43 protein-coding genes and 2 pseudogenes are annotated in these 53730 nt (G+C 39.9%); 40 read left to right on the forward strand and 5 right to left on the reverse strand.

The features are described from left to right. The 30 genes from E0D70_RS16085 to E0D70_RS16230 all read left to right on the forward strand — a co-directional run. A partial coding sequence (locus E0D70_RS16085; RefSeq protein ID WP_133013292.1) for an IS66 family transposase occupies nt 1-326 on the forward strand: 326 nt, incomplete at its 5' end. A 226-nt stretch (nt 327-552) separates the two neighbouring features. Beyond that, on the forward strand, nt 553-891 hold the full coding sequence (locus E0D70_RS16090; RefSeq protein WP_133013293.1) for a MarR family EPS-associated transcriptional regulator: 339 nt from the start codon (nt 553-555) through the stop codon (nt 889-891). A 60-nt stretch (nt 892-951) separates the two neighbouring features. Next, on the forward strand, nt 952-2355 hold the full coding sequence (locus tag E0D70_RS16095; RefSeq protein ID WP_133013294.1) for a mannose-1-phosphate guanylyltransferase/mannose-6-phosphate isomerase: 1404 nt from the start codon (nt 952-954) through the stop codon (nt 2353-2355). Then, a complete protein-coding gene (locus E0D70_RS16100) occupies nt 2355-3845 on the forward strand; it encodes a phosphomannomutase (protein WP_133013295.1) in 1491 nt (496 codons plus the stop codon). Before E0D70_RS16095 ends, E0D70_RS16100 begins: the two co-directional genes overlap by 1 nt. Before the next feature lie 51 nt (nt 3846-3896). After that, nucleotides 3897-5021 carry a GDP-mannose 4,6-dehydratase gene (gene gmd / locus E0D70_RS16105; protein WP_133013296.1) on the forward strand — a complete coding sequence of 375 codons (1125 nt, stop codon included), beginning with the start codon at nt 3897-3899 and terminating at the stop codon, nt 5019-5021. Nucleotides 5022-5023: 2 nt separating this feature from the next. Continuing rightward, nucleotides 5024-5995 (forward strand): GDP-L-fucose synthase, encoded by a 972-nt coding sequence (gene fcl, locus E0D70_RS16110; RefSeq protein ID WP_133013297.1) that lies wholly within the window; start codon nt 5024-5026, stop codon nt 5993-5995. A gap of 18 nt (nt 5996-6013) precedes the next feature. After that, nucleotides 6014-6991 carry a 2Fe-2S iron-sulfur cluster-binding protein gene (locus tag E0D70_RS16115; protein WP_133013298.1) on the forward strand — a complete coding sequence of 326 codons (978 nt, stop codon included), beginning with the start codon at nt 6014-6016 and terminating at the stop codon, nt 6989-6991. Nucleotides 6992-7005: 14 nt separating this feature from the next. Further along, nucleotides 7006-7779 carry a glucose-1-phosphate cytidylyltransferase gene (gene rfbF, locus E0D70_RS16120; RefSeq protein ID WP_133013299.1) on the forward strand — a complete coding sequence of 258 codons (774 nt, stop codon included), beginning with the start codon at nt 7006-7008 and terminating at the stop codon, nt 7777-7779. Nucleotides 7780-7783: 4 nt separating this feature from the next. Next, nucleotides 7784-8884, forward strand: a complete 1101-nt coding sequence (rfbG, locus tag E0D70_RS16125; RefSeq protein ID WP_133013300.1) for a CDP-glucose 4,6-dehydratase — start codon at nt 7784-7786, stop codon at nt 8882-8884. Nucleotides 8885-8964: 80 nt separating this feature from the next. Next, nucleotides 8965-10287 (forward strand): lipopolysaccharide biosynthesis protein RfbH, encoded by a 1323-nt coding sequence (gene rfbH / locus E0D70_RS16130; RefSeq protein WP_133013301.1) that lies wholly within the window; start codon nt 8965-8967, stop codon nt 10285-10287. Between the two features lie 9 nt (nt 10288-10296). Next, nucleotides 10297-11112 carry a transketolase gene (locus tag E0D70_RS16135; RefSeq protein ID WP_133013302.1) on the forward strand — a complete coding sequence of 272 codons (816 nt, stop codon included), beginning with the start codon at nt 10297-10299 and terminating at the stop codon, nt 11110-11112. After that, a complete protein-coding gene (locus tag E0D70_RS16140) occupies nt 11102-12016 on the forward strand; it encodes a transketolase family protein (RefSeq protein ID WP_165942920.1) in 915 nt (304 codons plus the stop codon). The genes E0D70_RS16135 and E0D70_RS16140 overlap by 11 nt, the downstream gene beginning before the upstream one ends. A 177-nt stretch (nt 12017-12193) precedes the next feature. Beyond that, nucleotides 12194-13225 carry an NAD-dependent epimerase/dehydratase family protein gene (locus tag E0D70_RS16145; protein ID WP_207923289.1) on the forward strand — a complete coding sequence of 344 codons (1032 nt, stop codon included), beginning with the start codon at nt 12194-12196 and terminating at the stop codon, nt 13223-13225. Beyond that, nucleotides 13222-14151: an FkbM family methyltransferase gene (locus tag E0D70_RS16150; RefSeq protein WP_133013305.1), complete on the forward strand. Its 930-nt coding sequence runs from the start codon at nt 13222-13224 to the stop codon at nt 14149-14151. Before E0D70_RS16145 ends, E0D70_RS16150 begins: the two co-directional genes overlap by 4 nt. Before the next feature lie 1256 nt (nt 14152-15407). Next, the gene (locus E0D70_RS16155) at nt 15408-17210 is read left to right on the forward strand and encodes an ABC transporter ATP-binding protein (protein WP_133013306.1); all 1803 of its coding nucleotides are present in this window, start codon (nt 15408-15410) and stop codon (nt 17208-17210) included. A 29-nt stretch (nt 17211-17239) separates the two neighbouring features. Beyond that, a complete protein-coding gene (locus E0D70_RS16160; protein WP_133013307.1) occupies nt 17240-18124 on the forward strand; it encodes an O-fucosyltransferase family protein in 885 nt (294 codons plus the stop codon). 75 nt (nt 18125-18199) lie between these two features. Next, the gene (locus E0D70_RS16165) at nt 18200-19144 is read left to right on the forward strand and encodes a glycosyltransferase family A protein (RefSeq protein WP_133013308.1); all 945 of its coding nucleotides are present in this window, start codon (nt 18200-18202) and stop codon (nt 19142-19144) included. Further along, nucleotides 19141-20046 carry a glycosyltransferase family 10 domain-containing protein gene (locus E0D70_RS16170; RefSeq protein WP_133013309.1) on the forward strand — a complete coding sequence of 302 codons (906 nt, stop codon included), beginning with the start codon at nt 19141-19143 and terminating at the stop codon, nt 20044-20046. The genes E0D70_RS16165 and E0D70_RS16170 overlap by 4 nt, the downstream gene beginning before the upstream one ends. Before the next feature lie 26 nt (nt 20047-20072). Continuing rightward, nucleotides 20073-20972 (forward strand): glycosyltransferase family protein, encoded by a 900-nt coding sequence (locus E0D70_RS16175; protein ID WP_133013310.1) that lies wholly within the window; start codon nt 20073-20075, stop codon nt 20970-20972. Further along, the gene (locus E0D70_RS16180) at nt 20963-21793 is read left to right on the forward strand and encodes a class I SAM-dependent methyltransferase (protein ID WP_133013311.1); all 831 of its coding nucleotides are present in this window, start codon (nt 20963-20965) and stop codon (nt 21791-21793) included. Before E0D70_RS16175 ends, E0D70_RS16180 begins: the two co-directional genes overlap by 10 nt. After that, the gene (locus E0D70_RS16185) at nt 21790-23010 is read left to right on the forward strand and encodes a glycosyltransferase family 4 protein (protein WP_133013312.1); all 1221 of its coding nucleotides are present in this window, start codon (nt 21790-21792) and stop codon (nt 23008-23010) included. The genes E0D70_RS16180 and E0D70_RS16185 overlap by 4 nt, the downstream gene beginning before the upstream one ends. Then, a complete protein-coding gene (gene gmd, locus E0D70_RS16190; RefSeq protein WP_133013313.1) occupies nt 23007-24125 on the forward strand; it encodes a GDP-mannose 4,6-dehydratase in 1119 nt (372 codons plus the stop codon). The genes E0D70_RS16185 and gmd (E0D70_RS16190) overlap by 4 nt, the downstream gene beginning before the upstream one ends. Next, nucleotides 24126-25097 (forward strand): GDP-L-fucose synthase, encoded by a 972-nt coding sequence (gene fcl, locus E0D70_RS16195; RefSeq protein WP_133013314.1) that lies wholly within the window; start codon nt 24126-24128, stop codon nt 25095-25097. Nucleotides 25098-25242: 145 nt separating this feature from the next. Further along, on the forward strand, nt 25243-25968 hold the full coding sequence (locus E0D70_RS16200) for a glycosyltransferase (protein WP_133013315.1): 726 nt from the start codon (nt 25243-25245) through the stop codon (nt 25966-25968). A gap of 220 nt (nt 25969-26188) precedes the next feature. Continuing rightward, nucleotides 26189-27169: a hypothetical protein gene (locus tag E0D70_RS16205; RefSeq protein ID WP_133013316.1), complete on the forward strand. Its 981-nt coding sequence runs from the start codon at nt 26189-26191 to the stop codon at nt 27167-27169. A gap of 366 nt (nt 27170-27535) precedes the next feature. Beyond that, nucleotides 27536-28666 (forward strand): glycosyltransferase family 4 protein, encoded by a 1131-nt coding sequence (locus E0D70_RS16210; protein ID WP_207923290.1) that lies wholly within the window; start codon nt 27536-27538, stop codon nt 28664-28666. A gap of 339 nt (nt 28667-29005) precedes the next feature. Further along, nucleotides 29006-29602 (forward strand): sugar transferase, encoded by a 597-nt coding sequence (locus tag E0D70_RS16215; protein WP_133013318.1) that lies wholly within the window; start codon nt 29006-29008, stop codon nt 29600-29602. Beyond that, on the forward strand, nt 29595-30233 hold the full coding sequence (locus E0D70_RS16220; RefSeq protein ID WP_133013319.1) for an acetyltransferase: 639 nt from the start codon (nt 29595-29597) through the stop codon (nt 30231-30233). The genes E0D70_RS16215 and E0D70_RS16220 overlap by 8 nt, the downstream gene beginning before the upstream one ends. A gap of 68 nt (nt 30234-30301) precedes the next feature. After that, nucleotides 30302-31498, forward strand: coding sequence for a DegT/DnrJ/EryC1/StrS family aminotransferase (locus tag E0D70_RS16225; RefSeq protein ID WP_133013320.1), 1197 nt, complete (start codon nt 30302-30304; stop codon nt 31496-31498). A 92-nt stretch (nt 31499-31590) separates the two neighbouring features. Further along, on the forward strand, nt 31591-33558 hold the full coding sequence (locus E0D70_RS16230) for a polysaccharide biosynthesis protein (protein ID WP_240537174.1): 1968 nt from the start codon (nt 31591-31593) through the stop codon (nt 33556-33558). A gap of 1564 nt (nt 33559-35122) precedes the next feature. On the opposite strand, the gene E0D70_RS16235 is transcribed toward E0D70_RS16230, so the two are convergent. Further along, the gene (locus E0D70_RS16235; protein WP_133013321.1) at nt 35123-36568 is read right to left on the reverse strand and encodes an MBL fold metallo-hydrolase RNA specificity domain-containing protein; all 1446 of its coding nucleotides are present in this window, start codon (nt 36566-36568) and stop codon (nt 35123-35125) included. A gap of 319 nt (nt 36569-36887) precedes the next feature. Here E0D70_RS16235 and E0D70_RS16240 point away from each other — a divergent pair, with 319 nt between their 5' ends. The 3 genes and pseudogenes from E0D70_RS16240 to E0D70_RS16250 all read left to right on the forward strand — a co-directional run bounded on the left by E0D70_RS16240 (nt 36888) and on the right by E0D70_RS16250 (nt 39121). Then, on the forward strand, nt 36888-37229 hold the full coding sequence (locus E0D70_RS16240; protein ID WP_133013322.1) for a MarR family EPS-associated transcriptional regulator: 342 nt from the start codon (nt 36888-36890) through the stop codon (nt 37227-37229). Beyond that, nucleotides 37207-37581: pseudogene (locus E0D70_RS16245) on the forward strand (cupin domain-containing protein); the annotation flags it as partial. The gene E0D70_RS16240 and the pseudogene E0D70_RS16245, both read left to right, overlap by 23 nt. A gap of 307 nt (nt 37582-37888) precedes the next feature. Beyond that, nucleotides 37889-39121 (forward strand): O-antigen ligase family protein, encoded by a 1233-nt coding sequence (locus E0D70_RS16250; protein WP_133013323.1) that lies wholly within the window; start codon nt 37889-37891, stop codon nt 39119-39121. Between the two features lie 693 nt (nt 39122-39814). Here E0D70_RS16250 and E0D70_RS16255 read toward each other — a convergent pair. Further along, nucleotides 39815-40555, reverse strand: a complete 741-nt coding sequence (locus E0D70_RS16255; RefSeq protein ID WP_133013324.1) for a BamJ family beta-barrel-assembly machinery protein — start codon at nt 40553-40555, stop codon at nt 39815-39817. A gap of 1248 nt (nt 40556-41803) precedes the next feature. Continuing rightward, nucleotides 41804-42718, reverse strand: a complete 915-nt coding sequence (locus E0D70_RS16260) for a LysO family transporter (protein WP_133013325.1) — start codon at nt 42716-42718, stop codon at nt 41804-41806. Between the two features lie 269 nt (nt 42719-42987). Between E0D70_RS16260 and E0D70_RS16265 the strand changes: the two genes are divergently transcribed. Next, nucleotides 42988-44367, forward strand: a complete 1380-nt coding sequence (locus E0D70_RS16265) for an MATE family efflux transporter (protein WP_240537175.1) — start codon at nt 42988-42990, stop codon at nt 44365-44367. Nucleotides 44368-45949: 1582 nt separating this feature from the next. Here the strand turns inward: E0D70_RS16265 and E0D70_RS16270 are convergent. After that, nucleotides 45950-47425, reverse strand: a complete 1476-nt coding sequence (locus E0D70_RS16270; RefSeq protein ID WP_133013326.1) for a cobyric acid synthase — start codon at nt 47423-47425, stop codon at nt 45950-45952. 97 nt (nt 47426-47522) lie between these two features. Here E0D70_RS16270 and cbiB point away from each other — a divergent pair, with 97 nt between their 5' ends. From cbiB to E0D70_RS16300, 6 genes are all read left to right on the forward strand, one after another. Continuing rightward, nucleotides 47523-48476, forward strand: a complete 954-nt coding sequence (gene cbiB, locus E0D70_RS16275) for an adenosylcobinamide-phosphate synthase CbiB (RefSeq protein WP_133013327.1) — start codon at nt 47523-47525, stop codon at nt 48474-48476. Then, nucleotides 48461-49519, forward strand: a complete 1059-nt coding sequence (locus E0D70_RS16280) for an aminotransferase class I/II-fold pyridoxal phosphate-dependent enzyme (RefSeq protein WP_133013328.1) — start codon at nt 48461-48463, stop codon at nt 49517-49519. The genes cbiB and E0D70_RS16280 overlap by 16 nt, the downstream gene beginning before the upstream one ends. Further along, a complete protein-coding gene (gene cobU, locus E0D70_RS16285; protein ID WP_133013329.1) occupies nt 49516-50034 on the forward strand; it encodes a bifunctional adenosylcobinamide kinase/adenosylcobinamide-phosphate guanylyltransferase in 519 nt (172 codons plus the stop codon). The genes E0D70_RS16280 and cobU overlap by 4 nt, the downstream gene beginning before the upstream one ends. Before the next feature lie 167 nt (nt 50035-50201). After that, nucleotides 50202-50696: a xanthine phosphoribosyltransferase gene (gpt, locus tag E0D70_RS16290; RefSeq protein ID WP_133013334.1), complete on the forward strand. Its 495-nt coding sequence runs from the start codon at nt 50202-50204 to the stop codon at nt 50694-50696. Between the two features lie 196 nt (nt 50697-50892). Further along, nucleotides 50893-51348 (forward strand): DUF2914 domain-containing protein, encoded by a 456-nt coding sequence (locus E0D70_RS16295; RefSeq protein WP_133013330.1) that lies wholly within the window; start codon nt 50893-50895, stop codon nt 51346-51348. A gap of 10 nt (nt 51349-51358) precedes the next feature. Then, nucleotides 51359-51691 carry a DUF1904 family protein gene (locus E0D70_RS16300; protein ID WP_133013331.1) on the forward strand — a complete coding sequence of 111 codons (333 nt, stop codon included), beginning with the start codon at nt 51359-51361 and terminating at the stop codon, nt 51689-51691. Nucleotides 51692-52717: 1026 nt separating this feature from the next. Here E0D70_RS16300 and E0D70_RS16305 read toward each other — a convergent pair. After that, nucleotides 52718-53488 (reverse strand): annotated as a pseudogene (locus E0D70_RS16305) (HipA domain-containing protein); the annotation flags it as partial. Between the last annotated feature and the right edge of the window lie 242 nt (nt 53489-53730).

Below are 53730 nucleotides of genomic sequence, written 5' to 3' on the forward strand. Positions count from 1 at the left end.
TGGCGGATTATAAAATATGGTTAGACAAATCTGCACAACAGGTCCTGCCGACCTCTTTGCTTGGAAAAGCGATCCAATACAACCTGAATCAATGGGACAAACTCACCACTTATCTCCAAGATGGTGATATTAATATCGACAATAACCGAGCAGAACGTGCGATCAAGCCCTTCGTGATTGGTCGTAAAAACTGGTTGTTTGCCAACACAGGAAATAGCGTCAGATCCTGTGCCACACTATACAGTGTTATCGAAACTGCTAAAGCCAACGGTCTCATCCCCTATGACAATCTAGTGACACTCTTCGAGGAGCTTCCAAAGCGGTAGGCTCACGAAAGTCTTGATCACCTGCTGCCATGGAATGTTAAGCGCATCTAGGTGGTGATAGCCTGACGTATAATTTTTATCTCATTGTTTGCAACATTAATTCGTATGTTTTATCATCGTTCACTTGATGAACAGATTCTGTTTTAAATAAATATAAGGCGCTTTTGGCTTCCTTTTTGCTACGACTTTCCCTTTATCCTAATGATCGACTATAAAGTTACTTTCTATGCTGTCTGACGAATACCGCTACAAAATTTTAAAGGAGCTGCAAAGCAATCCTGACTTGAGTCAGCGTGAGCTGGCAAAGCGCTTAGGCATTAGCTTGGGCAAAACAAATTTTTGCATTAAAGCCTTGATTGAAAAAGGGCTGGTCAAAGCAGGTAATTTTAAAAGAAGCTCAGACAAAGCCAAATACTTGTACTTATTAACACCCAAAGGCATAGAAGAGCGAGTGTCGCTCACGCATCATTTTCTCCATAGGAAGCTGCAAGAGCACGATGAGCTAACCAGTGAAATTGAAGAGTTGCGCAAAGAGATAACACATGTTTCTCAACTGACGGGTTAGTAATTGGTTATGCATAGTGGCATTCCTACTGAGTAATAGTTTGTTTATAAAGGACCTATTTTGAAAATTATTCCCGTTATTTTATCTGGTGGTGTAGGCAGTCGTTTGTGGCCTTTATCCCGTGAGCATTTTCCTAAGCAATGCCTGCCTCTTACCGATGAACAATACAGCTTATTACAACAAACGGCGAAAAGAACTCAAGCGCTTGATGTCAGCGCACCGATTGTTGTCTGTAACGAAGATCATCGCTTTTTAATCGCCCAGCAATTACAAGAAATTGGCGTCACTCAGGCCAGTATTGTACTTGAGCCACAGGGTCGCAATACAGCGCCGGCCATTGCACTTGCTGCGTTAGAAGCTCAACATAAAAATCTAGACGATGCCTTGTTGCTCGTGTTGCCCGCTGATCACGTGATCCGAGACATCAGCGCATTTGAAAAAGCCATTCAGCAAGCGGCCGAGCTTGCCAACCAAGGGGCATTAGTGACCTTTGGCGTGCAGCCGACTCGCCCAGAAACCGGCTATGGCTATATTCGTGCTGGCGACGATTTTGCCGTCGCGGAGTTTGTCGAAAAACCAGACGAAGCCACCGCACAGTCTTATTTAGACTCAGGCGATTACCTTTGGAACAGTGGCATGTTCTTGTTTAAAGCCAAGACCTATTTATCAGAGTTGGCGCTCCATAGAGCCGACATAGCAGAAGCTGTTTCCATCGCTTACCAAGCTCGCAGTCAAGACATGGACTTTGTTCGTATAGACGCAGCCGCTTTTGCCACTTGCCCAGAAGAATCCATCGACTATGCCGTAATGGAACCCACTAAAAACGCAAAAGTCGTCCCTTACGCAGGCGATTGGAGTGACATTGGTGCATGGGATGCTTTGTACGATTATGCGGACAAAGACGCCGACCAAAATGTCCTACTTGGCGATGTCATGTCAGAAGGCTCAAACAATTGCCTAGTTCGTTCAGAGTCTCGTTTAGTCGCCGCCGTTGGGGTAAACAATCTCGTCATTGTAGAAACTGCCGACGCCATACTAGTGATGGATAAAGACAACGCCCAAGACGTGAAGAAGATCGTTAAACGCCTCAAAGCGGAAGGTCGAGAAGAACACATGTTCCATACCACTGTGTATCGCCCTTGGGGTTCTTATCAAACTGTAGACCTTGGCGAACGCCATCAAGTAAAACGCATTATGGTGAAACCGGGTGAAAAGCTTAGTGTGCAAATGCATCACCACCGAGCTGAACATTGGGTCGTGGTATCTGGCACAGCAAAAGTACAAAACGGCGACAAAGAAATTCTACTGACAGAAAACGAATCCACTTACATCCCTGTGGGTGTGGTTCATGCGTTAGAAAACCCTGGGAAGATTCCTCTTGAACTAGTCGAAGTGCAATCTGGCAGTTACTTAGGTGAAGACGACATAGTGCGTTTTAGTGACAGATACGGGCGCTCAAAATAATGTCAGACACTAACAAAATACACGTTAAAACACTGAGCGATGAACTTGGTGTGAGTTTTGGGACCAGTGGCGTGCGAGGGCTAGTAAAAGACTTAACGCCTGATCTTTGCTTCGCGTTTGTGTGCTCATTTCTTGAGAATGTTTGTCCGCAAACTGAACAGGTTGCAGTGGGTATCGATTTACGCCCTAGTAGCCCTGAAATAGCCAAGGCTTGTTTAGCGGCGATTGAAGCCAGCGGCACCCAAGCCATCTATTGTGGCGCGTTACCGACGCCAGCTTTAGCGTTTTATGCCATGCAAAATAATATGGCGGCGGTGATGATCACCGGCAGTCACATTCCTTTTGATCGTAATGGCATTAAGTTTTACCGACCTGACGGCGAGATCAGCAAAGCCGACGAAGCCAGTATCATGAATGGCGATGTGTCTATTCCTGCGGATTTGGCAATGCAAGTTGAGCAAGCCATATTGCCCGCCGTAAGTAACGATGCCATTGAGTTATTCAAAACGCGATATACCAGTTTGTTTCCAGCAGATATGTTGCAAGGCAAGCGCATTGGAGTGTATGAACACTCTAGTGTCGCCCGCGATGTGATCAAAGCATTATTAGTGCAATTTGGTGCAGAAGTCATCTCGCTTGAGCGGACCGAAACCTTTGTACCGATTGATACCGAAGCTGTTTCTGAAGAAGACAAGCAAAAAGGACTAGATTGGTCAAAGCAATATAATTTAGACGCCATTGTCTCTACCGATGGTGATGGCGATCGTCCACTCATCAGCGACGAAAATGGTCATTGGCTACGGGGCGATATTCTTGGTGTGCTCTGTGCCGATTATCTAGCCGCAACCCATATTGCCGCACCGGTAAACGTTAATACCGTTCTTGAATTAAGGGGCGAATTGCAAAACCCTAAACGAGTGACGCTGAGAACCAAAATCGGCTCCCCGTATGTTATCGCAGGAATGGAGCAACTAGAACAAGACGCTCAAGGCTCTGTTTTAGAGGCGTTTAGTATTGTCGGTTATGAAGCCAACGGCGGTTTCTTAGTGGGTTCTGATATGCAGGTAAACAACCAAACCTTACATGCTTTACCAACACGAGATTCTGTTTTACCTATCTTGATTATACTTGCTATGTCTCATCAACAGCAAAGAGCTATTAGTCAGCTAACGTCAGAGTTTGCTCCCCGCTTTACCGCCAGCGACCGCATTAAAGACATCCCTACGGATGTCAGCAAGCAACTGATTGCCGACCTGAAAGCCAGTAAAGAAAAGCAAACTGAACTACTTCAAGCAATTGCGAAACAAGATGAAACATTAGAAGTCGTTTCTATTGATGAAACCGACGGATTGAGAATGACACTGAATAACGGCGACATAGTTCACCTTAGGCCATCTGGCAATGCGCCGGAATTGAGGTGTTATGTTGAGAGTCAGAGTCAAAAAGGTGCGAACCAGATTGTAGATAAAATACTCGTTAGTGTTCGTTAATACACTGACAATTTAAAAAATACATATAAAATTTTAAAACACGGAGTAAACATGAGTAAGAAAGCACTCATTACAGGTATTACAGGACAAGATGGTTCTTACCTTGCTGAACTTTTATTAGGTAAAGGATATGAAGTTCATGGTATCAAACGTCGCTCTTCTTCCTTAAACACTGAGCGTGTTGATCATATCTATCAGGATAACCACGAGCAAAACCAAAAGTTCTTTTTACATTATGGTGACCTTACTGATTCATCTAACTTAACTCGCATCATCAAAGATATTCAGCCTGATGAGGTCTATAACCTAGGCGCTCAGTCACATGTAGCTGTTTCTTTTGAGTGCCCTGAATATACGGCCGATGTGGATGCAATGGGTACACTACGTTTACTTGAAGCGATTCGCTTTTTAGGGCTAGAAAAGAAAACAAAATTTTACCAAGCTTCAACTTCAGAGCTTTATGGTGAAGTACAAGAGATCCCACAGAAAGAAACAACGCCGTTTCACCCTCGCTCGCCATACGCTGTTGCGAAAATGTATGCCTACTGGATAGTCGTTAACTACCGTGAGTCCTATGGTATGTATGCCTGTAACGGCATTCTTTTTAACCATGAATCTCCACGCCGTGGCGAAACCTTCGTAACTCGTAAAATTACACGAGCGATTGCCAATATCTCACAAGGGTTAGGAAGCTGTTTGTACCTAGGTAACATGGATGCACTCCGTGACTGGGGACATGCAAAAGACTACGTTCGCATGCAATGGATGATGCTGCAGCAAGATAAAGCGGATGATTTCGTTATCGCAACAGGTAAACAAATTTCTGTACGCGATTTTGTTAAGTTATCTGCGAAAGAAGCGGGTATTGAGCTAGCGTTTACAGGCAAAGGTCTTGATGAAATCGCTACAGTAACCGCTATCACAGGTGACAATGCGCCTGCACTGAACGTGGGTGATGTTATCGTAAAAGTAGACCCTCGTTATTTCCGCCCTGCGGAAGTGGAAACACTTTTAGGAGACCCATCAAAAGCCAAAGATAAGCTTGGTTGGACACCACAAATTACAGTAGAAGAAATGTGTGCGGAAATGGTCGCGACTGACTTGCAGAATGCCAAGCAGCATGCACTTTTGAAGAAACATGGTTTTAATGTTGCTGTATCTATCGAGAATGCTTAGTCATGAACGAAATTAAAAAGAGAGTCTTTGTCGCTGGCCATAAGGGTATGGTCGGATCTGCCATTGTGCGTCAACTGGAAAAAAATCCAGATGTTGAAATAGTCGTTCGTTCTCGTACAGAACTAGATCTACTAAACCAGCAAGCTGTAGCAGATTTCTTTAACAACGAGAGTATTGATCAAGTTTATTTAGCTGCAGCTAAAGTAGGTGGTATTCATGCGAACAACACCTATCCTGCTGACTTCATTTATGAAAACCTGATGATTGAGTGCAATATTATCCATAGCGCTCATGTGGCTAATATTCAACAATTACTCTTTTTAGGGTCATCATGCATTTATCCTAAATTAGCAGAACAGCCTATGTCAGAGTCTGCTTTATTAACAGGGACTCTTGAAGAAACTAATGAGCCTTATGCCATTGCGAAAATAGCTGGCATAAAACTTTGTGAAAGTTACAACCGACAATATGGCCGAGACTATCGTAGTGTAATGCCAACGAATCTTTATGGCCCTGGTGATAATTTCCATCCAGAAAACAGCCATGTTATCCCCGCTCTTATTCGTCGCTTTCATGAAGCGAAAGTTAACGGAGATAAAAAGGTTGTTGCATGGGGCAGTGGCAAGCCCATGCGTGAGTTTTTATACGTGGATGACATGGCCGAAGCCTCTATCCATGTGATGAATCTAGATAAGCAGATTTACGACGAAAACACTGAGCCTATGTTAAGTCATATTAATGTAGGAAGTGGTGTTGATTGTACTATCCGTGAGTTGGTAGAAACGGTTGCTAAGGTAGTTGGTTTTGATGGTGAAATTAAGTTTGATGCATCTAAGCCTGATGGCGCACCTAGGAAGCTTATGAATGTGTCTCGCTTGGAAAGGTTGGGTTGGTGTTCAAATGTTGAGCTAAAACAGGGTTTAACTAAAAACTATCAATGGTTTTTAGAAAACCAAATGGGCTTTAGATACTAATGTTTGGTAAATAAAAATATGTTGATTGACACGACAGAAGGCACACAATTTGAAGCGCAAGATGATTTATCTATATTAGACTCTGCGCTTAAATCAGGCTTAGTGTTTGAATATAGTTGTAAAAATGGCCAGTGTGGTGTGTGTAAAACAACGCTTCTGAATGGTGAAGTGATCGAATTACGAGCTCAATTGGCACTCAGTGATCAAGAGAAAAGTGACAATAAAATTTTGACCTGTTGCTGCGCTGCGAAAACATCTATCAAAATAGACTCTACAGATCTAAGTGCCTTACATGGTATTACAGTAAAAACTTTACCTGCACGTGTGAGCCATATTTCTTATCTGAGTGAGAAAATTGTTGAAATTAGATTGCGATTGCCTCCTACAGCTATTTTCCAGTTTGTTGAAGGGCAGTACTTAGATGTGATTTGGAATACGATTCGTCGTAGCTACTCTATTGCTAGTATAAGTGCTGATAAAGAAATAACTCTGCTCATTAAGTGTTTCGAAAACGGTCAAATGACTGATTATTGGTTTAATAAAGTCAAGAAAAATGATCTGCTACGAATTGAAGGGCCAAAGGGTACTTTCTTTTTAAGAGATGCTCAAAGCCCATTGATTTTCCTTGCGACAGGAACAGGTATTGCTCCTATTAAATCGATATTAAATAGCCTTGAACATGATTCAGATTTCCAACAGTTACACCCAATTATGGTGTACTGGGGGAACCGTTCGCCAGAGGATTTTGTTTGGCAAGCTAGCTTTAACAAGTTGACCGTTGATTTTTATAATGTACTGTCCCAGCCAACAAATGATTGGTCTGGTGATACTGGGTATGTACAAGATATTGCTTTAGCAAGACAGCATAACCTTGACGATACAGTAGTGTACGCTTGTGGCTCAAATGCCATGATTAAATCGGCGAAAGAGCAATTTTTAGCCTGTGGGTTAGATGAAAATAGATTTTATTCTGACGCCTTTGTGCAAAGCTTTTAAATAGGATGTTTGAAATGAAAGCAGTCATTTTAGCTGGCGGGTTAGGCACTCGTTTAAGTGAAGAAACAGTTGCAAAGCCAAAGCCTATGGTGGAAGTGGGTGGGAAACCGATACTTTGGCATATTATGAAAATGTATTCTCATCATGGTATTACAGATTTTATTATTTGCTGTGGTTATAAAGGCTATGTCATTAAAGAGTATTTTGCGAACTACTTTCTACATATGTCGGATGTAACTTTCAATATGAAAGACAATGAGATGACAGTACATCAAAAGCGTGCAGAGCCCTGGACAGTAACATTAGTTGACACTGGGGAGAGCTCTATGACCGGAGGCCGCCTTAATCGAGTGGCGGATTATCTTAAAGGGGAAGAGGCGTTTTGCTTTACCTATGGCGATGGTGTGTCTGATGTAGATATCGCTGACTCTATTCGATTTCATAAGGCACATGGGAAACAAGCTACACTAACAGCGACTTACCCTCCAGGTCGCTTTGGTGCATTAGATCTGAAAGACGGTGTCGTGCGCAGCTTTAAAGAAAAGCCACAAGGTGATGGCGGCATGATCAATGGCGGCTTCTTTGTACTATCACCTAAGGTCTTGGAATTAATCAAGGGTGATAATACAACGTGGGAACAAGAACCATTGGTGACACTCGCAGAAAAAGGAGAGCTAATGGCTTATGAACATAAAGGCTTTTGGCAGCCTATGGATACTCTTAGAGATAAACTTCATTTAGAAGCTTTATGGGAATCTGGAAAAGCACCTTGGAAAAAATGGGATTAGCAATATGACGAAAGCTTTTGTAGATCCCGAATTTTGGTCTGGTAAACGTGTTTTTTTAACTGGGCATACTGGTTTTAAAGGAAGTTGGCTTAGTCTGTGGCTACAAAGCATGGGCGCCCAGGTAAAGGGTTTTTCTTTAGAGCCTCCAACATCTCCAGCACTTTTTCATGTCGCTAATGTTGCGACCGGTATGGAAAGCGACCTTGGTGATATCCGTAACCGAGAACAGATCAAGAATAGCATGTGTGCTTTTGATCCAGAAATTCTCATTCATATGGCAGCACAACCCTTGGTTCGTCTCTCTTATGTAGAGCCTGTTGAAACTTATGAAACGAATGTGATGGGTACCGTTCATGTATTAGAAGCTGCTCGCCATTGCCCCAATCTTAAGGCCATTGTTAACGTGACGACAGATAAGTGTTACGAAAATAAAGAATGGGAATGGGGTTATAGGGAAGATGAGCCTATGGGCGGTTTTGACCCTTACAGCAATAGTAAAGGTTGTGTAGAGCTAATTACCAGTGCTTACCGTCAATCTTTTTTTTCTACAGCGAGTAGTGCAAAGTTAGCTTCCGCTCGAGCGGGTAATGTCATTGGTGGTGGAGACTGGGCATTAGATCGTCTAATTCCCGATATATTAAAAGCATTTGAAAATGAAAACGCTGTAATTGTTCGTAATCCACTGGCGACACGTCCCTGGCAACATGTTTTGGAGCCGCTTAGTGGCTATTTAGTTTTGGCTCAGCACCTATACGAAAGCCATGGTAATGAGCAAGGTTTTGATGTTGCAGAAGGTTGGAATTTTGGTCCTAAAGACGATGACGCAAGATCAGTCGAGTGGATATTAAATGCCATGGTAGAGCAATGGGGTGAAAATGCCTGCTGGGAATTAGATGAGAATCCACAGCCTCATGAAGCCAAGTTTTTGAAACTAGATATTTCAAAGGCTAAGTCAAGACTGTATTGGGCACCGACATGGCGTTTAGAGCATACTCTTAGCCGAATTATTACATGGCATAAAGCATTTTTGAATAAAGGCAATATGCGCGTAGCATGTGTGCAAGAAATCAATGACTATATGAAAGATATGACATCTTCTCATTAGTCAGTAAAACTTACCGTGCATGAGAGGTGTGTACTCCTTCTTATTAAAGCACATCATATAAAGTTAAATCAGGATTGAATATGTCAGTTAAAGCAGATGAGTTGCGAGCTCAAATTAATAGCCTAGTTAAAGAGTATGCAGCTGAGGTTTATACACCTAAAGCGTTTATCCCTGGTGAAAGTGTTATTCCTCCATCAGGTAAAGTGATCGGTTCTGCCGAACTAGAAAATATGGTGGATGCTTCTCTTGATGGGTGGTTAACGACAGGGCGCTTTAATGAGCAGTTTGAAAAAAAACTGGCTGAATTTATAGGTGTGGATTTTGCTCTTTCTGTAAACTCTGGTTCATCAGCAAACTTGGTCGCATTTAGTGCTTTAACCTCCCCTAAACTTGGAAATAGAGCAATTAAAAAAGGTGACGAAGTCATTGGTGTTGCCGCAGGTTTTCCTACCACAGTAAACCCTATCGTTCAATTTGGTGCTGTTCCTGTATTTGTTGATGTGGATATGGCTACTCATAATATTGACGTAAAGTTAATTGAAGCGGCAATTACTCCAAAAACTAAAGCAATTATGCTGGCCCATACTTTAGGTAACCCTTTTAATGTCGGAAAAGTAAAAGAAATATGTGATGAACACGGTCTTTGGTTGGTAGAAGATTGCTGTGATGCATTAGGTGCCAAATATGACGGTAAAATGGTAGGTACTTTTGGTGATATAGGAACGCTTAGTTTTTATCCCGCTCATCATATTACTATGGGCGAAGGTGGAGCGGTATTTACCAATAACCCACAATTAAAAATGATTGCGGAATCTTTTCGAGATTGGGGGCGTGATTGTTACTGTGCACCAGGCTGTGATGATACTTGTGGTAATCGCTTCGGTCAGCAATTTGGTTCCCTACCTCAAGGGTATGACCATAAATATGTTTATGCTCATCTAGGATACAATCTTAAAATCAGCGATATGCAAGCTGCTTGTGGTTTAGCTCAGCTTGATCGTGCGCAAGAATTTATTGATAAGCGTAATACAAACTACGACTATTTAAGAACTCGTTTATTATCAACATTGAGTGACTTTTTAGAAATTGCGGAGCCTACTCCAAATAGCACACCATCGTGGTTTGGTTTTCCTGTGACCCTGAAAGAAGAGTCTGGTGTGTCTCGTTTGGATCTATTGAAGTTCCTAGATCAAAGTAAAATTGGTAGTCGTTTGTTGTTTGCTGGTAATTTGACTCGCCAGCCGTATTTTCAGGGAGTAGAGCATCGTGTTGTAGGTGAGCTAGCTAATACTGATCGAACAATGAATCAAACTTTTTGGCTTGGTATCTTTCCTGCTTTAAATGAAGATCACTTTGAGTTTGTTGCTGAACAGATCGAAGAGTTTTTTGGTGTGAATTTTTAGGAATAAGTGATGAATTCAACAGAACTAGCGTATCGAGTTCGTAAACATGCTCTCGTTATGGTCAATAAAGGAAAGAGTTCTCACATTGGTTCTGCTTTATCCATGGTTGATATTTTAGCGGTGTTATACAATGATTTTTTGAATATATCTCCACTTAATATAGCTTCTGATGATAGAGATTACTTTATTTTAAGCAAAGGTCATGGAGGTGCATCCTTGTATGCTACTCTGGCTGTCAAGGGCTTTTTCCCCGTTCATGAATTAGATAAGCATTACCAAAATGGAACGCCTTTCAGTGGGCATGTATCTCATAAAGGCATCCCGGGTGTTGAGTTTTCAACAGGATCTTTAGGCCATGGGCTACCAGTCGCCACAGGGTTAGCTTTAGCATCTAAAATAGATAATAGAAATTCCCGAGCATGTGTAATAGTGGGCGATGGAGAAATGATGGAAGGTTCAAATTGGGAGGCTCTAATGTTTGCTGCTCATCATAAACTTGATAATTTAACAGTTATTATTGATAGAAATCGTTTGCAAAGTTTTACCGATACGGAAAATACGGTAGCATTAGAGCCCCTTGATAGTAAGTTAAACGCATTTGGATGCTATTGTCTTGAAGTAGACGGACATGATCACGTTGAGATTTTAAAAGCATTAAATAATAAAGATAATGATGGACGTGTAAAAGTAATTATTGCCAACACTATAAAAGGCAAAGGCGTATCTTATATGGAAAATAAAGTAGTTTGGCACTATAAATTTCCTGACGATGAGCAGTTACGAGCAGCATTAAACGAAATAGATGGAGACTTCTATGCGAGCTAAGTTTATTGAAGCACTGACGTATTTGGCATCAAGTAACAAAGATATTGTATTAGTGACTGGTGATTTAGGTTTTGGCTCATTTGAACAATTTGAAAAGAAATTTCCAGGACAATATTTTAATGCAGGGATAGCAGAGCAATCAATGATAGGTATTGCTTCTGGTTTAGCAAAAGCGGGTAAAATAGTTTTTGTATATTCTATAGGCAACTTTGTAACTATGAGATGTCTTGAACAAATCCGGAATGATGCATGCTATCACGATTTAAATGTTAATTTAGTTTCACAAGGAGGGGGGTTTACTTATGGTGCATTAGGAATGTCTCATCATGCAACAGAAGATATTGCTATCATGAGAGCTCTTCCTAATATGACTATATGTGCACCTTCTTGCTCTAAAGATACTTATGATGCTGTTTTACAGCTTATTGATATTAAAGGGCCTAGTTATTTACGGCTTGAAAAAGCAAATACTAATGAGCATAGTGATAATTCTTTAAGCTACGAAATTGGTATCCCAAAAATGCTTAAAGAAGGGAAAGATATACTACTTATTGCAACTGGAGGTGTAGTTAATGAAGTATTGGATGCAGCTGTAACAGTTGGAGATGAATTAAATGTATCCGTATTTGACTTCCATACTATTAAGCCAATAAATCACCACATTATTTTACAAGAGATAAAAAAGTATAAATATGTTGTTTCAATTGAAGAACATCAAGTTAATGGTGGATTGGGTTCTTTGATCGCTGAGATAATTGCAGAGAATAATGTTGATGTCTTTTTTAAAAGGCTTGGTATTAATGATGAGCTTATAACTTTAGTCGGAGATCAGGCTTATTTAAGAGATAATATAGGTATTGATAAAAATTCAATTGTATCTTTTTTGAGAAATATTAAATTATAAGTAATCAATATTAAATTTCTTATAAAATTTATTAGATTGTTTTGAAATTATTGTTAATTATATAAATTTAGCCTTTTATAAAAAACCACATAAAAGTTTTTATCGATTTATTTGGTAGGAAAGAGGGGCTCTCAAGTTTTATATTATTCAGCCTTTACTTAAATTTAGGAGATAATAGTGCTAGATGACGATTATCAACAAATAGAATCGAGTTCAATAGAGTGGTTAAGATTTAAAAATAAAACAATTCTTATTACGGGAGGAAATGGTTTTTTACCTGCCTATATCGTAGAGACATTATTGCTTTTGAATAAATGCATTTTACAATATTCTCCGTGTCACGTAATTGTATTGGCTCGAAATAATAAACATACTATTGATAGGTTTAGCGAATACCTTGAGGATCCGAATTTAGAAATAATTATTCAGGATGTAGCTGATAAAATTGATATTAATAAAAAAATTGACTACATAATTCATGCTGCGAGCCCCGCCTCTCCAAAATATTATAGTATAGATCCTGTCGGTGTTATTTTACCAAATGTTTTAGGTACAAAAAACACTCTTGAATTAGCGATAAAAAATAACATAGAAGGATACCTCTACTTTAGTAGTAGTGAAGTCTATGGTGAGTTGCCCGATGGAGAGGTAATTAATGAAGATAAATATGGCTACTTGGATCCGACATCTGTAAGAGCATGTTATGGAGAAAGTAAGCGAATGGGAGAAACTCTATGTATCAGCTACGGGCATCAATATCATATACCTGTAAAAATTGTTCGTCCCTTTCATACTTATGGACCAGGAATGAAACTTGATGATGGCAGGGTCTTCGCAGATTTTGTAAAAAACATAGTTAACAATGAAAATATTGAGCTAAAAAGCGATGGAAGTGCTGTTCGATCATTTTGTTATATTTCCGATGCAACAATAGCATTTTTTAAAATCCTTTTGGATGGTCAAAATAATCATGCATACAACATGTCTAATCCAGAGGAGTCAATCTCTATAAAAAAATTAGCTTCGATTCTGGTGACTCTTTTTCCAGAAAAAAAATTGAATGCAACTTTTGCAGATCATGATAAACATTACTTAAAAAGTCCAATTAAAGGTTATATTGCAGATATATCTAAGTTAAAATCTTTAAATTGGAAGCCTGTAATAACAATTGAAAATGGATTTAGAAAAACAATTAGGAGTTATAAATGAATATAAAAAGCTTAGAAAGTAGCTTCTTAAACGATGAGATAAGCAAATCTCAATATATATCTAAGATGTACACCGAGAATCATAATTTATTGTTTGAATATAGCGAATTTATTAAAAATAAAGACATTCAACTAATAGAAATTTCTGACAATAGTGTTGTGATGACAACTAGAGAGTTAGGTATCAAGATGATTTGCAATCGGTTTGATGAAAGAATCGCACCTATTGAAATATTAAATTTCGGGCAATATGAAAAAGAAGATTCCGATATGATATTTCAATTAATAAATGACAATGACACTGTATTTGATATTGGTGGAAATATGGGGTGGTATTCAATCGCGTTGTCAAAGGCTAAAAAAAACTTGGATATCTATACATTTGAACCAATTCCAAAAAGTTATGAAAGTTTAGTTGTGAATGCAAAATTAAATAGATCTGAGATTAATATTTATAATATTGGGTTGTCTGATAAAAAACAAGAACTTACTTTCTACTACCATAAGGAAGGTTCTGGTAATGCTTCAAGTGCAATTATGAATGAAGATAGAGAAAATATAGAGGTTCGATGTCAGGTTGAAAAATTAGATGATTTCTTTAAAGATAATAATTTGGATAAATTAGATTTTATTAAATGTGATGTGGAAGGTGCTGAATTATTAACATTTAAAGGGGCAGTTGAAACTATTAGTAAACAGAAGCCTATAGTGTTTACTGAGATGCTTCGTAAGTGGGCCGCTAAATTTAATTATCATCCCAATGAAATCATTAATTTATTTTCAGAGATGGGATATCGTTGTTTTTTCGTATCAAATGGCTTATTGAATGAGTTGAAAGAAATGACAGATGATACGATTGAAACTAATTTTTTCTTTTTACATACTGAAAAACATTCAAAAGAGATCATGAAACTTAGTAATAATTAAATACGTGAAGTATTTAATTGTTTTTTTTGGTGATATTTTCTTAAGAATAGTTATGCTTAGAGAATCATTTGGTCTAAAAGAACAAGGCGTGTTTTTTTGCGCGTATTTATCACTGAAAAATTAGTTAAATATTAATAATAGAGTGATTATCGAGTTAACAATCAAATCTATTTTTTTTTTTTTTTTTTGATGTGTTTAATAGTCAGAAATAAATAAATTTAAGGATAAAGAAAAATAAGTTCTGATAAAAAACTTAAGTCTTGATTTTCGTCAAACAACTACAAATCAACTTTGACGGATTTTTTTAGTCCCGGGACATTGGTTTTTACTTAATTTCATTAAATAAAATATAGTCTGGATTAGATGTGCAGATATTTTAGTCTATAAAAATACATATGAATACTTTATGGCTAATAAGATTGTTAATGGTGATAATAATATAAATCTGTATGATTTTGGTCTTTCTGGTGAAAGCAAATAATTTACTTTTATAAAGATGGATCATTTAATGCTAGTGCTGCATTGATGGATGACTCTAATAGAGTCAGAAGAGGTTGATTGTAATGTTAAAAGGTTAGATGTTTTTTTGAAGAAAGTAAATTGACAAAAATAGATTTTATAAAGTATGATTTTAAAGAGATTGAACTATTTTCCTTCAAAGGAGGATTGAAAGTTATTGAAAAATATAAACCAATCATTTTCACTGAAATGCTAAGGAAATAGTCTGCAAAGTTTGATTGCTATCCTAATGATATCATTAGTTTATTATCTGATATTGGTTATGAGTGTTTCTATGAAAAAACTCAAAGTTAATAAAAATAGAAATTATTGATTCTGACGCAGAAGAGACAATTTTTTCTTTTTATGTGGAGGTATATATTCAGAAGTTATAAAAAAGTATTCGTACTTATTTAAGTTTTCCAGAGCTTCTACCATTAAATTCATTGCCTATGTTTGAAGGACGAGTAAAAATTGCCGACAGCAACTTTAGTGGAGAAAATTTCAATTGATTTACCAAGTGCTCATAACTTGAGTGTTAATTAAATGGAATTTTTGGAAAGTATAATAAAAAATTCTATAAATAATCTTATAAAACATTAGGTTTACTTGGCTTTCTAAATAAAAGCCTAGCATGAATAAAATGTTCTATTATGAGAGTATTTTTGTTTTTATGACTCGAATTTTTTAAGAAAAATCAAATTTAAGTGTCTTTTCAAGGGATTATTAGTTTTATTTTTAGTGGAAGTGTAGTTTATATGTATTTTTTTATTAAGAGTTTATTTTATTTACTTAGTGTAAAACAAAAGAGGCAGTTTATAAATCTTCAAGTGCTGGTTATACTAATGGCCTTTTTTGAGTTAGTTGGCGTTGCTTCAATTTTGCCGTTTATGGCTGTTGTTTCTAAACCAGAGATTATAGATACAAACGTTATAATAAATCAAGTATATACATATATAGGGTCTGAAACAAAAAACCAGTTCACAGTATATCTTGGAGCGTTAGTATTTTTCTCTCTCTTGCTTTCATCGATAGTTTCAATTATTACAACTTGGAGATGCTCTCTATTCGCATCTAGAGTTGGGGCTGAGATCGGTCAAGTGCTCTATGACTACTACCTTCATCAATCATGGTTGTTTCATACTTCAAGTTCTACTGCGGAATTGACAAAACAAATTGCAGTGGAGGCAAATCGTTTTACTGGTGGAGTTTTACAACCTTTTATGCTTCTAAATGCTCGGATAGTTCTTGCATTATCTTTATCTTTATCTATTTTTTTGCTTGATCCATTAATTGCATTTGTAGGTATTATGATTTTTTTAGTCGCTTATGTTGTTATATATAAAACTGTGAAAAATCGTCTTGAGAAAAATGGAAATGCAATAAGTCGATCTTCAGAGGAAAGGTTTCAGCTCATGAGTGAGGCATTTGGTGGTATAAAGGACGTAATACTTTTAGGGCGTCAGTTCGACTTTAAACATCGCTTCAAAATTACATCACAAGATTTAGCAAAAGGGCAAGGGCAAAATATGGCACTGAGTCAAGTGCCCCGCTACCTGATTGAGGTTATCGCTTTTGGTGGTCTTATTGTATTGGTATTGATATTACTTATTCGTGGGCAAGGTGATTTAAGTCAGGTTCTTCCACTGTTATCAGTATATGCATTAGCTGGCTTTAAGTTACTTCCAGCATTTCAACAAGTTTACAGTAGTGTAACTATGATTAAAGGTAATTTGTCAGCGTTTTTTTCTATTAGAGATGATGTTAAATCTGCTCGTGAAGCACTTCTTGTAAAACCTAATGGATTTTTGCCAGAAGAAAAACTTTCTTTTGAACACTTAATTGAGTTGAAAGATATTCGATTTAGATATCCAAATAAAAATGAACCAGTTCTAGAAAAATTAAATTTAAAGATCGAAAAAAATCAAATGATTGGACTTGTGGGGGCTTCAGGGTCAGGAAAGAGTACAATAGTAGATATTATTATGGGGCTTATATTTCCTCAAGAGGGTGGAGTATATGTCGATGATATTGAAATAACTAGAGATAATCAGCGTGCTTGGCAAAATAAAATAGGCTATGTTGCACAAAGTATCTTTTTATCTGGTGGTACTATTGCAGAGAATGTTGCCTTTGGTTTACCGCAACAAGAAATCGACTATGAAAAAGTTCATAATGCTATATCTCTGGCACATTTAGACGAGTTAGTACAGGGGCTAGAAAATGGTATTTATACCAAAGTTGGTGAACGTGGCGTGCAATTATCGGGTGGGCAGCGCCAGCGTATAGGAATTGCAAGGGCACTCTATCATGATGCAGAAGTATTAGTTTTTGATGAAGCTACAAGTGCTCTCGATGGTATAACTGAAAAAATAATCATGGACTCTATCACTGACTTTACTGGAAATAAAACGATTATTATGATCGCACATCGTTTAAAAACAGTTAAAAAATGCCATCAGGTTTTTTTGATAAAAAAAGGTTGTGTTGTTGATAATGGTACGTTCTCTGAGTTGTTGGAAAGGAGCTCTGAATTTAATGAAATGGTTCAGTATTCTTGAATTTAAATATTATTTTACTAGGGTTATATATGGATAGTAAGTTTTTTTTTAGTTTTACTCAAAGAGGTTATTTTAGCGAAATTAATAATTTTATATTAATAGCCATTTATTGTGATTTTAAATCAATTGATCTTTATGTTAATCAGCTATATTCGCCATATTATAAAGGGGAAGGAAGGTTTTTTGATATATATAGAAATAATTTGAAAGAATCTTTTTTGGTTGGTGCTAGGAAAAGCCTTTGGAATAAAAAAGCTTATGTCGATAAGTTTTTATATGGTTTTTTTGGCATTCCATGTTTTTTTACAGAAGATATTTTTTTTGAAATTCGAGAAGCGGGATTTTGGAGTTCTTTTTTAGATGTAAGAGAGGAAGATGTTTTTTCGGCGCTTTACGAGTTAAAGAGAAGTTACGTTTTAAAAAATCTTGTTTACAAGAAAGAATATTTGAAAAAAATTACAGATGGTTTGTCTTGCTTTAAACCTGTTGATGTAAAAAAAGATAAATTTATTGCTGTTCATATACGAGCTGGAGATAAAATTTCAACAGGGGAGATGCTCGAAATTGCAATAGAAAAATATGTAGATGCAATCTTATCTATTAAAAATATAATCCCAGTTATTGTGTTTACTGATGATGTGAGAAAATTCGAAAAATTGAGAGCTATATTACCATCTCATTATACTTGTTTAAATGGCTCTGGTTATGTTGAAGGTTTTCAGCAATCTGATTTTAATGCTAGAAATATCAATGAAAAAGAAGAGGATACGCTTCAATTGCTTACAGAAGTCTATTGTATGGTTTATAGCTATAAACTCATTTGTACTTTTAGTTCAAACTTGACTAGGTATGTTGCATTGTTAAAACAATTAGAAGATTGTATATCGTTAGATGAACCGTGGTCACCTTTTTAGTATGTTGTTTAATATTTAATTCGATATATACAATATCATATCAAATGAGTTTTTTAATAAAGGTGTTTCGTATAAATGAATGATGTAACGATATCTCTACTGGTTCCCGTTTATAATGGTGGTGAATATTGGCGGGAATGTGCGGTTAGTATTGAAAAATATTCTTGTTTTTTTGATAATGTTATTGTGAGTATAAATAAAGGCGATTCTTTCTTAGAAGATTTGGAAGTTGCTGAAGGTCTCAAAATAAGCAATATCGATATTGAAGTTCAAGATGAGCTGCTTGGTCCTATTGAGCATTTTATGAAAGTTATAAAGACTGTTAAAACTGATTATATTTTTATCTTAGCTCATGATGATTTACTTTTGCCTGGTGTTGAGGGGATGAGGCAGAATATTATTAAAAATGGAAACAGAACAGATATAGCCTATCTTGGTACATTTGTTTTTTTTAAAGAATCTAAAGATATTGCTTTTGTAAGAGAAATATATGGTGGAAGTTTTGACAAAGTTGAATTTATAGAATATGACCTTGCAAAAAATTTCAATTTAAATATATCTGGTATGTGTTTACCTGTAAGAAGTATATTGGAAAATTCCGATTATTTTTATAGGTTTGGTTCTGGGATAAGATTCGATTATGTTTTGTTGACAAATAATAAAATATCAAAGATTTATCAATTAAATGAGGCTACTGTTAAAATTCGAAGGCATGATAATCAGGCTGGAAAAACTGCAGGGGAGAATGTTAGAATAGCAGGAGAAATATCATACTATGCTTATCATATAATTGAAACTAACGATTTGATTCTTAGAAGTAAACTGATTGATAAGCTTTCAATAGTGCTTTTCTCCTCCCTGACAAGAGGAAGTGCTTATGGTTTGTTTTTTTACTTTAAAAGATTGGTTTTTTTTGGTGAAAAAATGGGTTTTTTCCAGCTCTTTATTTTAAATATTAAAATTATTAAGGTTTTGACTGGAAAAATATTCAGAAAAATTTTAAAGGTTGTTTTTAAATGAGAATCGCTTTTTTTTCTTTTTATGGTGTTGCTGTGACAAAGTTAAGAGATAACAGCGGAGGTACAGATTATGGTAACCATTTGTACTATCCTTACAATGTTTATTGTCAATGTTTGTTGTCAAAGGGGCATATGATTGTTGGGACGCATGAATTATTCGATGTTGCGATTTTCCTAGATTTAAATGAATCACTTTACTGTACGGCTAAGTCTTTAGGGAAGCATATTAAAAAGATACTAGTTTCTGTTGAATCTCCTATATATTGTCCTTTTGTTAATAATTTTGAGGTTTTAACTGATGATGTATGGGATTCTGTTTTAAGTTATAATAGAAGTTTTGTGTCTGAAAAAATATTTCATTATGATATTCCTGTTACTGGAAATATTAATAAGCTTTCTTTCGAATTCCCAGAGAAAAATGCTCGGGGTGTTACTGTGAGCAGTTTTAAAAATGACCCTAGAGGATACGTTCCTCTTCGTCGAGACAAAATGTTAAAGAGTTTAGCGGAAAATGATGAAATTAACATATTTGGTCATGGTTGGAAAAAAGGAAAAAATATAAATGGAAAGACTTCTAATAAGATTGAGTCCATGAAAAAGCATAGTTTTGCATTAGTAATTGAGAACTCGAAGTATGATGGTTATGTTACCGAAAAACTAGGTGATGCTATTTTATCAGGATTACCGTCAATTTATTTTGGTGACTTCGATGGTGCAGAAAGAAGATTTCCAGGTACATTTGTTGTCTTAGATGATTTGAGTTATCACTCTTTTATAAAGTCAAAGTTACAGCTTTTTGAAAATTATAATTATATTGTTAGTAATGTCAAAAAGTCTTTTGAAGAAAGTGATTCTTGGATGGAAACATTTTTTATCGCTATGGATCGTGCGATTTTTTCATAAATTAATTTTTTATTAGGCTGAATATATTGGAAAATTCTAAGTTTTTAGCTCCTATTGTCTTATTTGTTTATAATCGCCTTGCTCATACAAAAAAAACGGTACAGGCATTACAATCTAATTATCTTGCTAGCGAGAGTGATTTGTTTATTTACTCTGATGCTCCTAAAGATGATTCTGCTCTTAATAGTGTTAATCAAGTTCGTAAATTGATTTCTAATATCACGGGTTTTAAAAGTGTTACTGTTTTTGAACAGAAAAAAAATATTGGTTTGGCTGATTCTATTATTTCTGGTGTTACTGAAATAGTAAATAACTATGGAAAAGTCATTGTGCTTGAAGATGATTTAGTAACCAGCCCCTCATTTTTAAACTTTATGAATGATGCGCTTAGTTTTTATGAAAATGAAAAGAAAGTGTGGCATATCAGTGGTTGGAATTATCCCATAGATTCTACTGATTTAGGTGGTGCTTTTTTATGGCGGACAATGAACTGTTGGGGATGGGCAACTTGGGCAGACCGTTGGAGCCACTTTGAAAAAGATACAGATCAACTAATTAAAAGTTTTTCAACGGAAGATATAATAAAGTTCAATCTAGATGGTTATGAGAACTTTTGGGGGCAAGTTCTTTCCAATAAAGAAGGTAAGATAAATACATGGGCTATTTATTGGTATGCTACAATTTTTCTTAATAATGGTTTATGTTTAAATCCAAGCCAAACTTATGTAGATAATATTGGACATGATGGTAGTGGAGTTCATTGTGGCAATACCAAATCTATAGGAGCTGTTGAACCTATTTTGGCAAAAAATAAAATAATAAATTGGCAAAGTACTCTACAAGAATCGGAACTAGCAGTTGCTAAAATTAAAAAATCACATAAAAAAAGTTTTATTAAAAAAATATGGAATAAATTATGCAAATAGAAATTTGGGGATTAAATTTAAATGTATATAGTTTAAATGATTTTCAGTTGAGCTATCTCCAATCTTTGCCCCAATCATTGCCTACTGTTGACTGGGTTTGGGCCGAAATGGATAGAATTTGGGATGATTGTTCTTTAGATAACTTAAAACCATTCTCTGAACAAAATATCGGCTCTTTTTATGGTCATCCCGTTTGGATTATGAATGGCTTGTTTACTGAAAAAGATAAAGAAAGCAAGAACCATCGGAAATTATTAGCTGCATATTTGAATGAGAAAAGTTTATTTAATATTGCTGATTATGGTGGTGGTTCCGGTGTTTTAGCAGAACAAATAGTCTCAAGCATTTCAAAATCTAAAGTTGATATAGTTGAACCTTATGCTACAGAGTTTTTTAAGCAGAAGTTATCTCACCATACCAATGTAAGTTTTGTTTCTAATTATTCTTCCGTTAGTTATGACTGTATTATAGCGCAAGATGTTTTGGAACATGTTGAAAACCCTGTTGAAATTGCTTTCGATATGGCGAGCCATGTAAAAGAAGGTGGGTATGTTATTTTTGCAAATTGCTTTTATCCAGTGATTAAGTGTCATTTACCTTCTACATTTTTTCTTCGTCATACTTTTAAAAAGGTAATGTCGAAAATGGGACTTACTTATATTGGATCTGTGTCTGGAGTAGGGCATGCTTTAATTTTCCAAAAAAATCACTCTTTAGATCTAGAAAAATCATTATGCTGTGCAAAAAAATTAAGGTTCGCAGGGCTATTACTAAATAAAGTTGATCTAGTGGTGAGTAAAGTTAAGCGGCTTTTAAAATGAAAGTTTTAATCGTAAATACTTCTGATATTCTGGGCGGCGCTGCTCGAGCAGCTTATCGTCTGCATCAATCTTTGTTGGCTGAAGGTGTAGATAGCCAAATGCTAGTGCAGTCTAAATCATCCGATGATTTTACAGTGCATGGGCCTGTTACAAAAATTCGAAAAGGGTTGGCTAAGTTAAGGCCGCTATTAGATAGCCTCCCTGTTAGATTCTATAAAAATCGAACTCAAACGCTGTTTAGCCCAAGTTGGTTGCCTTTTTCAGATATCGTGTCGCGCATTAATCAGATTAACCCAGATGTAGTCCATCTTCATTGGATTGCTGGAGGTATGATGCGTATTGAAGATATTGCGAAAATCAAAGCACCTATTGTGTGGAGCCTCCATGATATGTGGCCTTTTACCGATGGTTATCATTACGACGCTAAGTTTGATATAGAGAATAATGTTCTGCCTGAAATCGCAAAAAGCGCCTTGCAAAGCAATAATTTGAAACGTAAGCGTAAAGCGTATCGAAAAGTTGAAAATATGACGATTGTTGGCTTAAGTGAATGGCTTGCTAATTGCTCTAAAAAAAGTGATGTTTTGGGTGATAAGAATCATATACGGTTGCCAAATCCAATAAATACGAGTGCTTATTCTCCGTTTTCCAAAATAAAGGCGAGAGAGCTTTTGAACCTACCATTAGATAAAAATTTAATTTTATTCGGTGCTATGGGAGCCACAAGTGATCCTAGAAAAGGTTACAAGCAATTAAGTGACGCCTTAAAGGCTGTTGATTCAAAAAATACAGAGCTGATTGTGTTTGGTTCCAGTGCTCCTAATAATGGTAATGTTTTTTCTCAAAAAACTCACTATCTAGGGACACTACACGATGATGTGACTTTGCGAGTGTTGTACAGTGCGGCAGATGTGATAGTGGTTCCCAGCCTACAAGAAAATTTATCTAATGCGATTATGGAAAGTCTTGCCTGTGGTACGCCAGTTGTAGGCTTCGATATTGGTGGAAATTCTGATTTAATTGACCATAAAAGCAATGGCTATTTGGCTAAACCATACAATACAGTAGATTTAGCAGAGGGCATTAGTTGGGTGTTGAATCACCCCATGCCATCCGAACTTAGTACTAATGCTAGAGAAAAAGTGTTAGCTAATTTCGACAGTAAGCTGGTTGCGACCCAGTATATTGATTTGTATAAAGGAATTCTTAAAAAATGAAAAAAGCACTTATTACAGGTATTACAGGTCAAGATGGTTCTTACTTAGCTGAATTTTTATTGAAAAAAGGCTATGAGGTCCATGGCATTAAGCGCCGAGCATCTTCTCTTAATACCCAACGTATTGATCATTTATATCAAGATCCTCATGAGCCGAATCCAAAGTTGAAATTGCACTATGGCGATTTGACAGACAGCTCTAACTTAACACGTATTTTGCAAGAAGTTCAGCCAGATGAAGTGTATAACTTAGGGGCGCAGTCTCATGTTGCTGTCTCTTTTGAGTCTCCTGAGTATACGGCTGATGTAGATGGCATGGGGACGTTACGTTTATTAGAGGCGATTCGCTTTTTAGGCTTGGAAAAGAAAACGCGCTTTTATCAAGCGTCTACTTCTGAGTTATATGGTTTGGTTCAAGAAACGCCTCAAAAAGAAACAACACCATTTTACCCTCGCTCTCCTTATGCGGTTGCTAAGCTATACGCATATTGGATTACTGTTAATTATCGTGAAAGCTACGGTATGTATGCGTGCAATGGTATTTTGTTTAACCATGAGTCTCCTCGTCGCGGTGAAACTTTTGTTACCCGTAAAATTACCCGTGGTTTAGCGAACATAGCGCAAGGGTTAGAGAATTGTTTGTACATGGGGAACATGGATGCACTTCGTGATTGGGGCCATGCGAAAGACTATGTAGAAATGCAGTGGCTTATGCTTCAACAAGAAGCGCCAGAAGACTTTGTTATCGCAACTGGAGTTCAATATACTGTTCGTCAGTTTATTCAATGGAGTGCACTGGAGTTAGGCATTGAACTTGAATTCAAAGGTGAAGGTGTTGACGAAGTTGCTGTTGTAACGTCTATCCAAGGTAGTCACGCTCCTAGTGTAAAAGTAGGTGATGTGATCGTAAAAGTGGATACACGTTACTTCCGTCCTGCTGAAGTAGAAACACTACTAGGTGATCCTAGTAATGCAAAAAACAAGCTAGGCTGGGTCCCAACGACTACTGTTCAAGAAATGTGTGCTGAAATGGTATTAGAAGATTTAAAAATTGCTAAGCAGCATGCCTTTATGAAAGCCAACGGTTATGAAGTACCTATGGCTCAGGAGATTTAAGTGGTAAACCTAGATTCAAATATTTTTGTTGCTGGTCATCGCGGCATGGTTGGCTCTGCTATTGTTCGTCAGTTAGAAGCGAATGGTTATCGAAATATTATTACACGCACTTCTAGCGAGTTAGATTTGACGAATCAAGCAGCGGTTGCTGCTTTTTTTGCAGAGCAAAGAATTGATGAAGTTTATTTAGCGGCAGCTAAAGTAGGTGGTATTCATGCGAACAACACCTATCCTGCAGACTTTATTTATCAAAACTTAATGATAGAAGCGAATGTCATTCAGCAAGCTTATGCTAATGGCTTACAAAAGCTTTTGTTTCTAGGATCTTCATGTATTTATCCAAAGCTCGCAGAGCAACCTATGGCTGAGTCCGCTTTATTAAATGGCTATTTAGAACCAACTAATGAGCCTTATGCGATTGCTAAAATAGCCGGTATTAAGCTATGTGAGTCTTATAATCGTCAATATGGTGTTGATTACCGCAGCGTTATGCCGACCAATCTTTATGGCCCCGGTGATAATTATCACCCAGAAAACAGCCATGTTATACCCGCTTTAATTCGTCGGATTCATGAAGCGAAACAAGCTAATTTGAGCGAGGTTGTTATTTGGGGGACAGGCACGGCAAAGCGTGAGTTTTTACATGTGGATGACATGGCTACCGCGAGTATTTTTGTGATGAATTTGGATAAAGGTATTTACGAGAGCCATACTGACCCAATGCAAAGTCATATCAATGTTGGAACGGGGACAGATTGCTCTATTCTAGAGGTTGCTCAAACGATTTCCGATGTGGTAGGTTTTAAAGGTCTGATTACAACAGACCCTAGTAAACCTGATGGCGCACCAAGAAAATTGATGAATGTAGATCGACTTCGTCAGCTTGGTTGGGAGGCTAGTATAGAGTTAGAATCAGGTCTTAAAAATACTTATGAGTGGTTTTTCTCTAATTTGGGCTTAAATCGCACTTAATAAGTGCGATACAGCAAAGAAACTGTAGAATCGACCAGATGATGACTTTGCTTTTCATTTCTTTTAGATGTTTTTTGCGTTTTTCTTCCTAAGTATCCTTTTTAGTAAATACTGTATTATATTCAAATGAGCTCTAAGATTTAATATGAATAAAATTAGCGTAATTACAGCGACATACAATGCTATTGAGCATATTCCTAGACTCATTGAAAGTTTACGAGCACAAACAGATCAAGATTATGAGTGGGTTGTTGCTGACGGAAAATCTGAAGATGGCACGGTTCAGTTGTTAAATAGTATTAACGATTTAAATATTACTATTAGTTCAGAGAAAGATTTTGGTATCTATGACGCTCTGAACCGAGGTGTTATTGCATCAAAAGGTGACTTCTATTTAGTTATCGGTGCTGATGATTATCTTTTTCCTGATGCAATTGAAAATTTCAAGAAAGAAATTAGCAACTCGGTTGATGTTGTTACATCTAGTGTAGCAACAGTCAACGGTGTTAAAAAGTTTAAGCAGTCGTGGGCTTGGCTGTACGGAATGCAAGGTATAATCTCCGGTCATGCAGTGAGCACCATTTTTAGAAAGAATTTACATGATAAAGTAGGTCTATATTCAAACCAATTTCCTATTGCTGCAGATCAGTTGTTTGTAAAGAAAATTTATATATATGGTGCAAAGGTGAAGGTTGCTGATTTTACTGCAGGGTACTTTAATCATCAAGGGCTCAGCGGCTCAAATATAGCAGGATCTCTAAGTGAAACTTTTAGAGTGCAGCTTATAACTGAGAAATTTAATTTCATTCAAGTGTTAATTTTTATTCTTCGCATTATAAAAAATTATAGACTTTTAAAAGATAAATTATGATTTCTTTAATTTTTATTTAATATACTGTTTATGAGTTTATGAGTTTATGAGTTTATGAGATGTTATTTTCTTGTGTGATTCCTTTTCTATTAAAATAGCACTTTAGGTAAATGGAATGGTATCAGAGCGCAAACTGGGTAAAAATTATAGTTGGTGTATTTCTTAAATTAAATTTTAAATAATTCGACGCCGTTTTACTGTTATGTACCGCTTGGCGTTGATGTTTGAAATGTTATCTCAATTATATTATAAAGATCATTACCGTTATTCTTTAGGATTTAGTTTTTTTTCAGGTAGTCAAGGAGGTAATAAATATATGCTCAATAGTATAGCCATTGAAGTAACGGAAAGAGCTTTTTTGCCAGAATCCTATGCTTACCGGGACTATTTTCGTCAACACGGACTTAAATGTGATATCCTGAAAAAAGGAGATAAAAGTCTATTTGATTATGATGCAGTGATGTTATTTCATGGTTTTCATCCGTTTTGGCGTAAGTATCCCTCTATTATTATTGGAGAATATCATTCCCTAAGTGTTAGTCGATTTTCTAGAGTAAAAGATTTAATCAAAAGAATAATTAATGTTAGATCTGATTTATATATATTTCTGAATGAAGAAATACGTAAGAAGATGTGGTTTTCTGATCGCAAAAACTATTTTTTACGCAGTATGGGGTATAGTAAAACTGGCTTTGAAACCTTCAATGATGAAGTGAAAAAATTCGATGTCGTATATTGTGGTAGCTATAGAGATGGGGTTTTTGAAATTATCGAGAAAGTTGCAGAAATTGGTTTAAGTATTGCTGTGGTAGGCTTTGAAGTACCTCTAAAACATAAAAAAATAACTAGTTTTGGAAGAAAAACACTCAAAGAAGCGCGTCAAATTATTTCCCAAGCCAAAGTTGGTCTGAACTACACTCCAGATGTCTTTCCTTTAAATATTCAGGACTCTACTAAGGTTATAGAATATTGTGCTGCAGGATTGGGTGTTATTACAAACCGCTACAAATGGGTAGATGAATTTGAAAAGTCTAGGAATGCTGTTTTTTTAAGTTTAGACAGTGTAGAAACAAAAAAAGATGTATTAGAATTTAATTTTAAAGTTCCTGATCTAGATGATCTTGATTGGAATGTTTTGCTAGATAGAACAGGTATTGTTGAATATTTTGCAAAAATTGAAAATGGATGTGCTAAAAAATGAATGGTTTTTATTACCGGAGTTACTGATTTTTCAAATGTAGTAATTGTGTTTGATATGCCTTGTATAACTAAAATGTGCGAGAGCTGACGGTAAGGTTGTTCCGCTGAAAGACCTATAAGTATTAGCGAATGTTATATCAGAATCTTTACATGAAAAACAAAATCTCCCTGAAAAGTGGCCGATAACAAAACAAGCCTATCGAGAGCGTATAGTAGAAAGCTTTAGTGTTGAGGTAATGGCATCGAAGTATGGTATTGTCTGCTCCAATAAGTAATTTTGCTATTATTAGCCAGTATATTTTACTATTTTTTTATTTTTACCTAAATGGTTATTTATTCTTCTACTGCAAGTGTATATGAGGTTTTTTTGAAAATTGCATTTATATCCCAAAATGTTGCTCCTATTTTAGGTTTTAGGCGAGACCTGATTATTCATTTGGTGAGTAAAGGCCATACTGTCTATGCCTTTGCTTTAGATTATACTTCTGATTCTGTAGAAGCGCTGAAAGCATTAGGTGCTATACCGATAGCGTATTCACTCAATAAGTCTGGTATGAATCCAATTATCGATTTGAAAGATACCTGGTTGTTGTCGCGTAAATTAAAAAAAATCGCCCCAGATGTTGTATTTAGCTTTTTTGTTAAGCCTTCAATATATGGTACCTTAGCTGCGAAATTAGCAGGTGTACCGCGACGTATAGCTATGTTAGAAGGTTTGGGATATATGCATACGCCTGGAAAAACAGGCTTTTCTATTAAGAAACGACTATTACAGGTCATTCATGGTCTGCTTTGCTCATTTTCCTATCAATTTGCTGATGAGGTCTTGTTTTTAAATAATGATGATCCAAAAGATCTTGCAAAGTTTGCGTGGCTAAATAAGTATAAGCTAAAAGTTATTGGGCCAATTGGCCTAAACCTAAAAAATTACCCATTCTGTCCGGTAAATAGCACTGCCCCAGTACGTTTTATTCTAATTGCGCGTTTGTTAGCTGAAAAAGGAATTTTTGAATATTTGGAAGCCGCTCGAATTGTAAAAAATCAATATCCTCATGTTGAATTTGTCGTATTGGGAGGGCTTGATCCAGATAACCCTGCAGCGCTTACATCATCTCAGCTTGATGAGGTAATCAACGACGGCATTATTATTTATCCGGGACATGTCAAAAATGTTTCTGAATGGATAGCTGGGTCTCATGTCTTTGTACTTCCTTCTTACCGGGAGGGTTATCCTCGCTCTACACAAGAGGCTATGTCGATTGGTCGCGCTGTAATTACGACTGATGTACCAGGATGTCGAGAAACTGTCATTAATGGTGTTAATGGTTTTATTGTGCCAGCATTTGACGCTCAAGCACTTGTTAAAAAAATGAAATTTTTAAGCGAAAATCCATTTGAGGTGCAGCGAATGGGAGAAGAAAGTGCCCGGATAGCTTCGGAAAAATTTGATGTACATAAAATCAATTTACTATTTGAAAATATTTTTCTTGGGAAGTAGTATTTATAAATTATTGTTGATTATAGTTAAGTGGTTGTTTTTCGGTTTTTATCTTGAAAATATTTATGCTTTCGTCGCTTTTCTATTTGGTCGATTTGTTTTTATATTTTTCGTATTTAAGGGTTTTTATATTCAATTGGTGTGATTGATAAATCGTTTTTAGCTTTTTAATAAAAATCAAACAGAATATCAATTGGATAGATTCATAGATAAAGCGCGAGATGGTTTGTTTGTAGTTTCTCTTCCTGTTTTCTTGTGTTTTTCTTATTTATCAAGATAAATTAAAGTATAATTTAAACATTGAAAGTTCTCTGATTTTTAATATTGAAATGGGGTTGTATGAAACGATTATTTGACTTTACAGCGGCTTTTTGTGGGTTTTTATTGTTATCACCCGTTGTACTGCTGGTCGCTGTGTTGGTTCGTGTAAAACTAGGCTCGCCTATTTTATTTACTCAAGATCGCCCTGGTTTAGATGGTCAAGTGTTCAAAATGATGAAGTTTCGAACCATGCTTGATGGTAAAGATAAAGCGGGTAACTTATTACCAGATGATCAACGTATGACGAAATTTGGTGCTTTTTTACGCTCTACTAGTCTTGATGAATTACCCGGTTTATTTAATGTTCTTAAAGGTGATATGAGTTTGGTTGGTCCACGGCCATTGCTTGTACAATACTTACCTCTTTACAGCACTGAACAAGCACGTCGCCATAATGTTCGACCTGGTATCACTGGCTGGGCGCAAGTTAATGGGCGAAACGAGATAAGTTGGGAAGAAAAATTTAAGTTTGATGTGTGGTATGTGGATAATCAAAGTTTCTGGCTGGATTTTAAAATACTATTATTGACGGTCAAAAAGGTCTTTGTGCGTGAAGGCATTAGCTCGAATAGTCATGTGACTATTGAACCTTTTACAGGATCCGGTCATGAGTGAAGTCCCGATTCAATCATTAGCTATTTTAGGAGCCAGTGGTCATGGTAAAGTAGTTGCAGATCTTGCTGAACTATTAGGGTATACGGTTACTTTTTATGATGATGCTTATCCTGAGAAAACTACGCTCGAACATTGGCCTATTGCAGGTACGTTTAATGATCTTTTGTCTTTAGATTGCGATCGATTGCATGTTGTTGTGGCAATCGGGCATAACTCTATCCGGCAAGTCAAAATTACAACCCTGCTAGAAAGTTTTTTCGAGCTACCTACCTTGATACACCCAAATGCGATTGTTAGTCGTTATGCAAATATTGAGTCTGGTTGTGTAGTATTGGCAGGATCCACTGTTAACGCTTTTGCTACGATTGGCAAGGGCGTTATTATTAATAGCTGTGCGGTAATAGAGCATGATTGTGAACTTGCAGATTTTGTTCATATTTGTCCTAACGCTGCACTTGCAGGTGGAGTGAAAGTGGGTCTTGGTGCTTGGGTCGGTATCGGTAGCCAAGTAAAGCAATTAGTCTCTATTGGTGAGCATAGTTTAATAGGGGCGGGGAGTACCGTAATAAAGAATATACCTGCTAATGTTGTTGCGTTTGGCTCTCCTGCAGTAGTTATTAAGCAAAGTTAGCTTTTTTCTTTTTAGCGTTATGTTGAAGCTATATCGATTATTTTCACATGGAATTCAATAGGTAAGACATGTTAAACACTCCTTTTTCCCCTTGGCCTTCTTTTACTCAAGAAGAAGCCGATGCTGTTAGTCGCGTTTTACTTTCTAATAAAGTGAACTATTGGACTGGAACCGAAGGTCGCGAGTTTGAAAAAGAGTTTGCGGCTTGGGTAGCTACAGATTATGCCGTTGCACTAATGAATGGCACTGTTGCATTGGATATTGCATTGAAAGTATTAGGTGTTGTGGCTGGAGATGAGGTTATTACAACGCCTCGTACCTTTTTGGCTACGGCTTCGAGTATTGTGACAGCGGGCGCGACGCCTGTTTTTGCTGATGTTGATCTTAATAGTCAGAATATTACGGCAGAAAGTATCGAAGCTGTTCTAACTCCAAAAACGAAAGCGGTTATTGTTGTTCATCTTGCAGGCATGCCAGCTGAGATGGACGAGATTATGGCGTTAAGTCAGCGCCATGGTTTCTATGTTATTGAAGATTGCGCACAAGCACATGGTGCTAAGTATAAAGGTAAGTCTGTCGGTAGTATTGGACATATTGGTGCCTGGAGCTTTTGCCAAGATAAAATCATGAGCACTGGTGGTGAAGGTGGCATGGTAACGACAAATGATCGTGCTTTATGGGCGAAAATGTGGGCTTATAAAGATCACGGAAAGAGTTTTGATGCTATTTATCATCATGAGCATGCTCCAGGTTTTAGATGGCTACATGAGTCTTTTGGTACAAACTGGCGTATGACTGAAATGCAAGCTGTGTTAGGTCGTATACAGTTAACGCGAATGAAAGATTGGACTCATAAGCGCCAAGAAAATGCGGCGTTGCTTGATGCCGTTGCAAGTGAGTTTGAAGGGATTCGTTTGGTTCGTGTACCGCAATACAGTCAGCATGCTGAGTACAAACACTATATGTTTATCCGACCAGAGTACTTAGCGCCAGGCTGGACGCGTGATCGTATTGTTGAAGAATTTGTTGCAAGTGGTGTGCCTTGTTTTCAAGGGAGTTGTTCTGAAGTTTATCGAGAGAAAGCCTTTGATAATACCCCTTGGCGCCCAGAGGTTTGCTTAGCTAATACTGTAGAGCTTGGTGAGGCGAGTTTGATGTTTTTGGTTCATCCAACATTAACTGAAGCAGAAATGAGCAAAACGTGTGATACGATGCAACAGATTTTTAAAAACGCAACACTACCTGTTATCAGCAAGAGTTTTTAGCTTCTATGCATTGCTACGCTGCAATAGGTCTTCTATATAAAGTTGTCTTTAGAGTGAAAAAGCTATTACCAACCAAAGGATATTGAAACGTTATGATGAATCAGCTTAATTGCATTTGGAGTTTACCGCGCTTTTATAAGCGAGTGATAAGCTTAGTGGTCGATTCAGTTTTTGTTTCTTTGGCTTTTATATTCGCTTATTGGGCTCGTTTGGGTAACTTTAACTCACTTCCTGATACTTTTTGGTTGGTGTTGATTGGTGCCATTATTGTCACACTGTTAGTCAATGTTCGACTTGGTCTTTATAGGGCGGTGTTACGTTATTTAACCTTTCATGCCTTTAGTGCTATTTTGCTTGGCGCCGCTATTTCTGCGCTAAGCATTACGTCTTTTTCTTATTTCTTTAATGCCCCTATACCTCGTACCGTGCCCATTATCTACTTTCCTTTTTTTGTCATGCTGTGCGGTGGGTCCCGTTTATTGGTCCGTGCTTTGATCGTACAAATCCCCAAAAAAGGCTCAGAAGCCGTTTTGGTATTTGGTGCGGGTGCTACTGGCCGTCAGTTGGCGTTGGCCTTACGTCAAGCGTCTAGTTGTCGGATCAAAGGGTACATTGATCAAGATACATCATTAGTAAACACCATTATTCAAGGTGTTACGGTTTACCATGTTGATAAAATGGAAGAATTAATTAATAAATTTAATATCAAAAAAGTATTACTAGCGATTCCTAAGGCAAGTCGATCTGAACGAAAAAAAGTCATTGAGCGGTTGCTGCCTTATGCCGTTGAGGTACTTACCGTACCTGACTTTGATGACATCGTTTCAGGAAAGGCCAAAATCAATGAGTTACAAGATGTCGCGGTAGATGATCTGCTAGGTCGTGATGTAGTAGAACCTGATTCGTCTTTGATGGGGGCCAATATCACAGGAAAAGTGGTGATGGTTACGGGGGCGGGTGGCTCAATTGGTTCAGAACTATGCCGCCAGATTATAAAGCAGCGTCCAAGTACTTTGATCCTTTTTGATGTGTCTGAGTTTGCTGTTTATAAAATTGACAAAGAATTGAATGAAATCCAAGGCAAACTATCTTTTAAGGTCAATATCGTTCCTTTGATTGGTTCTGTTCAACGTATCAACCGTCTAATGCAAACTATGAAGGCCTTTGCTGTTAATACTGTTTATCATGCGGCGGCTTATAAACATGTTCCCTTGGTAGAATATAATATGGTGGAAGGTGTTCGTAACAACGCCTTTGGAACCTATTATTGCGCTAAGGCGGCTATTGAAAGCGGAGTGAGTTCTTTTGTTCTTATTTCTACCGATAAAGCCGTGCGGCCTACCAATGTAATGGGCGCAACTAAGCGGATGGCAGAGTTGGCGTTGCAGGCATTAGCGGAAGAAGAAGCGAAAAAGCCAAATGGTACTCGCTTTTGTATGGTTCGTTTCGGTAATGTGCTTGGTTCGTCTGGTTCTGTTATTCCTGTGTTTAAAAAACAAATTGCTGAAAATCGACCGATTACAGTGACACACCCCGATATCATTCGTTACTTCATGACGATTCCAGAAGCGGCGCAGTTAGTTATCCAAGCTGGGTCTATGGGTAAAGGCGGCGATGTGTTTGTCTTAGACATGGGTGACCCGGTTAAGATTGTTGATCTAGCCAAAAATCTCATTCGTTTATCTGGTTTAGAAGTGAAATCTTCTGAGAACCCAAACGGTGATATTGAAATTCAATTTACTGGGTTACGCCCAGGTGAAAAGTTGTTTGAAGAGTTATTGATTGGTGATAATACAGAGAAAACCCTTCATGAGCGCATTATGACAGCGAATGAGCGATTCTTATCCTTGTCTGCTTTTGACGACACTATGGATAAGCTTGGCAAGGCTTGCCATGAGTTTGATTGTGATAAAGTGCGTGAAATATTGATTGCAGCCCCTACTGGTTTTCAACCAACAGATGGCATCGGTGATTCGGTTTGGAATGCGAATGAGCAGCAGAGAATCCGAAACGATGACAATGTGTTGCCACTTCCTTTCAAAGATACAAAAGCTAGATAGCTTTTAAGGTAAGCAGGCCTGTAAGTGCAAGGTCAAGTGACAGGTGATGAGGTGTGCCCTTTAGGCCAGTAACTGGAGATCTTTTAAAGCCAATCATCGGTTAAAGTCGAAATGACAGGTGATGTTTTGGTGGTTGGAAAAATCACTTTGATCACAGGTGTCTAGTGTGTTTGGTGTCATTAGCACTGTGGTCATCAGCCTAAAGACTGACCTACAAATGACAGGCCAAGAGCAGGTGATGAGGTGTGCCCTTGTGGGCTGGCCTTTAGGCCAGTAACTGGAGATTGATTGAACCCAATTATTGGTTAAAGTCGAAATGACAGGTGATGTTTTGGTGGTTGGAAAAATCACTTTGATCACAGGTGTCTCGTGTGGTTGGTGTCATTAGTACTGTGGTCATCAGCCTAAAGGCTGACCTACAAATGACAGGTCAAGAGGAGGTGATGAGGTGTGCCTTTGTGGGCTGGCCTTTAGGCCAGTAACTCATGAATTGATGAAACCAACTATCGGTTAAAGTCAAAATGACTGGTGATGTTTTGGTGGTTGGAAAATAGAGTCATGTTAATCACAGGTGTCTCGTGTGGTTGGTGTCATTAGTACTGTGGTCATCAGCCTAAAGGCTGACCTACAAATGACAGGCCAAGAGCAGGTGATGAGGTGGGCTCTTGTAGGTTAGCCTTTAGGCTAATAAATGGAGATTTGATGAATTCAATCATCGGTTAAAGTCGAAATGATGGGTGATGTTTTGGTGGTTGGAAAATAGAGTCATGTTAATCACAGGTGTCTCGTGTGGTTGGTGTCATTAGTACTGTGGTCATCAGCCTAAAGGCTGACCTACAAATGACAGGTCAAGAGCAGGTGATGAGGTGTGCCTTTGTGGGCTGGCCTTTAGGCCAGTAACTCATGAATTGATGAAACCAACTATCGGTTAAAGTCGAAATGACTGGTGATGTTTTGGTGGTTGGAAAATAGAGTCATGTTAATCACAGGTGTCTCGTGTGTTTGGCTCATATATTCCGCGGCATCTGGGCTAAAGCCCAGCCCACAAGGTCTAGTGACAGGTCAAGTGCAAGGCCAAGAGCGTCATGTTAAGCACAGGTGTCTCGTCTGTTTGGTTTTATTGGTACAGTGGTCATCAGCCTAAAGACTAACCTACAAGGGCCAGGTCAAGTGACAGACCATTTGGTTGTATAAGCATCATGTTAATCACAGGTGTCTCGTCTGTTTGGTTTTATTGGCACAGTGGTCATCAGCCTAAAGACTGACCTACAAGGGCCAGGTCAAGTGACAGACCATTTGGCTGTATAAGCATCATGTTAATCACAGGTGTCTCGTCTGTTTGGTTTCATTAGTACTGTGGTCATCAGCCTAAAGACTGACCTACAAGGGCCAGGTCAAGTGACAGACCATTTGGCTGTATAAGCATCATGTTAATCACAGGTGTCTCGTCTGTTTGGTTTCATTAGTACTGTGGTCATCAGCCTAAAGACTGACCTACAAGGGCCAGGTCAAGTGACAGAGCAAGGTCAAGAGCAAGGTCAAGACCAGTTCGGTATTTAGGTTTTTAGTTTTCAGGTATGACTATTTTTATGTCTGGGTGTTTTTGTTTTAGTTGTGTTTTTAATGTCGCTTTGGCTTGTTCATCCCCGTGGACGATGTGGATTTTCTGTGGTTTGACGCGCATACGTTTGATGAAGTTGAGTAGGTCACTTTGGCCTGCGTGGGCTGAGTAGCCGCTGATCTGTTTTACGTTGGCTTTGATGGGGTATTTTACGCCGTCGAAGGTGGCGTAGCCGTTGGTTTTGTCGTGGTAGCGTAGGATGTCTCGTCCAGGTGTGCCTGCGGCTTGGTAGCCAACGAAGAGTGCGTCGTTTCTGGCGTCTCCCAGTAAGGCTTTTAGGTAGTTGACCATACGTCCGCCTGCGCACATGCCGGAGGCGGCGATGACGATGGCGGGTCTGGTTTGGCGTTTTAAATAGTCGACGGTTTGCAGGTGGTTTTCGTGGCTGTTTATGGTGGTTACTTGCTCAAAACTGAGTGGGTGTCTACCGGCGTTAAGGCGCACTTTGGCTTCTTTGTCCCAGTAGTGTTTGAGGGATTTATACACGGCGGTGAATTTACTGGCGAGGGGGGAGTCGATGATGATGTCGATGTCTTCCCAATTAAGTGGTTTGCCTGAGCGTGTGTGGCTGATGGTTTTGGTTTTGTTCTGATGAATAATGTGTTCGAGTTCGTAGAGTAGTTCTTGGGTACGGCCAATGCTAAAGGCGGGGATGAGTACGGTGCCCGCGTCGCTTAGCGCGTGTTCGATACTTTGTTGTAGGTTACGACGACGTATTGCGCGGTTTTCGTGATTGCGGTCGCCGTAGGTGCTTTCTATTACTACTTGGTCTGCTCGATAAGGGGACTTTGGTGCATTGAGCAGGGGTGAATAAGGGGCGCCTAGGTCTCCTGAAAACAATACATCGTGGTAGCGTTTGTTGCGTGTTTTAAGAGTAGGGCTGGTTACTCTGAATACGCCATAGGCTGAGCCTAGGATGTGGCCTGCTTGATACAGTTTTAATTGAACGCTGGCATTTGAGTGGTGGGTAAGCGGAATAGACACCCATTGCTTATAATCGAGCGGAACAATTTGCGACGCGAGTCTTTTTAGGCAGGCTCTGATGATGCTGGCATTACGCGTAACGCCGACTTTCAAGGCGTCTTCTATGACCAGTGGTAGCAGCTCGGCGCTGGGTTTTGAGCAATAGATGGGTCCGGTGAATCCCGCTGCGAGTAAATAAGGCAAGCGGCCAACATGATCGATGTGTACGTGGGTGACAAACAGCGCTTGCACGGCGGTTATGTCGAACTCGATTTCCAATTGATTAGAGCCCGCCCCAGAGCCAGAAGTTTCAGCGCCTTGGAATAAACCGCAATCGACCAAGATGGAATGGTCATCGCCAATAAACAATTCATGGCAAGAGCCAGTCACGCCTTGTACTGCACCGTGGTGTTTTATAGTCAGCATACAAATCCTTGTGTCTTTCTGTGATTTTGATTGAAACATGGTTTCAATATAGACGAGAAAAACGCAAACCCCAAAATCGATGCAATTAGATTGGTTGTCTAATTTTCGTGTTTTTTACCACATTATTTGTATGATTTAGCTGGCTGTTTTTACCATTGTTCACTCAATGAACGGGTTTATCCTAGATGAGACAAAATAACGTCAATGGTACGAATGTTAAGTGTTACTCTTAAAAAGCTTTTGCTAAAAGTTACCTATTTTAATGGTCAATATAACGCGACTAATGACGTTGTGCGTGATCAGAATAAGGTTGCTTGCTATGCTGTCTGACGAATACCGCTACAAGATTTTAAAAGAGCTGCAGCAGAATCCTAATCTTAGCCAGCGAGAGCTAGCTAAGCGTTTGGGTATCAGCTTAGGTAAAACCAATTTTTGTTTAAAAGCCTTGATTGAAAAAGGGTTAGTCAAAGCGGGTAATTTTAAAAAGAGCTCAGACAAAGTAAGGTATCTGTATTTACTGACGCCCAAGGGCATAGAAGAACGTGTCTCCCTCACTCACCATTTTCTACAAAGAAAACTCAACGAGCACGAAGAGTTAACGAGTGAAATTGAAGCATTGCGTAGAGAAGTCGCGGATGCGGCTCAGCGCGGAAGGCCATGAAGAACACATGTTTCACACCACGGAGCACCGCCCTTGGGGTTCTTATCAAACCGTAGACCTTGGCTAGCGTCATCAAGTGAAACGCATCATGGTAAAGCCCGGTGAAAAGCTTAGTGTGCAAATGCATCATCATAGAGCTGAACATTGGGTCGTAGTATCCGGCACAGCCAAAGTACAAAACGGCGACAAAGAAATTTTACTGACTGAAAACGAATCCACTTACATCCCTGTTGGCGTGGTTCATGCGCTAGAAAACCCAGGGAAAATCCTGTTAGAAATCATTGAAGTGCAATCGGGTAATTACCTCGGTGAAGATGACATAGTGCGTTTTAGTGACAGGTATGGACGGTGATCATAGGTGTCAGCTCATTATTAGGGCAGTTTTTGTGTCGGTTAAAGTTGATATTGGATAAATGATAGTTTTTACCTTTAAATTTAATTATGTATGTCAGTATTATTTGGATATTGATTTTGCTTTGGCTCATCTGTTCGTTATAATCAAAAGTTGACAAATTGTATTACGTAAGTGATTTTTTACATATTTTGGAAATCTATTTTGTAACCATTCAGTGTTTATGATTTTGAAAATTAACTGGTAAATTACTTCGATAGTAAATTATAGGGAATACGAATTAATGCAGTTCCAGGTAAGGTTTTCTATGTTTGTATGGCTTTTGGCAGCAATGACATTTGCAGTTTCCATTGGTATTCCTAGAGGGTTTAATGTAACAACGTTACTTATTTTTCTGTGTTCTCTTGGGGTGCCATTTTTAAAGCCAATAAATCACCGTATTGATAAGCAGGACAAGATACTGATTTGGACGTTTTTCATATTCAGTGTTAGTTTTATGGCATTTGCCTTATGTGATTCTTTTGCGGCAAGAGGTCTTGATAAGCCTTCTCGTTTTTTATTAGTGATCCCAGTAATATTTCTACTACTACGTTCTAAAGGTCCTCAAGAGTGGCTTTGGTATGGCGTTACTATTGGTGCTTTGTTGGCATTCGGTTTGGCGTTATATGAAAGGGTGCTTATGGGCTTTGCTCGTGCCGATGGTGGTCAGGTGGCCATTATGTTTGGTGATACAGGAATGATGCTTGGCATGCTAAGTATGGCAGCGGCCATTTTTTTCTTTGCACAAAAGCGCTTCTCATGGATGATTATTGCACTTGCTGCTGGTTTTGCCGGAGTGGGCACCTCTATTTTATCGGGCTCGCGAGGTGGTTGGATTGCGGTACCTATGGTTGGGTTGTTTTTGTTTTGGGAATGCCGCGATTTATTAGGTAAAAAACGTTTATATAGCGTTTTTTCAGTCGCGTTAATTTGTATTGTTGCTGCAGTGGCGATTCCACAGACAGGTATACAAAAACGCGTAGGCGAAGCCGTGAGCAATATAGAACACTATTTAGCAGGCTCTCAAACTACTACATCGGTAGGGTTGCGTTTTGATATGTGGAAAGCGGCTATTAATATGTTTGAAAGTGCGCCTATTTTTGGTGTCGGAGAGAGTCAAATGCAGCCCATTAAACGTGAATTAGCAGCAGAAGGTATGATTAATGAGCACGCAGTACCGTTTAATCATGCTCATAACGATTATCTTCAAGCTTTGTCTACACGAGGCATCATTGGTTTTATTTTATTAATGGCAATGTATTTAGTGCCTTTGAAACTATTTTTAAGCAAACTTCGTCAATATAAAGATAACTGGCGTATTCGCTCTTACGCGATTGCTGGGGCTTTAATTCCTATGTGCTACATGGATTTTGGGCTGACGCAAGCTATGTTTATGCATAATATTGGTGTGATTATGTTTGCTTTTCCAATTGCCTTTTTTTGGGCTGCATTGCGATGGGCCGAGCGAGAAGAGTTAGCGAAATTAGAACTGAAAAATTAGATTTATGCTCTTGTGGGCTGGAATAACTAGAAAAAGAGTGGTCAGTAACTGGAGATTTTCTAAAGCCAATCATCGGTTAAAGTCAAAATGATGAGTGATGTTTTGGTTGTTGAAAAAATCACTTTGATCACAGGTGTCTTGTCTGTTTGGCCCATGTATTCCGTGGTATTCAGCCGCTCCTTTTTAAAGGTAAGCAGACCTACAAGTGACAGGTCAAGTGCAGGTGATGCCTTGGTCTTGGGTTTTGTAGGTTAGCCTTTAGGCTAATAACTGGAGGTTGTTTGAACTCAATCATCGGTTAAAGTTCAAATGATAAGTGATGTTTTTGTCAGTTGAAAAAATCACTTTAATCACAGGTGTCTTGTCTGTTTGGTTTTATTGGTGCAGTGGTCATCAGCCTAAAGGCAGACCTACAAGAGCGAGCCCAATCATCGGTTAAAGTCGATATGATGGGTGATGCTTTGTTGGTTAGTTAGAAAAAAGAGTCATGTTAATCACAGGTGTCTCGTCTGTTTTGTTTTATTGGTGCAGTGGTCATCAGCCTAAAGGCCGACCTACAAGTGACAGGCCAAGTTCTAGGTCAAGAGCATCTAGGTTTTTACAGGTATCGGTTAGTTCATTTATGTTTTCAAACAAAAAAAATGGCCATCATGTGATGGCCATTTTTGGTTCATTTAAGTACGCTAAATTGGGTTATTTAGTGTCTTTTTTATCTGTTTTTGCTGTGTCTTTTTTCGCATCTGGTTTTACGATGGCGTGAAGTTCTACAACAAATTTAAGCGCTGCGTTTGGTGGGATAGGACCTGTTCCACCTGGACCGTAGGCAAGTTTCGCTGGGATGTATAGTTCGTATTTAGAGCCAACAGGCATTAGCTGTAGACCTTCTGTCCAACCAGGGATAACTTGGTTAAGAGGGAAGGTGATTGCTTCGCCACGTTTGTAAGAGCTGTCGAATACTTTGCCGTCGATTAAGCTGCCTTCGTAGTCTACTTTTACGGTATCAGTGGCTTTAGGTTTTGCGCCAGTGCCTTTGGTGATTACTTTGTAAAGTAGGCCGTCTTTAGTCGACATTACGCCTTTTTCAGACGCTTTTTCTTTGATCCAAGCTTCAGATTTTGCTTGATCGGCAGCAGCTAGTTTTGCTTTTTCACGCTGTTCTTGTTCCATACGTTCTTTTTGGTACGTTTGGATAGTTTGGGTAACTTCTTCTTTCGTCATTAACCCTTTTTTACCAGCGTATGAGTCTTTAAAGCCTTGGTAGAATGTCGCTAGGTCTAAGTCTTTAAAATCCTGTGACATACGGCCACCGAACATAGAGCCGATGCTGTAAGCAAGCTTTTGTTCTTTTGTTTTAAGTGTCGTAGCTGTGGTGTCTGCTGCGTACGCAAAAGAAACGGAGGACATAACCAGCGCCGCAATGAGAGTTTTTTTCATAAAAAAGCGTTCCATTTGATTGTTGATTATCGCTGTGCGATTAATTTGAGTGTAACGATTAATTGTATATACGGAATTTGAGTCGCATGCCGTTTTTATCGAGCACAATAAGAGGCAGAACTAAGTTGAAACATTTAATGCGCCTTATGCTGAGCAGGATCAGATCCGTTAGTACTGTTCTAACATAAGGTAGGGCATTTATGCCAACTTTATGTCGGACTCTCTACCAAAGTGACCCCTTCACCTGCACACTTTGTTTCTGCTTTAACGGAATATTAAATTCTGCAAAGCATAAGACATGGTTCGAGAATAAGCGGTGTTCCTCTGGTACGACAATGAGTTTTACACAAGCATGACGGTGTTTGCGCAAGTTCTTGTCTTTACAATGCCTATTTACGAAATAATGACATAATTAAGGAGGGGGTTGTAGTAAAACCTGTGAAGGCCAACGGTTTTTTGTGTTGCTATTAAAGCCAAGATCAACAAGTGAAAGACCCACAAGTGACAGGACAGGTTCAAGGGCAGGTGATGTCTTGGTCTTGTGGGCTGGCCTTTAGGCCAGTAACTGGAGATTGTTTGAATCCAATCATCGGTTAAAGCCCAAATGATAGGTGATGTCTTGGTCTTGGGTTTTGTAGGTTAGCCTTTAGGCTAATAACTGGAGATTGTTTGAATTCAATCATCGGTTAAAGTCCAAAAGGTAGGTGATGGTTTGCCCTTGTGGGCTGGCCTTTAGGCCAGTAACTGGAGATTGTTTGAATTTAATCATCGGTTAAAGTCCAAAAGGTAGGTGATGTCTTGGTCTTGGGTTTTGTAGGTTAGCCTTTAGGCTAATAACTGGAGATTGTTTGAATCTAATCATCGGTTAAAGTCCAAAAGGTAGGTGATGTCTTGGTCTTGGGTTTTGTAGGTTAGCCTTTAGGCTAATAACTGGAGATTGTTTGAATTCAATCATCGGTTAAAGTCAAAATGACAGGTGATGGTTTGGTTAGTTGAAAAATAGAGTCATGTTAATCACAGGTGTCTTGTCTGTTTGGTTTTATTAGCACAGTGGTCATCAGCCTAAAGACTGACCTACAAATGACAGATCAAGTGACAAAGTGACAGGTCAAGGGCAAGACCATCTCGATTTCTACAGGTGTCTCGTGTGACTGGCTCATATATTCCGCGGCATCTGGGCTAAAGCCCAGCCCACAAGTGACAGGCGATGTTTTGGTGTTGAAGGCCTTTTGTTTGTTTCTAGGCGGTTTAGTGCATGCCTAGAAACAATGGAATGAGGATGGGGACGAGTAGGCTCATGATGAAGCCGCTGGCGATGCAGACGGGGACGATGGCGGGGCCATGAAATTTGCTGAGCATGGGGAGGGTGAAGTCCATGGCGGTGGCGCCTGAGTATCCAACGGACATATGGCTGCTGCGTTTGGCTAAGAAAGGAATCAGCATTAAGGCAACGATTTCTCGCCCTAAGTCTAATAAAAAGGCGGTGGTGCCAAGTACGGGGTCGCCAAGGCCTGTAATCAAGATGCCAGAAAGGCTGTACCAGCCAAATCCTGAAACGACGGCTAAGCCTTGGTGCCAGCTTAGGCCTAAGATGAAAGAACTCAACCAGCCTGCGAATAGTGTGCTAACGATGGTGCTGCTGGCGATGATGACGGCTTGTTTATTTAGCAGTAATTTTTTGAGACGATGATTGCCTTGTCTCAATTGGCAGCCGACTAGCAGCAAGAGTACATATAAGAGCCCAGTAACGGCCTGGTTCACGCCCATGGCCCAGTCTTTACCGATAAACCCCACGATGACCCCACCGATAACCCAAGCCAGTGTTTGCGCGGCGTCTTTTAGTGCCTGCATTTTGCTTGCTTGAGGCACATCAACTTGGTTTTCTGAATGCGCGCCGCCAAATCGAAGGCCGCTGCAGTAAAGTGCGATCAAGCTAATGATAGTAACCAATGAAAATAATACGAAGGCCTGAAACCCTGCGACGATGAGCTTTTGAGCGAGGTTGTCCAAGGCACCGATACTAAAGCCAATTAAGCCGAGTATTAAATAGATCAGTTTTTCTAGACCGACGGCGACTCGTTGTGGTGATAAGAATTTGATGTTCACCCAGTATCCGAATAGTAGGGCTATAAGTAGTGGGCCTAAGGTGGTAATAACGGTCATGTTGTTTCTAATCTTAAGGTTGAAAATGAGTAAGCGTGGGCATTTTGTCGGCATTTTAGTGCTTGTGCAAGGTAGGGGAGAAACAAAAGGCTTAATTTGAAATAAAAGCGTCTCTTTTGTGCACTGAAATGGGTCCGTCTCAGTGCAATGTAAAGGCCTAAATGCTAAATTACGTCGCGTAATATTGGACTTGTTTTTTCGTTTTTATTTTTTAGTCGTTCTTTATATTTTGCATCGTTCTTGGATTGACATAATTAAGTGGTGGCAGTGTGGCAAAAGCGTTTTCTTCTCCGTCTGTGTTAAAAGAGGTTTTACACCTGCTTTTGCCTATGGTGCTGACCATGACGTTGGAATTGTCGATTAGCCTAGTCGATACCGTCATGCTTGGGCATTACAGTGCGACGCATTTGGCCGCCGTTGGTTTGGCCTCTAGTTTATGGTTGCCGGTAGGCTGCTTCTTGATCGGGGTGACGTTTGGTATTACGCCTTTGGTTACGCGGCATTTGCATGGTCGTCAGCCAAAATTGGTGAATATTTATATGTCCCAAGCGGTTGGTGTCTCTATTATTTTAGGGCTAGCGGCTAGCATTATTACTGTGACCATCTTGCCACATTTTGCGCAGATGATGGCGACTCAAGAAGAAACACGACGCGTTGCAGTCGATTATCTTTATATCTTTGCGCCCGCTCTGCCGATGTTGGCTTTAATGACCGCGTATAAGAATTTATTTGAAGCGGCTGGGCGCCCTGGTTTTCCGTTGTTTGTTGCATCCACTGGCTTGTTATTAAATGTCTGTTTTAACTATGTGCTGATATTTGGCAATCTGGGCTTTCCTGATATGGGTGCTCGTGGCGCGGCGATTGCATCGACCCTGTCTCTGTATTTGTCGGTGACCTTCTTTTTTGTTTACGATCGATTTTTTAATAAGCGACCCTTGTTCACTAAATTAATCTGGCGCTATGTGCAAAAATTCTCTTTGCTACTGCACATTGGTGCCCCTGCAGGGTTAGCTTTTACCTTTGAAGTGGCGTTGTTTTCCTCGATGACCTGGTTGATCTCGTCTTTTGGCGACCTTGCTTTAGGTGCTGGACAGGTTGTGATGTCGTACACGTCTGTGTTGTTTACTCCTATGATGGCGATGAGTGCGGTGACCGCGATTGTGGTGGCTAAGGCAATGTCAAAAGAAGGCGTTGCCGGGGTGAGAAAGCGCCTGCGGGTTATTGTTTGGTTGGGTCTGGGCTACGTCGGCATTTGCTTTACGATCACGCAGCTGTTCCACAACGTGATTCCTTTTATCTACAGCAGCGACACAAAGATAGTCGCCATGGCCGCGAGCATTCTGCTGGTGTCGTCCTGTTATCAGCTTCCTGACATGTTACAAACCGTCTTTACCGGTGCGCTACGTGGCTTTAGAGACACTAGATCCTCGATGATTGCGTTTGCGGTTTCTTTGTTTGGTTTAAGCATCCCATTTGGATACTGGCTGTCGCATTATAGCCCTTGGGCGGATGCACTCGGCTTACGAGGCTTTTATATTGGGCTAGGCGCTGGATTGAGCTTATTAGCCGTGATTCTGATCTTGCGTTTCCGATTTGTGGTTAAACGCTATGAAGGTAAACGGATATTCTCCGAGAGAGAAGTGGCTTAGGTAACAAGAAGATACACAGACCCACAAGGGCACACGTCATCATCTGCACTGTTTCTTGTGTTTTTGCTTACCTGGAAAAAAGAGCGGCTGATGACCACTGTGCTAATAAAGACAACCAGACGAGACACCTATGAGAATCTAGATGATCTTGCACTGGAACTTGACCTGTCATTTGTAGGTCTGCTTACCTTGAAAAAAAGAGCGGCTGATGACCACTGTGCTAATAAAGCCAAACAGACGAGACACCTGTGAGAATCTAGACGACCTGTCACTTGTGGGCTGGTCTTTAGGCCAATGACCACTGTGCTAATAAAGCCAACCAGACGAGACACCTGTGATTAAAGTGATTTTTTCAACTGCAAAACATCACCTTTCATTTCGACTTTAACCGATGGTTGAATTCATCAATTCATGAGTTATTAGCCTAAAGGCTAACCTACAAGAGCCAAGACCAAGACCAAGACCAACCAACTTGCCCTGTATCTTGACCGGTCATTTGTAGGTTGGTCTTTAGGCCAATGACCACAGTGCTAATAAAGCCAAACAGACGAGACACCTGTGGTTAGAGTGATGTTTTCAACCATAAGACATCACCCATAATTTCGACTTTAACCGATGGTTGGATTCAAATAATCTCCAGTTATTAGCCTAAAGGCTAACCTACAAGACCCGACGTCTAGAAATTGACGTGACTCAACCAACTTGCCCTGGATCTTGACCTGTCATTTGTGGGCTGGGCTTTAGCCCAGATGCCACTGTGCTAATAAAGCCAACAAGACGAGACACCTGTGATTAACATGACTTCTTTTTTCACCACCATTTCGACTTTAACCCATATTTGAGACATCAAATATCCAGTTATTAGCCTAAAGGCTAACCTACAAGACCAAGACCAAGACCAAAACCAAAACATCACCTTCCATTTCGACTTTAACCGATGGTTGCTTTCATCAATTCATGAGTTACTGGCCTAAAGGCCAGCCCACAAATGAACAGACCAACCACCAAACCATCACCTGCCATTTCGACTTTAATCGATGGTTGGTTTCATCAATTCATGAGTTATTAGCCTAAAGGCTAACCTACAAGATCCAAAACCAAAACATCACCTTTCATTTCGACTTTAACCGATGATTGGGTTCATCAATTCATGAGTTATTAGCCTAAAGGCTAACCTACAAGAGCTAAGACCAAGACTAAAACATCGCCTGTTGTTTTGACTTTAACCGATGATTGAATTCAAACAATCTCCAGTTACTGGCCTAAAGGCCAGCCCACAAATGAACAGACCAACCACCAAACCATCACCACCATTTCGACTTTAACCGATGGTTGGATTCATCAATTCATGAGTTATTAGCCTAAAGGCTAACCTACAAGAGCCAAGACCAAAACATCACCTGCCATTTCGACTTTAACCGATGGTTGGTTTCATCAATTCATGAGTTATTAACCTAAAGGCTAACCTACAAGACCCAAGATCTAAGACCAAAATCCAAGACCCAAGACCCAAGACCCAAGACCCAAGGCATTACCCATGAGGCTAACTTGTAAATGAATTGGTTGGTTCACGTGGCGGGGGTTAATAGTTTCGGCATTGTTGTATGAGTTTGTCGATGTTTATGTGTTGTTCTGTGCTGTCGGCGAGGCGGTTTATTTCTTGGTCTTTGAGTTGGTTGTAATCGAAGGTTTTCGCTGCTTTTACGCCGGCCCATGTGAGTAGTGTGGTTAGGGCGTCTGGATGGTCGAATAGGCCGTGTAGGTAGGTGCCTATGATGGCGTTGTCTGGTGAGATGAAGCCTTCTTGTTGGCCGTTTTCTAGTGTGGCTAAGGGTTGAATCTTGGCGTGAAAACGTGAAACACCGCTGTGAATTTCGTAGCCGGTTAATTGGGCTTGGGAGTTCGCTAATAGCAGTGAGCCGTGGCGTTGTTTCAGTTGTTTGTCTTTTTCTAACACGGTTTCCATCGGGATAAAGCCGAAGCCTTGAGATTCGGTGTTTTTGTCTTTGTTTTCTAATCCATGGGGATCTAATAAGCGTTCGCCGAGCATTTGGTAACCGCCGCAAATACCGATGACTTTTCCGCCGTATCTTAGGTGTTTCTGTAAATACTCGTGCCAGCCTTCTTGGCGTAAAAAGGCTAAATCCGCTTGCACGCTTTTACTGCCCGGCAGAATGACCAAATCTGCGGGTGGAATGGGTTCGTTTGCGCCTACTAAGGTAACTTGCACATCAGGGTGTAAGCGTAGCGCATCCCAGTCGGTGTGGTTGCTGGTGCGTGGCATAATAGGAATCACGACTTGCAGTGTGGTCTGAGTGTTTTCTTTTTGTGGACTCTTGGCGACGGCGTCTTCGGATTCTAAATGAAAGCCTTTTAGATAAGGCAGTACACCCAAGACAGGTTTCCCCGTGCGTTCTTCTAGCCAATCTAATCCTGATTGCAACAAGCTGATATCGCCACGAAAGCGATTGATGACAAAGCCAATTACTCTGTCTTGTTCGCTCTTGCTGAGTAGGTCTAAGGTGCCTACTAAGTGAGCAAATACGCCGCCTTTGTCGATGTCGGCAATGATAATAACAGGACAATCGACGGCTTCTGCAAAGCCCATGTTGGCGATGTCGCGGGCGCGTAAATTGATTTCAGCTGGGCTGCCTGCACCTTCAATGATAACGGCGTCGTATTGGTTGGCGAGTCGATGGTAAGACTCTAGTGCCGCTATTTTAGCGATGCTTTTGTATTCGTGATAACCCACGGCATTCATGTTGCCAATGGCTTTGCCTTGGATGATAACTTGCGCGCCTGTGTCGGTATTTGGCTTGAGGAGAATCGGGTTCATGTCCACATGCGGTTCTAACCCTGCCGCATAGGCTTGCACGGCTTGCGCGCGGCCTATTTCGTTGCCATCTGCGGTGACGGCGCTGTTGAGTGCCATGTTTTGTGGCTTAAAAGGCGCAACGCGAATGCCGCGGCGTTGGAGTAATCGGCATAGGGCGGTGACTAGGGTGCTTTTTCCTGCATCCGACGTCGTTCCTTGAATCATTAAGTTAAAAGCTGGCATGCAAGTCATCACGTAGTTAGTCAATTTGGTGGTAGAATTCTCCCCGACAATTCTACTCGACATTGATGCCTTTTTACGTAAAAAAAGACGCTTAACCATGATTACCTCTATTTTTAATGACTCTCTTGGATTTTTCTCCTCAACAGCCACAATATTGGTGGCGGCATTGCTGTTGGATCGTCTTATCGGCGAGCCGAAAAGTTGGCACCCATTAATTTGGTTCGGCCGCTGGGTGGATTACTGCCAGCATGTTCTTCAGCAACCTTTGAGCGCGGATTCGTTTAATCAGCGAGTGTCGGGGGTGTTGGCTTGGTGTGCTGCGGTATTGCCGTGTTTGCTGGTTTTATTGTTTTTGTATTGGCTACTACCAGATGGGTTAGATGTGTTGTTGTCGGTCATTGTTTTATATTTTTCAATCGGTTGGCAAAGCCTGCGGGAGCATGCGCTGGCGATTGCGACGCCACTAAGTCTTGGGCGACTTGAAGATGCTCGCTTCGCGGTGAGTCGCATTGTCAGTCGTGACACCGATAATTTGACTGAGTCTGATGTTGCCAAAGCGGGCATAGAGTCTGTCTTAGAAAACGGCAGTGATGCTATTTTTGCCCCGATTTTTTGGTTTATTATCTTGGGTGCGCCCGGTGCTTTGGTGTATCGCTTAGCGAACACCTTGGATGCTATGTGGGGTTACAAAACTCGTAAGTTATTGTATTTTGGTTGGTTTGCCGCACGCTTTGATGATGTGTTGAATTATTTGCCCGCGCGTTTGGTGGTTTACACTTATGCCTTATGTGGGGATTGGTCGCGGGCGTTGCGTTCAGCCCGAAAAGAAGAGGTTCGTTGGAAAAGCCCAAATGCCGGGCCTGTGATGGCCGCGGGAGCGGGTGCGCTTGGGGTTAAACTGGGCGGTGAAGCACCGTATTTTGGTAAAATCGAAACGCGACCGGATTTAGGCGAAGGTGATGCGCCAACGCCACAACATTTAGAAAAAGCCATTTGGTTAGTGGATAAAAGCGTGTATTTGTGGGGATTGTTAATATGCATTTTGATTTAGTGCCACCGAAACACGGTGGTGATTTGGCGTATTGGCAGCGCAAAGTGGGTGCACAGGCCTTAAACTGGTTAGACCTATCTTCTGCGTGTAATCGCGAGCCTTGGCCGGTTCCTGCTTTGGATCCAGCCCTATGGAATGAGCTGCCAGATCAAGCGATGTTAATGGCGCAAGCGGAACGTTATTACGGAGTTCGTCCGAGTGCCATTGGCGCTGGGTCTCAGCATATTATTGAGTCTTTGCCGGCGCTGTTAGCAGAAAAACTCCCACACAAAAAAGTCATGGTGCCGCATGTTGGTTATCAAGAGCATGCTTTTGCGTGGCAGAAGTGGGGTTATGAGATTGGTTATTACCACACAATAGACGAACTGTTGGAACAAGCGTGGCAAGTATCGGTGGTCATTCAGCCTAATAACCCTACTGGGCAGTTGTATCGCTTGGATGACTTGCAGGCGGTATTGGCTAAAGCGGAGTCTATGAATGCTTATCTGGTGGTAGATGAAGCCTTTATCGATCCGATTTCTGAACAAAGCTTTCTGCAGGGTAACGATTTTTCCGTTTGGCCAGATTCACTGTTTGTGATGCGTTCTGTGGGTAAGTTTTTTGGTTTAGCGGGCGCGCGCGTGGGTTTTGCCTTTTGTTCAGTGCATTGGCAAGTGGCGCTTAAGAATCTTATGGGCCCTTGGCCTGTGGCGACGCCCAGTTTGTATTTAGTGGGCGCTGCATTCGACGATGTGGCGTGGCAAGCGCAAGCTCGACAGCATCTGGCTCAGCGTCGAGAGGTTTTTGTGAACCGCGTGATGCCGAAATTCAATACTATTTTTGACTCCCAAGACAGCCTTGTTAGTCCTTTGTTTATTACTTGGCAATTAGAAAGCCGCGCTTATGCACAGGATGTTTTCGAGATGTTACACACAGTAGGCATACATACTCGTCTAGGCGATGGTTGGATTCGGGTCGCGTTGCCCGCGATGGCTGAAATGGCAATATTAGATCGTGCCTTAGTCGAATTATTAAAATCAGCGGGAGGCCGAGAATTAGCATGAAGCACTTAGTCTTGGGTGGCGTACGCAGTGGTAAAAGTGCGTTTGCAGAAGAGCGTATCTTAGCAACTGATAGCCCTGTGTATTACGTGGCGACGTCGCAGGTTTGGGACGATGAAATGGCGGATCGTGTCCGTAAACATCAGCGCAGGCGTCCTGCGTCCTGGTCGCTTATTGAAGAGCCTATTAAGCTAGCGCAAACCTTGCAGCAGCTTAATAACACCGGCAATGCGGTGATTGTTGAATGTTTATCTTTATGGATCAGTAACTTGTTGTGTTCAGAAGATGAAGACCTATTCGAGCAAGAAACGGAGGCATTTCTTGCGATAGTGAAGCGCTTTGAAGGCGAGTTAATTATCGTATCCAGTGAAGTCGGGCTGGGTATTATGCCAATGAATGCCATGGCGAGACGCTTTGGAGATGAGATTGGCATGATGAATCAAAAGTTAGCAAAATTGACCGAACGGGTAACTTTTGTTGCAGCAGGACTACCAATGCCGCTAAAATCGCCTACTTAAATAAATTTTTGTGTTTTCCTCGTTTTTTTACCTAAAATCTGAGGATATCTTGGCACAACCCCTTTCTTAGAGACTTATTCGAAGCCAATATCGGCGCTTATAAAAGCGGCGACTTCGTGTATCTAAGATAAACATTGCGACTGAACTATTAAGCATAGGAGCTTATGATGACCCCTTATTCGAAAAACTTTCCGGTATCGTGGGAAGAGTTACACCGAGATGCACGCGCGTTGTCTTGGCGTTTATTAGAACAGGGACCATGGAAAGGCATTATCGCCATTACTCGCGGTGGACTCGTGCCAGCAGCCATTTTATGTCGCGAAATGGACATTCGACTAATCGACACCATTTGTATTGTTAGTTACAAATCAAACGACGGTGAAGCCGCCATGCAACAAGGTGAGCTGAGTGTTCTAAAAGGTGTGGAAGGTGACGGTGAAGGTTTTATCTTGATTGATGACCTTGTGGACACGGGTCGTACGGCACAAAAAGTTCGAGATATGTTGCCAAAGGCGCACTTCGCGACGATTTACGCCAAACCTGCCGGAAAGCCATTAGTCGATACTTTTGTCACAGAAGTTAGCCAAGATACATGGATTCGTTTTCCTTGGGATATGGAATATACCTTCTCTACGCCTCTTGCTGACCGCCACGGAAAGTAAATTTTTTAAAATTCTTTGTTCCTATCTATTAGCTTTAGTAAACTGACGCTTCTCTAGAGGCGAGACGGCTTGTAAATTATTACAAAAGTCTCGCTTCCTTTCTCTTATAAATTTGCTACGTTTAAGATATCAATCTTATTTTGCATGGTGATCTTCTATGCCGATGCACTTTTCTTACCCTGTATAGGATCTCATTATGCGTCACACTTTGTTTCGACTCATTTTAGCGGGCTTGATGTCATTTGCCATCGTATTGCCAGCTTGGGCGGAAGGGACCGTTGCCCGCGCCGTTTTCGCGAGTGATGTCATTGATCGTGAACCGATTGACGATATTGGCAAGATAATCCATGTTGAGTACGGTGAAATTCAGCGTGTTTATTTTTTCACTGATTTGCGTGATATGTCAGGTAGCCAAGTGAGCCATCGTTGGTTATTAGATGGCGATGTTATGGCTGAAATCCCCTTTGATATTGGTGGCGATCGTTGGAGGGTGTGGTCAAGTAAGCGTTTAATGCCTGGTTTCGACGGCACTTGGACGGCTCAAGTGGTTCAAGATGGCAAAGTCATTGCCTCTCGTTCATTTAAGTATGTTGATGACGATACGGATTCAAGTACTGATAACTCCTCCATGCAGACAGAAAAAACAGAGTAGGTTTATTGCCATGCCACATTTACGAGTACGAGGTCTTCCCTTTGAAGATCTCGAATCTATCGCGGACAAGCTGATAGAAACCCTAGCCAAAATCACCGACACACCGAATTCTCATTTTACTTTAGAGTATCAAGCGACCACCTATTTAGTCGTTGGCGGTGCATCTCCATCATATCCGTTCTTTGATATTCTCTGGTTCGACCGTGGTGACGAAGTGAAAGCGCAAGTAGCCGGTACGATTGAAGAATTAGTACGACCATTAGTCGCAAGCGGCCAAGATATTACCGTATTGTTTCATGACTTACAGGGCAAGGATTACTACGAAAACGGCGAGCATTTTTAACGCATCAGGCTTTGTACTTGATTTTGTGGGTCTGCTTACCTGGAAAAAAAGCGGCCAATGACCACAGTGCTAATACAGCCAAATAGACGAGACACCTGTGAGAATCTTGACGCCCTTGACCTAGCTCTCCTTAACTTCAAGGGGGAGTTGGAGGGGGGTATGCACTGGATCTAGAACTTGACCTTGAACTTGACCTGTCATTTGCAGGTCTGCTTACCTTGAAAAAAAAGAGGGGCCAATGACCACTGTGCATACAGCCAAATAGACGAGACACCTGTGATCAAAGTGAACCTTCAACAACCAAATGATCTTGTTCTTGTGGGCTGGGCTTTAGGCCAATGACCACTGTGCTAATAAAGCCAAACAGACGAGACACCTGTGATTAAAGTGATTTTTTAACAAGTTAGCATCATCTGTTGTTTTGACTTTAGCCCACATTTGAGACGCCACATCTCCAGTTATTAGCCTAAAGGCTAACCTACAAAACCCAAGACCAAGACCAAGACAAAGACTAGAAGATCACCAATGATTTCGACTTTAACCCGTGTTTGAGACGCAAAATCTCCAGTTATTAGCCTAAAGGCTAACCTACAAAACCCAAGACAAAGACCAAGACCAAAACATCACCTGTCATTTGGACTTTAACCGATGATTGGGTTCAAACAATCTCCAGTTACTGGCCTAAAGGCCAGCCCACAATACCTAAGCCTAAGCCTAAGCCTAAGCCTAAGCCTAAGCCTAAGACCAAAACATCACCTGCACTGGTATTTGACCTGTCATTTGTAGGTTGGTCTTTAGGCCAATGACCACTGTGCTAATACAGCCAAATAGACGAGACACCTGTGAAAATCTAGATGGTTTTGAACTTGCTATCTCTGTCTCGGGGAAGGGGCTCAACGTGCAATTTAACGTATTATTGTCATTTTAAATTAGTCTCAGTTTTAGTTAATCTAAAGGCTCTCGATAAATAAAACGGTGATGCCAAAATACCAATGAGACCTTTTACAACAAAGATTATAAGGGAATTTAGTCATACTTCCGTCGTGAGGAGTGTCGATATTTTTTGTTAATTGGGTTTACAGCCATCACTCTTGAGATGCTTGACTCAATTGAGTCTCGAAGGCCTTCAAACAGCAATACTTCATCAGACTGTGCTAAATAGTCAAGTATGCCCTGAGCCAATCGCTCTATGATTAATTTGGCGTTTCGAATTTTATAGCCACGACTTTCAGCCAACTTTAATAATATATTTTTATCTGGAAAGCTTTTAGAATTAGCCATTTTTAACGCCATTTTGTTATCAATAGTGTCATAAATAAGCGTATGTGTAATATCAAATGGTGGAGAAGAAAATACAGTAGACATGTCCGGTGAGTATTGTAAGGCAAAGTTTTTTAGATGAGCGTCTCCGTTGCCTATCAGACAATTAAACACAATAAGGGAGTAAACTTTTTCGACCTCTTCTTGTGAATTAGTATAAATCTGAGTGGCTTTAAGCAATGTTTCATAACTACCAGAATATTTCGCGTCTGGCTCGTTAGGCTTTTTCAGCAACGTGGTGAAGTCTTCATATCCCAACTTCGTTCCATCTGCATTTATATCAAACCTTTCGATTACAAAGTTCTCTTGGTTGTCTGAGAGATAAGTTCTAGGGGGTTCTAGTCCACAAAATCGGGCTGCTTCCATACATACAAACTCATTTACTGTTAATAACGGAAACTCTTCATTGTAAGACTTAACAATGAGATTTTTTTGCTCTAGGGTTCTTTCCGTTTTTAATTGGGTAGGAATACTTACTTTAGGCTGAACGTAAACGTCAGGCCATCACCACCTAGACAGGCTTAAATTAACTCACTTTTTTAAATTTGTTATTGGCGTAAAACAAGAAGCTGGTCTAGGGTTATGTGTAGACAGAGAGCAAGGGATTGTTCAAGCCTTCAGGATGAAGGCTCTGTCTTTTTCAGGATGATCTCCGCGCGGCAAGGATGCTGTAAAGAGTCCTTTCAGTTGTCTCTATTTGATGTTCCATGGCAGTAAGC

This window comes from Marinomonas flavescens (assembly GCF_004352835.1).
In the GTDB taxonomy this organism is placed as follows: domain Bacteria; phylum Pseudomonadota; class Gammaproteobacteria; order Pseudomonadales; family Marinomonadaceae; genus Marinomonas; species Marinomonas flavescens.

Bases quoted from the DNA above. Each gene is read 5' to 3' on its own strand.
- E0D70_RS16235 (WP_133013321.1), bottom strand. From the start codon at position 36,568: ATGCTGACTATAAAACACCACGGTGCAGTACAAGGCGTGACTGGCTCT.
- cobU (WP_133013329.1), top strand. From the start codon at position 49,516: ATGAAGCACTTAGTCTTGGGTGGCGTACGCAGTGGTAAAAGTGCGTTT.
- E0D70_RS16140 (WP_165942920.1), top strand. From the start codon at position 11,102: ATGCGAGCTAAGTTTATTGAAGCACTGACGTATTTGGCATCAAGTAAC.
- E0D70_RS16115 (WP_133013298.1), top strand. From the start codon at position 6,014: ATGTTGATTGACACGACAGAAGGCACACAATTTGAAGCGCAAGATGAT.
- E0D70_RS16185 (WP_133013312.1), top strand. From the start codon at position 21,790: ATGAAAGTTTTAATCGTAAATACTTCTGATATTCTGGGCGGCGCTGCT.
- E0D70_RS16250 (WP_133013323.1), top strand. From the start codon at position 37,889: ATGTTTGTATGGCTTTTGGCAGCAATGACATTTGCAGTTTCCATTGGT.
- gmd (WP_133013313.1), top strand. From the start codon at position 23,007: ATGAAAAAAGCACTTATTACAGGTATTACAGGTCAAGATGGTTCTTAC.
- gmd (WP_133013296.1), top strand. From the start codon at position 3,897: ATGAGTAAGAAAGCACTCATTACAGGTATTACAGGACAAGATGGTTCT.
- E0D70_RS16300 (WP_133013331.1), top strand. From the start codon at position 51,359: ATGCCACATTTACGAGTACGAGGTCTTCCCTTTGAAGATCTCGAATCT.
- E0D70_RS16205 (WP_133013316.1), top strand. From the start codon at position 26,189: ATGTTTGAAATGTTATCTCAATTATATTATAAAGATCATTACCGTTAT.
- E0D70_RS16260 (WP_133013325.1), bottom strand. From the start codon at position 42,718: ATGACCGTTATTACCACCTTAGGCCCACTACTTATAGCCCTACTATTC.
- E0D70_RS16180 (WP_133013311.1), top strand. From the start codon at position 20,963: ATGCAAATAGAAATTTGGGGATTAAATTTAAATGTATATAGTTTAAAT.
- E0D70_RS16270 (WP_133013326.1), bottom strand. From the start codon at position 47,425: ATGCCAGCTTTTAACTTAATGATTCAAGGAACGACGTCGGATGCAGGA.
- E0D70_RS16170 (WP_133013309.1), top strand. From the start codon at position 19,141: ATGAGAATCGCTTTTTTTTCTTTTTATGGTGTTGCTGTGACAAAGTTA.
- E0D70_RS16150 (WP_133013305.1), top strand. From the start codon at position 13,222: ATGAATATAAAAAGCTTAGAAAGTAGCTTCTTAAACGATGAGATAAGC.
- E0D70_RS16280 (WP_133013328.1), top strand. From the start codon at position 48,461: ATGCATTTTGATTTAGTGCCACCGAAACACGGTGGTGATTTGGCGTAT.
- E0D70_RS16090 (WP_133013293.1), top strand. From the start codon at position 553: ATGCTGTCTGACGAATACCGCTACAAAATTTTAAAGGAGCTGCAAAGC.
- E0D70_RS16215 (WP_133013318.1), top strand. From the start codon at position 29,006: ATGAAACGATTATTTGACTTTACAGCGGCTTTTTGTGGGTTTTTATTG.
- E0D70_RS16230 (WP_240537174.1), top strand. From the start codon at position 31,591: ATGATGAATCAGCTTAATTGCATTTGGAGTTTACCGCGCTTTTATAAG.
- E0D70_RS16225 (WP_133013320.1), top strand. From the start codon at position 30,302: ATGTTAAACACTCCTTTTTCCCCTTGGCCTTCTTTTACTCAAGAAGAA.
- E0D70_RS16240 (WP_133013322.1), top strand. From the start codon at position 36,888: ATGCTGTCTGACGAATACCGCTACAAGATTTTAAAAGAGCTGCAGCAG.
- rfbG (WP_133013300.1), top strand. From the start codon at position 7,784: ATGACGAAAGCTTTTGTAGATCCCGAATTTTGGTCTGGTAAACGTGTT.
- E0D70_RS16295 (WP_133013330.1), top strand. From the start codon at position 50,893: ATGCGTCACACTTTGTTTCGACTCATTTTAGCGGGCTTGATGTCATTT.
- cbiB (WP_133013327.1), top strand. From the start codon at position 47,523: ATGATTACCTCTATTTTTAATGACTCTCTTGGATTTTTCTCCTCAACA.
- E0D70_RS16220 (WP_133013319.1), top strand. From the start codon at position 29,595: ATGAGTGAAGTCCCGATTCAATCATTAGCTATTTTAGGAGCCAGTGGT.
- E0D70_RS16155 (WP_133013306.1), top strand. From the start codon at position 15,408: ATGTATTTTTTTATTAAGAGTTTATTTTATTTACTTAGTGTAAAACAA.
- E0D70_RS16135 (WP_133013302.1), top strand. From the start codon at position 10,297: ATGAATTCAACAGAACTAGCGTATCGAGTTCGTAAACATGCTCTCGTT.
- E0D70_RS16200 (WP_133013315.1), top strand. From the start codon at position 25,243: ATGAATAAAATTAGCGTAATTACAGCGACATACAATGCTATTGAGCAT.
- rfbH (WP_133013301.1), top strand. From the start codon at position 8,965: ATGTCAGTTAAAGCAGATGAGTTGCGAGCTCAAATTAATAGCCTAGTT.
- E0D70_RS16160 (WP_133013307.1), top strand. From the start codon at position 17,240: ATGGATAGTAAGTTTTTTTTTAGTTTTACTCAAAGAGGTTATTTTAGC.
- E0D70_RS16165 (WP_133013308.1), top strand. From the start codon at position 18,200: ATGAATGATGTAACGATATCTCTACTGGTTCCCGTTTATAATGGTGGT.
- E0D70_RS16255 (WP_133013324.1), bottom strand. From the start codon at position 40,555: ATGAAAAAAACTCTCATTGCGGCGCTGGTTATGTCCTCCGTTTCTTTT.
- fcl (WP_133013297.1), top strand. From the start codon at position 5,024: ATGAACGAAATTAAAAAGAGAGTCTTTGTCGCTGGCCATAAGGGTATG.
- E0D70_RS16100 (WP_133013295.1), top strand. From the start codon at position 2,355: ATGTCAGACACTAACAAAATACACGTTAAAACACTGAGCGATGAACTT.
- gpt (WP_133013334.1), top strand. From the start codon at position 50,202: ATGACCCCTTATTCGAAAAACTTTCCGGTATCGTGGGAAGAGTTACAC.
- rfbF (WP_133013299.1), top strand. From the start codon at position 7,006: ATGAAAGCAGTCATTTTAGCTGGCGGGTTAGGCACTCGTTTAAGTGAA.